The sequence below is a fragment of the Ruminococcus sp. AF20-12LB genome, from assembly GCF_003478985.1.
GTDB lineage: Bacteria > Bacillota > Clostridia > Lachnospirales > Lachnospiraceae > Blautia_A.
This window is the reverse complement of sequence record NZ_QUGH01000012.1, coordinates 1-57,671: the sequence shown is the minus strand read 5'-3', so window position 1 is coordinate 57,671 and position 57,671 is coordinate 1. Positions and strand designations below refer to the sequence as shown.

The following is a 57,671-nucleotide window of genomic DNA, read 5'->3' as shown; positions in this document are numbered from 1 at the left end:
GAAGAAGTTGCAGCTTTTCTGGAAGAACAGAATTCGGTCGATGCGGAAGAGGTATTTCTGCGTAAAGAGAAGAAAGAATTTATGTATATGGTGCTGAGAAGATTTCGAAAGGAACAGCCGATGAATTATGAGATCTTAATTCAGGTCAAATATCTGGAGATTTCCGTTGAAACAGTTGCAGAAGAATATGGTCTGACGAAAAGTGGTGTCAATAACAGGATATATAAAGCGAAGCGCTGGCTGCAGGAAGAATTTCGCAAAGTATACGAATAAAAGAAAACCCTGCCAGCCCGGAAGGGAGTGGCAGAGTTTTCATATGGCTGTTGTGGAAATATAGTCAGGCTCCGGCGCATTCTTCAATAAGATCAGTGATCTTACTGATGGAATCTACCTGGCCGTTTCCTGCCATGGCATCTGTATATTTCTGACGATCGGTATAGAGCTGGCGGATGGTTTCCAGAAGCTTTTCTTCTGTGATCTCCTCTTCTTCCAGCACTTTACTGAAGCCCTGGCGTTCGAAGGATCGAGCGTTAAGGATCTGGTCACCACGACTGGCTTTGGCAGAAAGCGGGATCAGAAGATTTGGCTTATGAAGTTCGCGGATCTCACAGATCGCGTTAGCGCCTGCGCGGGAGATCACAATATCAGCCATGGCAAACAGATCCGGAAGCTCGTCCTGGATATATTCATACTGGACGTATCCGGCAGTACCGTTGAGAGATTCATCGGTTTTTCCCTTTCCGCAGAGATGGACAACCTGGAATTCCTTCAGAAGTTCAGGGAGAATCTTGCGGACATTATCATTGACAGAAGCAGCTCCCAGACTTCCACCGATGACCATAAGTACCGGCTTGTCAGCAGTGAAACCACAGAATTTATGACCGTTTTCCGCATTTCCGGAAAGAAGTTCCTGGCGGATCGGAGTTCCTGTAAGAACTGCTTTGTCAGCAGGAAGATTGGCGACTGTCTCAGGAAAATTACAACAGATTCTGGATGCAGAAGAGAGACAGAGTTTATTGGCAAGACCTGGAGTCATGTCGGACTCGTGGATCAGTGCGGGGATTTTTAAACGTTTGGCCGCGATCACAACGGGAACCGTAACGAAACCGCCTTTAGAAAAAACAACGTCCGGTTTCAGCTCTTTCAGAATCTTTCTGGCCTGGCTGAATCCCTTCAGTACACGAAACGGGTCAGAGAAGTTTTTGAGATCGAAGTAACGTCTCAGCTTTCCGGATGAGATTCCATAATATGGGATTCCAAGTTCTTCGATCAGTTTTTTTTCGATTCCTTCGTAGGAACCGATGTAGGAAATCTTATAACCAAGCTCCCTGAGCTTTGGAATCAGGGCAATATTTGGAGTTACATGTCCGGCAGTACCACCGCCGGTAAGTACGATGTGTTTCATTTGGATTCCTCCTGAATAGTCATATACTATCATTAAATATGAACTCTAACGGAGGAATTGTCAAGGAAAGATAGGATTACAGGAGAAAAATAATGGAAAATTTCAGGGATGCTGAACTGAAAAAATGGTTGGCAGAAGAATATGAAAAAGAAACCGAAGAGATGGAAAAAATCCTGTTTCCAGATGGAGTGATTCCTGATGATGGAGAAACAGAAGAGGAGGCAAAGGCTGCTTATCAGAGACTTGTAGAAAGACTGAAAGCAGATGGTGTTTACAAAGAAGACGAAACTGACAGTATTAAAACTGATGATCATAAAGAGAATGTAAAAATCGTTTATCTGCCCGAAAAGAAAAGTCATAAAGCAGCTCGCGTAGCGGCAGCAGTACTTGTATGCTCAGCCGGTATCTTCGCCGCAAGCATGACCAGCCAGGCGAACAGGAGTTATTTTATTGATTCTGTGAGGTATTGGGTTGGGGATGATACGAGGATTTCAATTGAAAATGATGAAGGAAATGAGAAAGCGCAGAAGGATGAGCAGACAGCAATAGATAACGTGGAAGAAGAATTAGGTGTTAATGTACCGTTGATATTAGAAAGACCTAAAGGATTTAAATTTAAAGACTATAGAGTTAATGCAGAGTCTGGATACGCATTTTTTGAATATAGTTATAATAGCGAAATTCTAACGATATATATTAATAAATATGATAAAGAAACTAAAAGTAGTGGTGCAAGTTTAGATGGAAAAGAAATAGATACTATTAAATTGCCGGAGGAAGAAATTAGTATTCAGATAAAGAAAATAATGGCTAAGGGAGATAAAAAAGCCAGTTATGTTGCGTATTGGAATAGTTCTACAGCGTTCTATCAAATAGAATCCCAAATGGAAGAACAGAAGTTTATAAAATTAATTAAAAATATAAAATTTTAATGAGATAATATCTTTTCTGCATCGTATATATAGTGTAATGAAAGTTTAAAGGAGGAAAGACATTACATGAAAGAGAAAATGAAAAGAATAATAAGTCTGTTGTTTTTAGCATGTTGCTGTAGTATATTATTTGCAGTTCCTGCGATGGCAGAGAACTTATCGGATGATTTTTCGGTAGAAACAGATACGAATGAAGATTATGCAGAAGATACGACTTACAGTGTCCTTAGAGGCAATAATTTAAGTTTTGGAACTACAACAATAAAAAAATTAGCAAGTAATAAAGTGATTATTACAGGAATAACACAGTGTCATCATACATGTAGTAAAGTATATTTAAGTGTATATTTGGAACGTAAAATAAATGGAAGTTATTCTACATATAAAAGCTGGGATTTTACAGCTTCTAACGCAACTAATCTGACTAGAGACATTACGGTAATTGTTCCAAAGGGTTCTTACTACCGTGTACGAGGCTATCATGCAGCCAAGGATGGCAGTAAAGAATCAACCACAACCTTAACCAGCGGTATTCTCGTAAAATAACAAATCAACAAAAAAATCACCCACCCCAGCGATGCCACTCCCCCAAAAAAATAAAAAATCCAGTAAACTTTACATTACCTTCGCTGGGGAATGTCTAAAAATTCTGAATAATATCAAAAAATCTAAAAAAATCCCCCTAAAAAAAGAAACATATTTCACAAAAAGACTGTCAAAAAACATATATTTCGTGTATAATAAATACAATAATAAACCGTTAATAAACAGAAAATCGATTATTTCTTTTTGAAATTGTATATCACAGCGCTTTTGGATGATCGGATATCACAGAGAGATCCTTCAGGCTTTTTTGATATGGAAATTTCAGAACGTGGGACGGAAAAGGGGGCTTGTGCATGAAGATAACATTTATCGGTGCTACGCATGAGGTGACCGGAAGCTGTTATTATCTGGAAGCGGCAGGACGGAAGTTTCTGGTGGATTATGGAATGGAGCAGGGACCGGATTATTATGAAAATAAGGAGCTTCCGGTGTCTCCGGGGGATCTGGATTTTGTGCTTTTGACGCATGCGCACATGGATCATTCCGGGAATCTTCCGGCCTTGTATGCAAAAGGCTATCAGGGTCCGATCTATGCGACAGAGGCAACCTGCAATCTCTGCGATATCATGCTTCGTGACAGCGCACATATCCAGATGTTCGAGGCTGAGTGGAGAAACCGGAAGGGACGGAGAGAAGGAAAACCGGAATTTATTCCTGCATACACTATGGAAGATGCCATGGGTGTGCTCCGGAACTTCGTCAGATGCCCATATGATAAGATCATCAAACCGGCAGAGGGAATCGAAGTAAGATTTGTGGATGCAGGACATCTTCTTGGCTCCAGCAGTATTGAAATCTGGATGACGGAAGAGAACAAAACAGAAAAGATCGTTTTTTCCGGCGATATCGGAAATATCAATCAGCCGCTGATCAGGGATCCGGTATATATCCAGGAGGCAGATTATGTTGTGATGGAATCTACCTACGGAGACCGCAGTCATGGAGAACGTCCGGATTATCCGGCAATACTGGCAGAGATTATCCAGAGGACCTTTGACAGAGGCGGCAGTCTGGTGATCCCGTCCTTTGCAGTAGGCCGTACTCAGGAAATGCTGTATTTTATCCGACAGATCAAAGAACAGGGACTGGTTCACGGCCATGATGGTTTTACGGTATATGTAGACAGTCCCCTCGCCAATGAAGCAACTACGATCTTCAGTGAGAATGCATATACCTGCTATGATGAGGAAGCAATGGATCTTTTGAATAAAGGTATCAATCCGTTATCCTTCCAGGGATTGAAGACCTCCGTTACTACCGATGATTCCAGAGCTATCAATTTTGATGAGGACTGCAAGGTGATCATTTCCGCCAGCGGTATGTGTGATGCTGGTCGTATCAAACACCATCTGAAACACAATCTGTGGAATCCCAGAAATACCATTCTTTTTGTTGGATACCAGGCTATCGGAACTCCGGGACGGGCATTGCTGGAAGGTGCTGTGGCGATGAAGCTGTTTGGTGAGACTGTGCAGGTGGCTGCTGAAATATGCAAAATGCCGGGAATCAGCGGTCATGCTGATGTAAACGGACTTATAGAATGGGCGAAAGCCTTTGAGACGAAACCAAAACACGTATTTGTTACGCATGGTGATGATACGGTGACGGAGATTTTTGCCCAGAGGCTTAAAGAAGAGCTTGGGTATGATGCAACAGCACCCTTTAGTGGAACAGAATATGACCTTCTGGAGAACCGGTGTATCCATGAGGCTGCCGGGGTTCGGATCGTAAAGGCAACTGCTTCGCCGAAAACAACCAAGGCTGCCCGTGCATATGAGAAGCTGTTGGCTATGGGACGTCGCCTGATGTCCGTGATCCGGAAGAATGAAGGCTGCCCCAATAAAGATCTGGATCGTTTTGCAAGAGATATCCAGTCACTGTGCGACAAGTGGGATAGAACGGACATTTAACTAAATAACGTTGAGACAGTTATTTTGTCAGATTATCCTAAACCTAAAATCACCCTGCGGAAATTTTTCGCAGGGTGATGATATATCAGATATACAAAATAAGATTATGTGAGATCAGCCTTCGTTCAATGCCTGGCGGATGGCTTTTGCAAGCTGATCCGGACATGAAGTTGGTTTGAATCCGCAGCGGATGCCTTCCAGACGGGAGATTACTTCATCTGCATCCATTCCCTCTGCAAGCTGTGCAACACCCTGTGTGTTTCCGGAACATCCGCCTGTAAACTTGATATTGTGAACTTTTTTATTATCGTCGACCTCGAACTCAATTCCCTGAGCACAGACGCCTTTTGTCTTATAAACCATTCTGTTTACCTCCTGTTCTATTTATTTATCGATTATAGCATCTCTCAAAAAAAGTTTCCATAAAAAATAAAATTTGTTATAATGAACAATGTAGAAAAAGAAAAAACACTGCTGAACAGAAAAAATGTGAAATTCAGCAGGATATCATATTGAAAGAGAGGATTTACAGATCATGAAATGTGTTGGAATCATAGGAGCAATGGAACAGGAAGTAGCAAGACTGAAAGAGGTTATGGAGAATGTATCCATTACTACCAGAGCTGGAATGGATTTTTATGAGGGTGTTCTGGAAGGAAAGAAGGTAGTTGTGGTACAGTCCGGGATCGGTAAGGTAAATGCCGGTATGTGCACCCAGATCCTGGCAGATCTCTTTCAGGTGGAAGCGGTGATCAATACCGGTATCGCAGGAAGCCTTAACAATGATATCAATATTGGAGATATCGTACTTTCCACAGATGTTCTTCATCATGATATGGATGCAACCGGGTTCGGATATCCGAAGGGACAGATCCCGCAGATGAAAGAATTTTCCTTCCAGGCAGATGAGTGCCTTCGTAAGATCGCACATGATGTATGCGAGGAAGTAAATCCGGAGATCCGGGTTTTTGAAGGAAGAATTGCTTCCGGAGATCAGTTCGTATGCGATCAGGGTGTAAAAGATAATATTGTAAAGGAATTCAGCGCCTATGCTGTTGAGATGGAGGGCGCAGCGATCGGACAGGCAGCAGCTCTTAATGGGATTCCATTCCTGATCATCCGTGCTATCTCAGATAAAGCAGATAATAGTGCAAACATGGATTATCCGGCGTTTGAAAAGCTTGCAATTGAGCACAGCGTACGTCTGACCCAGGGAATGCTGAAACGCATGGTTTGATCGGAACTTTGGAGGGAACCGTCACTTTTCTTCTGCATATACTGTAAGAGATAGCAGAGAGAGGACAGCAGAAGAGTTATGATCTATCCAGATTTTTATCCGTTTTATGCTACACAGGGAAGTCCTGGTTTTTATAATGAAGAGAGAGAACAGGAAAAGGAATTTGATCTGATGAGATCATACTATCCGGATACAGCCCGAAGGATCCAGGAAAAAGCGGAAGCACAGTGTCAGCTTCTGGATTATGAGGGAAGCCGGCTGTATGATGAATATCCGGATCGTTTCATGCTCTATCACATCTGTCACCAGGTGAAGGGACAGATGGAGGGAGATACCAGTGTACAGGAGATTCCGGGAGGATTCCTGGATGATCTGATCGAAGTGCTGGTGTATCAGGAGATTTCCAGACGAAGATGCAGGAGGAGAAGGTGCAGAAAATGTTTTCGCACTGAGTATTAAAATGGCGGTTTACCCATGAACGATACTGTGATACCGGCAGAAGCGACCAAAACTGGTTCGCACAACATCTGTCCATATACAATAAAACAAAAAGTGAATATAATGGAAGTATGATGAAGACAATAAGGGAATTTTTAGAAGAACAGATTAATGAACAGCTGATACAGGCTGTTGTCAGTGGCCGCAGGACTGGCGAGGGACCTTCCAAGGTGAAGCTTCGTCCTGTGGAGCTGAAGGGCCAGATTTTTTACCAGGCGTCCATGACAGAAGGGACGAAGGTTTATCATAAGAATTTTACCAGGGAAGAGATGATCGCTTATCTGGAGCATGCTATGGAGGAATTTCGTCAGCTTCAGGCAACCGGACGCAGTCAGGATGGAAGTATCCTTATCAGCAAGAAAGGGAAAGCAACCATCAAAACAAAACAACACGGGCCTGCGCAGAATGAAAAGATAAAGATCGCTCCTCATAACCGGGTGAAACAGTACATTCTCAGAGAGGGAACGGCAGCTCCGTTTCTGGTGGATCTGGGAGTTATGACAAAGGATGGGAAGATCGTTGCCTCCAGATATGATAAGTTCAGACAGATCAACCGCTTTCTGGAGTTTATCAGGGATATCCTTCCGAAGCTTCCTAAAGACAGAGAAATCACGATCCTGGATTTTGGCTGCGGGAAATCCTATCTTACTTTTGCTATGTATTATTATCTCAGAGAACTGGAGGGTTTTGATGTAAACATCATAGGGCTGGATCTTAAGGAAGATGTGATACGGCATTGCAGTGAATTGGCCAGATCTTATGGTTATGACAAGCTGCATTTTTACCAGGGAGATATTGCAGGGTATGAAGGAGTTTCTTCTGTGGACATGGTGGTGACACTTCATGCCTGCGATACAGCAACAGATTTTGCTTTGGCCAAGGCAGTGGAATGGGGGGCTCAGGTGATCCTGTCTGTCCCATGCTGTCAGCATGAACTGAACCGTCAGATCCGAAACGAAATGCTTCAGCCTGTTATGCGTTATGGAATCCTGAAGGAAAGAATGGCAGCTCTGATCACAGATGGTCTTCGTGCCGAGCTTCTGGAAAGCAAAGGATATGAAACCCAGCTCCTTGAATTTATCGATATGGAACATACACCAAAAAATATTCTGATCCGCGCAGTAAAAACCGGAAAGAAAAAGAGCAGGGACAGTTTTTCGGATACCATGAAGGCTCTTCATGTGGCTCCTACCCTGGACAGGCTTCTTTATCCGGAAGAGTCAGCCTCACAGAAGGGAGAATGACATGATGAAGATCCTACGTAAGGGAGCGATACTGCTGGTGATCTTTGTGGCAGTAGTAGCCGGAACCTCGTTTCTGATGAACAGCCAGTCTACAGATAACCGCTCCGATATGAACGATGCCACACTTCCGGAGGTTATGGTAAAGATCGGAAGTACCCAGGCAAATAAGATGTATGGATACAGACAGCAGATGCAGACCGATTTCATGAGGGGAAGTATTACTCCGTTGGATACTACCAAAAAAGTGTCTTTTGAGATCAACCCATATGCTGATACAGTAACAGGGCTTGCTTATGAGGTACGGACTTCAGACGGAAGTAAGGTTATGGAGAACCGTAAGATCAAGAATCTCACGAAAGAGGACAACGGCTGTTTAAGTACAGAGATTGAGATCGGCAGTGACCTTCGCATGAACCAGGAGTATTCCATGCAGATTACGCTGGATACCAGTGCGGGGGAAGTTTACTACTACACAAGAGTGGTTTCCAGAACCCAGTTGAATACAGAAGCGTATCTTCAGTTTGTCAGGGATTTTTCCACAAAGTGTCTGGACAAGGAACAGGCAGATACGCTGACCGGATATCTGGAAGCGGAGGATACTTCTGGCGGAACGAATTACAATAATATTTCCATCAATTCCGGACTTTCCAATATCAGCTGGGGATCCCTTTCTCCGAAGCTCTATATGGAAGGAGTTCCGCTGATCGATGATATCAATGAAACGACTGCAAGTATCACGCTGGATTATCAGGTTTCCGCACAGGATGATGAGGGTAAAACCGAAATTTATGATGTTACGGAATTTTATCGTATGCGTTATACAGAAACAAGGATCATGCTGCTGGATTTCAAACGTTCTGCAACGAAGGTATTTGATCCATCTCAGAAGGTAGTTTCTGATGCAGGCCTGCTTCTGGGTGTCCGTGACAAGAATGTCACCTATGCTTCAGACAGCAGTGGAAAGATCGTTGCTTTTGAGCAGGATGGGGATCTCTGGTCTTATGCACCGTCCAGCGGAAAGATCACAAGGATCTTCAGCTTCCGCAAAGAGGAAGATAACGATTCCAGATATGTGCGCAACGAACATGATATCAAGATCATCCGAGTGGCAGATAACGGGGATGTGGACTTTGTATTGTACGGTTATATGAACCGTGGTGTTCACGAGGGATACAGCGGTGTCTGTGTTTATCACTACAATAGCGACCGCAATGTGGTGGAAGAAAAAGTATTCATACCAAGTACAGAATCTTACGAGTTCCTGAAGGAAGATCTTGGAACACTCACTTATGTAAACAAAAACAATCAGCTGTTTCTGCTGTTTGCACAGAAGCTGTATCAGGTAGATATTGAGACAGGAACCTCACAGGTTCTTGAAGAAGGGATCAAACAGAATCATTTTGTTGTGTCAGATACCAAGGCACATGCAGCATGGCTGATCGAATCCGGAGATGATGCAGGGAAGATCCGGGAAATTGAATTTGATTCTCTGAAAACAAGAGATATTTCGCCGGAAAGCGGAAAAAATCTGAGAGTTCTGGGATTTATGAATGAAGATCTGGTATATGGGATCCTTTCCGATGAGGACATTCTTACTGATGCCAACGGACATGAAACAGAGGGAATCAGCACATTCCGCATTGAAAGCTTTAAAGGAAAAGTGAAAAAAGAGTATCGTCAGGACGGCCTTTATATCACCAACGTAACGGTTGGCAGTACCATGATGGAGTTTGAACTTTCTGCAAAATCGGGGAATGCTTATACAGTCCAGAAAAAGGACAATATCATGAATAACAAAAAAGCATCCGGAAGCCAGATAGATGTAGCATTGATCACTACAAACCGTGCAGGAACTCTGATCCGCCTGACCATGACCCAGAAACCGGAGACAGACAGTCCGTTGCTTGTTTGTTCCAAGATCGAGAGTACTGAAGACTCATCGGTAACATTGGATACTACCGTTCCGCAGGGAGAACTTTATTATGTTTATGCATATGGTTCTCTTGACCGTATCTATACCGATCCGGCTGCAGCTGTGAAACGCGCGGATACGCAGACTGGAGTTGTACTTAACCGTGCGCAGCAATACGTCTGGGAACGTGGAAACAAAAAAACAAAGCTTCAGATGAATATAGAGGATGTGCCGGAAAGTATACGTACAGCCAACTGGAAGAAAAAAGAACTTCAGGATAGCCTTGGCGATATGGGAACGGTGATCGATCTGACCGGCTGTACTCTTGACAATGTTCTTTATGAGGTCAGTGCCCAGCGACCGGTGATCGCCAAGACAGGAGAAAATTCCAGTGTGGTGATCGTAGGCTATGATGAATATAATACCTATCTTTATGATCCGGCAACAGGACAGATCAGCCCGTATGGAATGAATGACAGTATAGCGCTGTTTGAGAGTGCCGGAAATGTATTTCTCACCTATATAGAAAACGTCACAGAGTGATGCCTACAGAGCAGGCCGGATGAAGGCCAAGGCCATGGGGCTACAGAAGGATGGCAAGACGGGAGTTCCCGTTTGGCATAAATCGGAAAACAGGAAAAACAGGTCCTGTTTTCCGGGAAAAGTGCGACAGGAAAGGGGAAAAAGCAATGTTAAGTGAAAGTATTAAAAAATTGGTACAGTATGGGATGGAGAGTGGTATTACTCCGGAATGCGAAAGAATTTATGCAACAAATCTTCTTCTGGATACTTTTGGGGAAAGCGAATATACAGAACCGGAGACAGAGTATGCTAAAATTGATCTTGAGGAGACTTTGAACGAACTTCTTGATGAGGCTGTAAAGAGGGGTATCATCGAGGATAGTATTGTGTACAGAGATCTCTTTGATACAAAGCTGATGAACTGTCTGATGCCGCGTCCTGCCCAGGTACAGAGAGAATTCTGGGATGCTTATAAAGAAGATCCGGAAAAAGCCACAGATTATTTTTATAAGCTGAGTCAGGACAGCAACTATATCAGACGTTATCGCGTAAAAAAAGATCAGAAATGGACAGTAGACAGCGAATATGGCAAGATTGATATCACGATCAACCTTTCCAAGCCGGAAAAAGATCCAAAGGCTATCGCAGCTGCCAAGCTGGTAAAATCCAGCAGCTATCCAAAATGTCTGCTTTGTCCGGAAAATGAAGGCTATGCAGGAAGAGTCAATCATCCGGCAAGGGAGAACCACAGGATCATCCCGATCACCATCAATGACAGTCCATGGGGCTTCCAGTACTCTCCATATGTTTACTACAATGAACATTGTATCGTATTTAACAGTCAGCATACTCCGATGAAGATCGAGAGAAATACATTTATCAAGCTGTTTGATTTTGTAAAGCTGTTCCCGCATTATTTCCTTGGCTCCAATGCGGACCTTCCGATCGTAGGAGGTTCTATCCTCAGCCACGATCATTTCCAGGGCGGACATTATACCTTTGCCATGGCAAAGGCAGAGATTGAAAAGCATGTGACGATCCCGGGATACGAAGATGTGGAAGCCGGCATTGTAAAATGGCCTCTTTCCGTACTGCGTATCCGCAGTAAAGACGAGAAGAGACTGATCGATCTGGCAACACATGTACTGGCAGGCTGGAGAGGATATACTGATGAGGCTGCATTTATCTTTGCAGAAACAGACGGAGAGCCGCATAACACCATCACACCGATCGCACGTAAAGTGGGAGATACCTTTGAACTGGATCTGACATTACGTAACAATATCACAACAGAGGAGCATCCGCTGGGGGTTTACCATCCGCATGCATGCTATCATCATATCAAGAAAGAGAATATCGGTCTTATCGAAGTTATGGGACTCGCTGTTCTTCCGGCCCGTCTGAAAGAAGAGCTGGAGCTTCTTGAAGAATACATTTTAAGCGGCAGGGATATCGCTTCCAATGAGAAAATCGAGAAACATGCTGCATGGGTTGCAGAATTTCTGCCAAAATATGAGAAACTTGATAAAGATAATATCCAGGAAGTCCTTCGCAGGGAAGTGGGCAATGTATTTGTTCATGTACTGGAGGATGCCGGTGTTTATAAATGCACACCAGAGGGCAGGGATGCATTTATGAGATTTATCAATACTCTGTAAAAAGTACGGAGGCACCCGGGGATGGATATGTATTTCAGGAGGAGTTTGTTTATATGAAAAACAGGGAAAAAACCGGTAAGGTCCTTCGCATAAAATGGCTTTTGCTGGCACTTGTGGCAGCTGCACTGATCTTTGTGCCGGCTGCATCGCATAAGGTGTCGGCGGCGAAGCTTGTTTATACCGTTAAGTTCAATAATAATTCAGGTACCAGCAAAAGTAAGACGTATACTGCACTGACACGGAATGTGACATTAAATACCACGATCCGGCTTCCGGCAGTACCCAAGGCTGTGGGATATCAGAATCTCGGATGGACCACACGGAAGAGGAGCAGCAAGGTAGTATATAAAGCAGGTGCCAGCGTAAAGGTCAGAAAAGATATGACTCTGTATGCGGTCCGCAGAAAGAGTAAGTATTATACCGTAAACTTCTATCTTGGAAATGGAAGCACCAATTCCGCATATAAGAAGCTGCAGAAAAAAGTAGAAGAGGGTACATATTACACATTACCTGCAGTTCCGTCCAGATCGGGATATGTAAATCTTGGCTGGTCGACAGCAAAGAACGGCAAGGCATCTACTGCAAAAAAAGCAGGAACGAAGATTAAAATCTCCGGTAATATCAGATATTATTCCGTACAGATGCAATCAGTAAAAGTAAATCTCCGCAAGGCAAACGGAACCGTATGGAAGACAGTAACACTTGGAAAGGGCGGTTACCTTAAGCTCCCATCCGTATCCAATGCGACAGGTTATACGTTTATGGGATGGTCTAAGACCAGACGGACCGGTTCTTCCACAGATCCGGATTATGAAGCCGGCGAACTTCTGCGGATCAGCAAAAACACCAATCTGTATGCGACGGTATTTAACCGTGCACTGGAAAAGGACATCAGTTCCGATGAGATGGCTCATCCGGCTATCGGTATGATGTACAGTAAGGTCATTTTTGTGGGAGATTCCCGTACTGCAGGAATACAGGCGACACTGAAAAAACAGATGAGCAGTTCTGTAACAAATGGGGTTTCTTTTGTTGCAAACCCAGGAAAGGGCTTGAGCTGGTTCCGGGATACAGGATATGCACAGCTTATAGAAGAAATCGACAAAACAGAAGGTTCCAAACCGATCGCCGTTATCTTTAACCTGGGTGTCAATGACCTGGGAAATGCAGGTAATTATGTCAGCTATATGACCAATATCGCATCCACACTGAAAAGTAAGAACTGTAAACTCTTTTACATGTCCGTAAACCCGATCAACAGCATTATGATCACAAAAGCAGGAAGAGGTGCCCGTACAGAGGCACAGGTAAGAGAATTCAACAGCAAGATCCGTTCCGGCCTTTCTTTGTATTACAAGTATATTGATATGTACAGCATACTTATGAAAAAAGGCTACGGGACCAATGCCCGCTATGATGGTGTGGATGACGGCGATGACGGACTTCACTACACAACAAAGACATTCAAGAGGATCTATTATTACTGCATTACTTATCTCAACACAGGAAGTATCAACGCATCTTATTATTAATGGTATAACAGACAGAAAAATCCCGTCTGCCGGAGACATTCCGCCAGGCGGGATTTTTCTGTTCGGTGGTCCGCTATTTTTCTGTCCGGCAAGGCAATTACTCCTTGCACGAACCATGAGAATAGTCTATACTTAATTCGATACGGACGTTTGGAGGTCCGCAGGGACGTGTGATCCTGAATATGAGGAATGAGGTATAGATTATGAAACTGACAACAGTGAAAGAGATTTACAGAAACCGTGAACAGTATCTTGACAAAGAGATCACTGTAGGTGGATGGGTACGAAGTGTTCGTGATTCCAAGGCGTTTGGATTCATCGTACTTCATGATGGAAGCTTTTTTGAAACTCTTCAGATCGTATATCACGATAACATGGAGAATTTCGCAGAGGTTTCCAAGCTGAATGTTGGAGCGGCCATCATTGTCAAGGGAACACTGGTAGCTACCCCTCAGGCGAAGCAGCCGTTTGAGATCCAGGCAACAGAGATATCTGTAGAGGGAGCTTCCGCACCGGATTATCCACTTCAGAAGAAGAGACACAGTCTTGAATACTTAAGGACCATGACACATTTAAGACCGAGAACAAATACTTTCCAGGCTGTATTCCGTGTACGTTCTCTTTGCGCATATGCGATCCATAAATTTTTCCAGGAGAGAGGCTTTGTCTATGTGCATACACCGCTGATCACAGGAAGTGACTGTGAAGGTGCAGGAGAGATGTTCCAGGTAACAACACTGGATCCGAAGAATATTCCGCTGACAGAGGATGGAAGTGTTGATTATTCACAGGATTTCTTCGGAAAGGAGACAAACCTTACCGTAAGCGGACAGCTGAACGGAGAGACTTATGCACAGGCATTCCGCAACATTTACACATTCGGACCGACCTTCCGTGCTGAGAATTCCAACACTACCCGTCATGCAGCTGAGTTCTGGATGATCGAGCCTGAGTGTGCGTTTGCAGACCTTCAGGACGCTATGGAGCTTGCAGAGGCTATGCTGAAATACGTGATCCGTTATGTCTTTGAGAATGCACCGGAGGAAATGAACTTCTTCAATTCCTTCATTGACAAGGGGCTTCTTGACAGACTGAACCATGTGCTTAATTCTGAATTTGCACATGTGACCTATACAGAGGCTGTTGAGATCCTTGAGAAGAACAATGACAAATTTGATTACAAGGTATTCTGGGGATGTGATCTTCAGACAGAGCATGAGCGCTATCTGACAGAGCAGGTCTACAAGAGACCGGTATTTGTTACAGATTATCCGAAGGAGATCAAGGCATTCTACATGAAACTCAACGAGGATGGAAAGACAGTTGCGGCTATGGACTGTCTGGTGCCGGGAATCGGAGAGATCATCGGAGGAAGCCAGAGAGAGGATGACTACGACAAGCTGAAAACACGTATGGATGAGCTGGGTCTGAAACCGGAGGATTACGATTTCTATCTGGATCTTCGTAAATATGGTTCCACACGTCATTCCGGCTTTGGCCTTGGATTTGAGAGATGTGTCATGTACCTTACAGGTATGGGCAACATCCGTGACGTGATCCCATTCCCGAGAACTGTAAAGAACTGCGATCTTTGATCAGAACACTTTGCACAGCAGGACGTTCTGTGCTCCTGAGATCAGCAGAGAGAAATTGGCAACAGGTATTGATATGTGTGACTGACACACAAGGGAGAACATTATGAGATTTATTCATCTTGCAGACGTGCATCTGGGTGCGGTTCCCGACAGGGGCTGCCCGTGGAGCAAAGAGCGGGAGGAAGAAATCTGGAGCACTTTCCGCCGGGTTATTGCGGGCATCCGCGAAGATCCGGTGGATTTGCTATTTATATCCGGAGATCTGTTCCACCGCCAGCCTCTTATGAGAGAGCTTAAGGAAGTAAATTATCTGTTTTCCACCATCCCGGATACCAGAGTGTATCTGATGGCAGGAAATCATGATTTTATAAGCAGAGATTCTTTTTATAATACGTTTGAGTGGAATTCCAATGTTATATTTTTCAGGAGCCGGGAACTGACCTGCGTTAAAGATCCCAGGCTTGATGTCTATGTATATGGACTGAGTTACTATGACCGGGAAATAAAAGACGGACTTTATGATCAGGCTGCCCCTGTCCAGAAAGAAGGAATCCATATTCTGTTGGCCCATGGCGGCGATGAGAAGCATATTCCTCTCAGTGCAGCAGCTCTGGCGGCGTCAGGCTTCGATTATGTGGCGTTAGGGCATATCCATAAGCCGCAGATCCTGATCCGTGACCAGGCGGCCTTTTCCGGGGCTCTGGAGCCCATTGACAGGAATGATACAGGGGAACATGGATATATGGAGGGACGACTGATCAACGGAAGGATCCGTACAGAGTTCGTTCCCTTTGCCTGCCGTTCCTATCAGCAGCTGGTAATGACACTTCACGAGGAAACCACACAGATATCTCTGGAAGAAGCAATAAAATCCCAGATTTTCCGCAGAGGAGGAAGAAATATCTACAGGATCATTCTTCAGGGAATGCGTTCGCCGGATATTCTTCTGATTCCTGAGAAACTGAAAAGTCTCGGAAATGTTACCGATGTTGTGGATGAATCCTGGCCGGCGTATGATCTTGGTGAGCTCTACAAACGCTACAGCGGTACTCTGATCGGTGATTATATCGGCTATTTTCTGGCCAAAAAGGGTATGGATACCGTGGAAAAAAAGGCGCTGTATTATGGGCTTCAGGCATTGCTTGAGACAGGTAGCCGGCGATAAGGGGCATCACAGGAGGATAGCATAAGATGGTTATCAGACGTTTAAAAATAAAAAATTTCGGGAAGATCCGGGACAAGGATATGGAGCTTTCACCTGGGATCAACGTACTTTACGGTGAAAATGAGAGTGGAAAAACTACCACACATACATTTATCCGCTCCATGTTTTACGGCGTTCGCAGACTGCGGGGAAAGGCTGCTCTGAACGATACATATACAAAATATGAACCATGGGAAAATCCGGCAGAATATGGTGGGGTTATGTGGTTTACAAGCAAGGGGAAGAAGTATCGTCTTACCAGGAATTTTTATAAAGAAAAGAAGCTGGGAGAGCTTCTCTGTGAAGATGATGGCAGCCTTGTAGATGCGGAACAGGGAGCTCTTGGGACTATTCTCGGAAATGTAAGTGAGGCAGTTTATGATAATACGGTGTCTGTGGCACAGCTGAAAAGCGTTACAGGAAAAGATCTCGTACGTGAACTGCAGAATTACATGGCCAGCTACCAGGGAACCGGTGACAGTTCCATTGACATGGGACGAGCCATGCAGATGCTGAAAATGTCCAGAAAAGGATATCTGACAGAAGCGGCCCGGCGAAAAAAGGAGCTGGAAAAGGAAAAAGAAAAGATTTCCGCAAATATGGAATATATCCGTAGAGAGATCCGTGAACTGGATGAGAAGCGTGAGCGGATCATGCAGCAGCAGGATGGGATGAACATAGGTACCAGAGAGCGGAGTACTGAGGATCTTCTTGAGCTTCGGATCGATCGTGTAAAAAGAAGGCGGGAGCTGACAGATGCAGTTCTGACAGTTGTGCTTCTTGGTGGGATCGCCGGTACCGGCTGCCTGGCAGCTTTTTCCGGGCAGGTCATTTTCAGTGTTCTGTCAGGCGTGGCAACTGCGGCGATTTCTGTAGCGGCATTGTTTTTCCGCATACGGCTCAGCAGGGAGCTGAATAAGAGAGAACGTCAGAGAGAGCGCTGGCTTTCCAGACATGAGGAGCTGACCTGGAACCGGAACAGTCTGGACAGTGACTACGAAGAGAAGCATACAGCGCTGGAGAACCTGCAGGCAGAGTTGACGGAATGTGAAGAAAACACAGAAGTGATCACTCCGGAGGAAACAGAAATCCAGGCGCTGAATATGGCTATGGAGACTATTGAGGCACTTTCCGGAAACATTACAGATCAGGTAGGGATCCGTCTGAAAAAACGTACATCTGAGATATTAAGTGAGATCACCGGTGGCAGATATCAGGAGGTTCTGATGGATGAGGCACTGCATATGTCTGTGAACACAGGGGAGCGTATCGTATCCATTGAGAGACTGAGCCGCGGGACACTGGAGCAGATTTATTTTGCCCTTCGTATGGCAGCAGGAGAACTTTTCTGCAAAGAGGAACCGTTCCCTGTGATCCTTGATGATGTATTTGGCATGTATGATGAAGAACGTCTTGCAGCGGCTCTCAGGTGGCTGCATAAAGAAAACAGACAGGTGATCATAAGTACCTGCCATAAAAGAGAAATGGAGATCCTGGATAAAGAGAGGATTCCCTATCAGAAGCTTCCTATGTGAGCTTTTGCAGGAAGATTTCGGCATAAAGATCAAAAGCAAAGCAGACAGAGATGCGGATCATGGATATCCGTCTGTTGCAGAAATATAAAGCGGCTGCGCTTTCTGAGAGACTGTTATATCGTTCTCAGAAGGTGCAGCCGCTTTGCGTGCGTTATGATTTATTTATTTCTCATGCTCGCTCATGTAATTTGTTACGCAGCGTTTGATTCTGTCTACCGGATTCAGAAGGTGGCTGACAGAGTTATCATGATTCAGCGTATCAATGATCAGAGCGATATATTTGCTCATATCGCAGCTGATGTAGTATGGCTTCTCAAGAAGCTCCGGTGACTGATAAACCAGGTTAGTAGTAAGGAGCTTGTCGAAGTAGCCCTTCTTGTAAGCATCGTCAAATTTATCAAGACCATCGGTAAAGAATCCGAAGGTAGAGCAGATGTAAACTCTGCCTGCTCCTTTCTCTTTCAGGAGAGACGCGATCTTAATGATCGTATCACCGGAGGAGATCATATCATCGATCAGGATCATATCCTTGCCCTCGATCTTTGGTCCGAGGAATTCGTATGCTGCGATCGGGTGACGGCCGTTTACATATCTTGAGTAATCCAGACGTTTATAGTACATACCCATATCAACACCGAGGACATTGGCGAGATAGATCGCACGGTTCATGCTTCCTTCGTCCGGGCTGATCGTCATGAAATGATCCTTATCGATATGGAGTCCCTTTTCATTATTAAGAAGAGCCTTGATGAACTGGTAGGATGGCTGTACAGTCTCAAAACCATGAAGAGGAGTCGCATTCTGTACACGGGAATCATGTGCATCAAAGGTGATGATATTCTCAACACCCATATCGATCAGCTCATGAAGTGCATTGGCACAGTCAAGAGACTCTCTTCCGACACGTTTGTCCTGGCGGCTCTCATAGAGATATGGCATGATCACGTTGACTCTGCGGGCTTTTCCGCCTACAGCGGCGATAACACGCTTCATATCCTGGAAGTGATCATCCGGGGACATAAGATTCGTGTAAGGTCCGATTGGATAGGATAAGCTGTAATTTGTCACATCTACCATTACGTAGATATCATCACCGCGGACAGATTCGTTGATGGTACATTTACCCTCACCGGAGCCGAAACGTGGAGTCTTGGCTTCAATAATGTAAGAATCGCGCTTGTATCCCTCGAATGCAAAGGAGTCCATTCCAGGATACTGTCTTTCGGCACGCCATTTGACCAGCCAGTCATTCACCTTCGCGCCTAATGAGCTGCAGCTCTGAAGGGGAATCAGTCCAAGTCTTCCTACCGGGAGTGTGGAAAAATCTTTTGTATTTACCTGTGCCATTTTAATTTCCTCCTAAAAATATTTTCTGTATACGGATGTCCTTCCCGATCAACGATATCATCTGATAGTTGCTGGCAATTCGGGAAAATGTTCTCTCGGAATAGGTATCCGAGAAATTTTTGAGCGTCAGATTCGTGGAAATGATCGTGGATTTCCTGCGCATGATCCGCTCATTGAGACAGAGAAAAAGCTGTGAAGATACGAAACTGTTGGTAAGCTCCGTTCCCAGGTCATCAATGATCAGAAGATCACAGTCATAGATCAGTTCCTCGTCTGTGCCGGTATCTTTTCGGGAAAAAGAATTCGCAGCCATCATATCAAAAAGATCGTAGGCTGAAAAGTACAGAACACAGTGGGTGGATCTGAGAAGCTCCCGTGCGATGCAGTGTGAAAGAAAGGTTTTTCCCACACCGGTATCACCATATAAAAACAGGTTTTCAAATTTATGGTCGAAGTTCTGCACAAAGCGTTGTGCAGTATCATAGGCCCGTCTGGCTGTTTCCAGGGCAGACAGTCCCGTGGCTTCGTTTTTTATTGTAGCAGAATAATAGTCAAATGAAAAGCTGTCAAAATTCTCTTTTTCGAGAATTTCATTCAGATTGGACTGTGCATAAAGCAGCTCGATCTCAGCTTTTTTAAAACAGGTGCATTTCCGGCTGCCGATATAGCCGGTATCCTGGCAGTCAGGGCAGGTGTAAGGCATCTCCAGATAGTCTCCGGGAAAGCCGTTTGCAACAAGAAGGGTGATCCGTTCATCGGAAAGCTTCTGAATGGCTGCCTTCAGATCTGAAGTTCCCTTTTCTTCGCCGTTTAAAAGACGTCGTACTTTGTCGGCACTTAAAGTTGCCACCTCGTCATCGATCTCTTTCAGACGGGGGATCTTTCCGTAGGCTTCGGCTGTGTGTTCTTCCAGAATGCGGTGATTCTGTGCCTGCCGACGGCTGTATTCTCTCATTATAGTATCATATTGAAAATTCTGTAAAGGCATAAAGCGCTCCTTCCAGTTTCTGTTACTGATTATTTAAAAGACGTTTCTCATATTCCGCAAAATCATAATCACGCTGGTGGAAATTATTGAAGCGGTTGCTGTTCTGAGGCTGGGTCTGGGGCTGCTTCTTCCTGGAAACAGATTTCTCAAGCTGGCGTTTTTTGTGTGCGGCATCCAGAAGCCGGATATCCTCCAGCGTATGTACGTTTTTCTTTTTCCAGCCGGAGAGGATCTTATCCGCATACTGGAAACTGGGCTGTCCGGTGGAAAGGACAGTACGGCTGCAGGCTTCCTGGATCAGCTCCAGATCAAAACCGTAGGTCTTGCGCCAGGTATCAATGTAAGTGATCTCGTTATCAACAGGGTTGCGGCCGCTGATCCCCATAGCCTTCAGGATCGTGTAATAATCCTTGGAAAAACGGGAGCTGGCATCCCGTGCCATCTCGACGGTGGTGATGCCGTCTTTTGCCCAGGCGAGTGCAACAGTTTCAATATAACGCATACTCTTGCGGCCTCTGGAAACACAGTATTCCACCAGATATTCGATGAGATCCGCAGACATATGGAGCTCATCATAGAAAAAAAGGATCTTCTGCATTTCTGTAGGCGTCAGTGTTTTGGTCAGATACTGCTCTGTGATATAGAGAAGCTGACTGATCTCTTCGTTTTGCTTAAGTTCTTTGATCCGGTCAGGAGTGAGACTGAGAATGTAATCAGCGGAGCTCGGGACTTCCGGATCCGTGTTTCCGGAAACGGAAGCAGAATTGCCGGAACCGGTGAAAGTATCCATGGAAGCGCTGCTCTCTCTATGACCGGTATCAGCAAAAGGTTCCAGCAAAGTGATCCCGGAAAGCTTCTGATCTGCAGTATAGGCTAATGCGATCAGTTTCTCACCTTCCCAGTATTTCAGTGCACGGGAAATATCTCTTTCCGTGCAGAAAAGGCTGTCTGCCATATGCTCCAGGCTGAAAGAAGAAGGAGTGGCAGATACCATCCGGAGAAGGTAGATATATACCTTTACGAACTCCCCGTTGGCACGAGGCATGAAATTGTCAATAAAGCGATTGGAAAGAATCGTTACCCCCAGTTCAGAGGAATTCTGAAGTGAAATCAGGCTCATGATCAGCAGCTCCCTTTCTAAAATGCAGCAGATATTTCAGGCGATATCCCAAAGTCCGCCATGCTAAAAAGGATTATAGCACAACCGCTTTTACTTGAGAATAGTCTATTTTCACAGAAGTTGTGCACCAATTTCCATGTGAAAAATGTGGATAGTGTGGAAAACTTTGAGGATAACATTATCAGCAACTAACAAAAACCTTAATTTTGTAAGAAAAATGCGGTATTTGTTGGATTTGGCTGTTGAATTATGTCAAGTAGGTTATACACAAAAAAATCCACATGCCAGGCACGTCTGAAATGTGCATAAGCATGTGGATAATGTGGATAATTATTTTCCGAGAAGGTGTTCTCCAATGTTTACAACGTCTCCGGCGCCCATAGTTATCAACAGATCACCATGTGCACAACTTTTTAAGAGGAAGCTCTCGATCTCATCAAAAGTCGGGAAATATTCGCAGGGGGTTCCAAGTTCCTGGATCTGTTTCTGGAGATCCTGGGAAGAAATACCAAGATTGTCTGTTTCACGTGCGGCATAAATATCAGCCAGTACAACATGATCGGCCAGAGTCAGCGCTTTTGCAAATTCCGGAAGAAGAGCTTTGGTACGTGTGTAGGTATGAGGCTGGAATACACACCATACCTTCTGATGCGGATAATTCTTTGCAGCATGAAGGGTTGCCTCGATCTCGGTTGGATGATGAGCGTAATCATCAATGATGGTGACACCGCCGATCTCGCCTTTATACTGGAAACGACGGTCTGTACCGGTAAAGCTTCCGAGACCTTTGACGATCACATCATCCGGAAGGTCCAGAAGGCGTCCTATGGCAATAGCAGCCAGCGCATTGGATACATTGTGGATGCCCGGTACACGAAGGTAATAGCTGCCGATCTTTTTGCCCCGGAAGAGAACGGAGAAGGAAGGATGTCCGTATTTATCCCAGGTAATGTCTGCCGCGGTGTAATCGGCATCGTGCTCCAGACCATAGGTAAGAACAGTGCATGGAAGCTCCCGGGTGATCGTCTCATACTCCGGTGTGTCGGCGTTGATGATCAGAGTACCGTCAGCAGGGAGAAGCTCTGCAAATTTCCGGAAGGAATGGCGGATGTCATCGATGTCCTTGAAGAAATCCAGATGATCGGCATCCATGTTCAGGATCACACTGATCTTAGGGAAGAAGCTTAAAAAGCTGTTGGTGTATTCGCATGCCTCTGTGATAAAGGTCTCAGAATTTCCAACGCGGATATTTCCGTGGATAGCAGGAAGGATTCCGCCAACACTGATGGTAGGATCACAGTCACCCTCAAGAAGGATATGAGAAACCATGGAAGTAGTAGTGGTTTTTCCGTGGGTTCCGGAAATTGCAATCGGTGTATCGTAGTTCCGCATGATCTGGCCCAGAAGCTCTGCACGGGTGAGCATTGGAAGCCCTTTTTCTTTCGCACAGGCAAATTCCGGGTTGTCCGGGTGGATCGCTGCTGTATAGACAACCACATCTATGTCATCCTTGATATTGGAAGCGCGCTGTCCGTAATAGATCACAGCGCCACGTTCTTCCAGTGTGCGGGTCAGCGGGCTGGATTTGGCATCGGAACCGGAAATCCGGAAATTTTCTTCCAGAAGGATCTCGGCAAGGCCGCTCATGCTGATGCCTCCGATCCCGATGAAATGAATATGGAGCGGTTTATGAAAGTCTATCTGATACATAATAATCTCCTTATATATATGTTATTTTCGTAGCTCTTTTGTCTGTTTTATTATAACGCCAACAGAAACAATTGAAAAGTGGTTCTTTTGGCTAAAAAAGCGGTTTTTTCCGGAATATAAAAGTAACCAGAAAACAACATCGAAAAATGTTGAAAATTACCAGATGAATGAAGAAAATGATGAGTCTTACCAATTTATAATATACAATAGCGATAAAAAAAGTAAAATATAGATAAATTAATTGTAAAAAATGTTCACTAATACAGTAAAGTATGCTATAATGGAATAATCATAACATACAAGAGGTGATCGCATGATTAAGAAAGAGATGATTGCCATGCTCTTGGCCGGTGGGCAAGGCAGCAGGTTAGGAGTTTTGACAGAAAAGGTTGCAAAGCCGGCAGTCGCTTTTGGTGGTAAATATCGTATCATCGATTTTCCACTGAGCAATTGTATTAACTCGGGAATTGACACGGTGGGTGTGCTGACACAGTACCAGCCTCTCCGCCTGAATACACATATCGGTATCGGTATTCCGTGGGATCTGGACCGCAATGAAGGCGGTGTCACAGTCCTTCCTCCGTATGAGAAGAGCACAAGTAGCGAATGGTATACAGGAACTGCCAATGCGATCTATCAGAATCTGGCTTATATGGAGCAGTATAACCCTGATTATGTACTGATCCTTTCCGGTGACCATATCTATAAGATGGATTACGAAGTGATGCTGGATTTCCACAAGGCGAACAAGGCAGATATTACAATCGCGTGTATGCCGGTTCCCATTGAGGAAGCCAGCCGTTTTGGTATTATGGTTACTGATGAGAACAGCCGTATTACTGAGTTTGAGGAGAAACCGGAGCATCCAAGCAGCAATCTTGCATCCATGGGTATCTATATTTTCTCATGGCCGGTTCTTAAGGAAGCACTGATCGCCCTGAAGGATCAGAATGGCTGCGACTTCGGTAAACATATCCTTCCGTACTGTAAAGAGAAAGGACAGCGCCTTTTTGCTTACGAGTACAACGGCTATTGGAAAGATGTAGGAACTCTTGGTTCTTACTGGGAAGCAAATATGGAGCTGATCGATATCATTCCGGAGTTTAATCTTTATGAGGAATTCTGGAGGATCTACACCAAGGGAGATGTGATCCCGCCACAGTATATTTCCGCAGATGCAGTTGTGGACAAGTGTATCATCGGTGAGGGAACAGAAATCTATGGTGAAGTACATAATTCAGTGATCGGTCCGAATGTTATCATCGGCAAGGGCAGTGTGATACGTGATTCTATTATCATGAAGAATACAGCAGTTGGTGAGAATGTTGTTATGGATAAAGCTATCGTGGCAGAAGATGTTGTCATCGGAAATAATGTTGTGATCGGATGCGGCGAGGAAGTACCGAATGTTCTGAAACCGGCTGTATATTCCTTTGGACTTGTGGCTATCGGCGAAAACAGCGTGATTCCGGACAGTGTCAAAATCGGTAAGAATACCGCTATCGCCGGTGTTACAACAAAAGAAGACTACCCTGACGGAGAACTGGCAGCCGGCCAGGTAATTGCAGCAAAGGACGGTGGGAAAGAATGAGAGCGATAGGTATTATTTTGGCAGGCGGTAATAATAACCGCATGAGAGAATTATCAAACAAAAGAGCAATCGCGGCAATGCCTATTGCAGGAAGTTACCGCGCGATCGACTTTGCCCTCAGCAACATGGCAAATTCACATATCCAGAAGGTTGCTGTGCTGACACAGTATAATGCCCGTTCCCTTAACGAGCATTTAAGTTCATCCAAATGGTGGGATTTCGGAAGAAAACAGGGAGGACTTTATGTCTTTACTCCAACCATTACCAGAGACAACAGCTTATGGTATCAGGGTACTGCAGATGCTATCTATCAGAACCTGAGCTTTTTAAAGAACAGTCATGAACCCTATGTGGTGATCGCTTCCGGTGATGGAATCTACAAGCTGGATTACAATAAAGTCCTGGAGTATCATATCGCAAAGCGGGCAGATGTTACCGTTGTATGTACTACATGCAAGGATCAGAGCCAGGTTGAAAGATTTGGTGTTCTCCGCATGAATGAGGACTGTCGGATCGAGGAATTTGAAGAGAAACCGATCGTTTCCTCCTATAATACAGTATCTACTGGTATCTATGTCATCCGAAGAAGGCAGCTGATTGAACTGATCGAGCGTGCTGCCCAGGAAGGAAGGCATGATTTTGTAAATGATATTCTTATCCGTTACAAAAATCTGAAGAGGATTTACGGATATAAGATCGATAACTACTGGAATAATATCTCTACTGCAGAGGCTTATTATCAGACAAACATGGATTTCCTGAAACCGGAAATCAGGAACTATTTCTTCAAACAGGAGCCGGCGATCAAGACCAAGATCGCAGATGTACCTCCTGCTAAGTACAATCCGGGTGCAACTGTGAAGAACAGTCTGGTATCCAGCGGATGTATCATCAACGGAACCGTGGAGAACTCTGTTCTGTTCCGTGATGTATTTGTAGGAAATAACTGTGTGATCAAAAACTCTGTGATCCTTAATGACGTATATCTTGGAGATAATACGCATATTGAGAATTGCATTGTTGAGAGCCGGGATACCATCCGGGCGAATTCATATTACAGCGGCGAAGAAGGAGAAGTGAAGATCGTCGTAGAGAAAAACGAACGCTACGTATTATAAATGCGGAAGATCAGATTTCCGCAGATACGGTTAGCGAAATGAAAGGGGCAAGTAGCAATGAATATTACAGATGTACGTGTGAGGAAGGTAGCGAAAGAAGGGAAAATGAAGGCCGTTGTGTCTGTCACAATAGATGATGAGTTTGTGGTACATGACATCAAAGTGATCGAAGGCGAGAAGGGGCTGTTCATCGCAATGCCAAGCCGTAAGGCAAGCGACGGTGAATATCGTGACATCGCTCATCCGATCAATTCAGCAACGAGAGAGCAGATCCAGACGATCATCCTGGACAAGTATCAGGAAGTAATGGCTGAGGAAGCTGAGAATGAGGTTCTTATGGAGGCTGCGGAGTAAGAGAAGCAGCTTCAGGGGGGATTACATCAGAGAAGTATTCTCGTAGCTGATGATTTTTGAATTGGAACAGCATAGAATAAAAACTGCCGTTTTACAGATAAATCTGTGAGAGGGCAGTTTTTTCATGCTCCGGAAAACAAAAAAACGCTTTCCAGTTCATAAATATTTAAATTATTACGTATTTGTTACAAAAATAAAATAAAATTATTGCTTTTTATGAAAAATGTGTTATACTAGAACCCATGAAAGGACGAAAGGTGTTTATATGAAGAATAGAAAAGTTTTCACATTACTGCTTACGGGTATGCTCGCTCTTTCCATGGGAAACCCCGTATATGCATCAGGTACAGACGCTGCGATCGCAGAGGCACAGGCGGAGAAACAGGCCGCTGAAGAGGGTCTTGCACAGGTACAGAGCAGCATCGGCACACTGGAGAGCAAGAAGCAGGAGCTGGAGAGCTATCTGGCTGATTTAAACGCACAGTATGAGGATCTTACCAACAGCATTTCTGAGCTTAGTATCCAGGCTGCTGAGAAGGAAGATGAATTAAATAAAGTAAAAAAAGAACTGAAAAAAGCGAAGAAGGCATCTGCAGATCAGTATGAATCCATGAAGCTTCGAATTGCATATATGTATGAGAATGCCGGGACTTCCGCACTGGAGACACTGCTTTCTTCCGAGAGCCTTGCAGAATTCCTCAATCGCGCGGAGAATGCGATCCAGATTTCTACATACGACAGAGACATGCTGGATAAATATGTGAGTCTTCAGAAGAATATCCAGGAGAATGAGAAAAAGGTTGAAACGGAGTCCGCAGAGATCGATGAACTGATGACGGAGCGTGCAGCCAAGCAGCAGGAAGTGCAGTCCATGGCTTCCAGCACAAGCGATGATATTAACTCTTATGTAAACCAGATCAGCGCCAGCCAGGAAGAGGCTCAGCAGCTGATGGCAGATATCAGTAATGCAGACAGCAGTATTACCGCTCTGGTACAGCAGGCAGAGGCGGAGAAGGCTGCAGAAGAGAAAGCTAAGGCTGAAGCGGCAGCAGAGGCTGAGAGACAGGCAGCAGAGGCTGCAGCCCGGGAAGAGGCCGATCAGGATAACGAGGGCAGTGAAGAGGCTGATTCTGACGATGATTACGGCTATGATCCGGAGGAGGATACAACTGAGTCTTCCAGCAGCTCTACAAGTACAGACATTGTTGTAGAGGAGGAAGAGGAAGTGGATGATGTACAGTCCGGAAGTTCCGAAGATGTTTCCGAGGACAGCTCCCAGGAGGAGGTTTCCAATGATGAGACAGCTTCCGGGGAGACGGAAGATGCCTCTGCGGATACGTCCGATTCCGGTTCTTCCAGTCAGGGAACATATCTTGGAAACTTTACACTGACCGCATACTGCAATTGTGCACAGTGCTGCGGTACAGCCGGTAATCTTACCGCCAGCGGAACAGTTCCGACAGCAGGACGTACCGTTGCTATGGCAGGTGTTCCGTTTGGTACCAAGCTTCTGATCAACGGCACTGTTTATACGGTAGAGGATCTGGGAACTCCTTACGGACATGTGGATATCTACTGTGGAAGCCATTCTGAGGCATTAAGCTTCGGACTTCAGTCAGCAGATGTATATCAGGTGGGCTGATCCGGAAGACTATCAGGAAAAATCAACAATAAATAAGCACAGCGCTGCATGATCACAGGAAGATCTTTGCAGCGCTGTTTTGCGTGATACAGATATGTTTCTATGAAAAACATCCGGAAAATATGCCGTGTGGAAATTACGTTGTTTCCGATGATACGGAAATTTTACAGATACGGCGTACCCGGGATCTCCGGATAGGTTCCCATACCGATGAGAAGCTCAAGGCCTGTCTGACGGCCTTCCAGTACAGCAGCTTTTACAGCACTGGCATCACCGGAGATGGCGATGATCACTTCGTTGGAATGACTGGTACCGATATTCGGAGTCATATATTGTGTAATGGATACTGCTGCGGATTTCACGGCATTATCTGCCATCACAAGACCGATAGCAGCCGGAGAACCTGCCATGAAACCAAATGCTTCACCCAGAGGTGTGCCGAAGGCTTTATGGATAGCAGGACCTGCACTTGCGGAAAAAGCAAACTCCAGGTGGCCGGATTCGCTGATGTAGACCTCACCTGCATATTTGTTAGTCAGTTCCAGAGCCAGAGAAATGGCGTGACGCACGTCGGATACATCATTTCCGCCAAGGACGATATAGTTTCCGTGACCGCCCCAGCCCTTGGTATCTCTTGGAAGTTCAATGGAAAGGACTTCTGTATTTGTGGCTTTTACTGCATCGTCAATAGCTGTGATCTGGCCGGCAGCGCCTGTTCGGGAACTGAAAAGCCCCAGACAGTGGTATTGGGTACCTACGTTCATCTCTTTAAGCAGAGAATCATCAACTCCGGAGATCACGAGTCCGATTGTGTCAAGAACTGCGGTCCCTACAAATTCGGTCCGTGTGCAGTTGGTGCTGATGTTATGAATATCGTGTATATCCATGTGGAAAAATCCCCCTTTTTGCTGAAAACTCATTGATTTCAGTATAGCATCAGAGGGAGAAATTTGAAAGTGAAAATTGGCAATATTATTTACAAATGACAGGTTTGCGTTACTGTTCACTGGTAATGTCCCGCGAGGTGTTTTTTGTGAGCGAAGGTCACAGAAAACCCGAGACATACCGCGCGAATTTATGCGATCAGCATAAATTCTGTGCATCGCGAAGCGTGTTACTGAGAACGGAGTGAACAGTGACAGGTTTGCGTATAGCAGACGGTATTATAAAAAATGTAAACTTGAAAATGTAATTGAGTTGACAATCAAATCCTGTTATGTTAAATTGTTAACAGCAAAAGAGTGGATATCATTTATAAAGGACTTGAATGATCTTCCGCTAGGAAAAGCAGAAAAGGAAAGAGAGGATACAGATTATTATGACAACAGTGGCAGCAGGCAGAAGCAAGACGTATGATCTTGTTTACATTGCAGTTTTTGCGGTAGTGATGGCAGTTTGCTCATGGATTTCCATTCCGGCGCAGGTACCGTTTACCCTGCAGACATTCGGAGTATTCATGGCAGTAGGCGTACTTGGAGGTAAAAGAGGAACGATGGCAGTTCTGGTTTACGTTCTTCTTGGAGCAGTAGGAGTTCCGGTTTTTGCGGGATTTTCCGGAGGCATTGGAGCTCTTCTCGGAAATGCAGGTGGATATATCGTTGGATTTATCTTTTCAGCACTTGTTATGTGGGCATTTGAGCACATTTTTGGCAGAAAACCGGTCGTTCAGATCATTTCCATGGTCGTTGGACTGATCGTATGCTATGCCTTTGGAACCGTATGGTTTATGTTTGCTTATACAAGAAGCACAGGTCCGGTAGGTCTTATGGCAGTTCTTGGCTGGTGTGTATTCCCGTTTATCATTCCGGATCTTATCAAGATCGCACTGGCTTATGTTTTATCAGGAAAGGTACGTAAATATGCAAGATAAAAGCAGTGCTGCGGCATATGCTTCTGATGAGGGCACAGAGGAAATGGTCATTCCGCTGCGCCCTCATCATGGTATGTGCCTGGCGTATTTTAAGGGGGAAGGCTACAGTAACGGTTTTACTGCACATATGGCCGAGATGCTGAAGATTTTTCTGCAGGGAAAGAAAATAAGGCTTCATGTGGATACGGATGAGATTTGCTCTGCCTGTCCGAATAATCGGGGCGGACATTGCGAAGCCGGAGATAAAGTGGCAGAGTATGACAATGCAGTGCTGGAAAAATGTGGACTGAAGGCCGGACAGACATTGTACTTCAGCGAGTTTACAAAAAAAGTCCAGGAAAAAATCCTTGCGATAGATAAACGTAAGAAAATCTGTGGAAACTGCCAGTGGAACAGTATCTGCGAAGAACAGAAGAGCCGCTGGGCATAAAAGAAAGAAAAAATATAGAAATATAAAAAGTATATGATCTGAGAATGCCGGAGGAAATGGCAATGTCTGTTGCATTTCCTGAAATGACGTCTTGGAATATATACTTTTTTTATTTTAAATTATCAGATAATAATGCAAAAATATTTTGAAAACAATTTTTAGTTGAGAAAAAAATAACAATAACCGTGAGGCTTTTTTGCCAGATATGTATAGACAAATAATTCCGGTATTGATAAAATAACGATATGTTAGTTTGAACAAACTAAAGTGTGCTTGATAGAGCACTTCTGCAGAAGCTGATATATGTTGAATATCCTGCGGAAGAAATTTCAATTAACCAGAGCAGCTGTAAGGTCATGATCTGGTATAAAGTTGTGCAATATAAAAGACAAAGAGGAGGACAGGTATGCATAAGTGGAAGCTTTTTAAGAAGTCAGCTGCACTCGTTCTGAGCTCAGCGGTGATCGCATCAGGAGTACCGGTAACGGCAATGGCGTCTGAGGCGGAAGTTTTTAGTGACGTGTCAGGAGAAACACAAGGAGAGACAGCACAGGAAGAAGGAGAGAACGAGGATCAGGAGTCTGTTTCCCAGGATCAGCCGGAAGTTGGTGAAGCTGATATTCAGTCGGAAGAGCCAGAAGAAAGTGATGCAGAAGCTATTCAGGAAGAAGTAGCAGAAATTTCAGCAGAAGAGATTCAACAGGAAGAGGAAGAGCAGATCCAGGAGGATACAAAAGAGGTATTCGGTGATGGAGAAGCATTTATGGCAGAAGCAGGCGAGGTCCTTCAGGATGCTTCTGAGATCACTGTTGCAGGAGTGAAATATCTCTGGTCCATGCAGCCGGCAGAGGGATATACACAGATAGGTACAACAGGCGTTTATGTAAAAGCGGCAGACGGGCAGACAGCTCTGACCGGAAAGCTGTACGGAACGACAACCTTAAGTTATTCAGAATTTTATGCCGGCGATACCACTCAGGAGAGCTATGACGCTATCACTTCGGCAACAACGAGTAAAAATCAGATTTTTACCAATGAGGACAGCACAGAAGTAACCTCTTCAGGATATCAGATCCAGGGTGTGAAGAATGTAAGTGTTGCAGTGGACGCAGAAACTTATGTAGATGCACAGGTGCTGAAAGCTGCTTCCAAGCTTCCGAAAAAGGGTGTCTATACAGAGGCAGCAGATATTACGCTGAATGAAGCACCGTCACAGGAAACAGGACAGTATAAAACACTGAATACAGACGGAACATACAGTGCAACAAAATTCGATGTAAAGGCAACGGTCACAGATGCATCTGCCCAGATCCAGGCACCGTCGATCTGGGGCGATTACATGCTGGTGGTAAAAGAAGCCGGCACAAAATATCTCCGCAATTCCAGACAGGGTGATTTTGCCGTAGGTGGAAATACACTGGGAGTAATCCTTGAAACTGCCAGCGGTAAGAAGGTAGGACTTCGTCATACCTATGAAATCTGGGTACAGCCTTACGAATTTGCATTTTCAGCAGGATCCGGGCTTATCGGGGAAAAAATATCAAAGGTGACTTATATTACCCCGGACGGCTCCTATGTATATGAGTTTGGAGACAAAGCTCCTCTTGTAAAAAAACAGCCTGAAGCAGGAATGAAAGTACAGGCGGCTTTTGTAAAAGAAAATACAACCCAGGTTAAAGTTGATGACCTTGACAAATATGAAAACCCTAAGGTTTCCGTATACTACACAACAGGAAGCGGTCATGGTAAAAAAACAACATATGTTGTAGATCATGCAGTGGCAGAGAACGGGGTGGTAACCTTTGACAGCAGTGTAGCCAGGGCCGGGGATGAGATCTACACGGTTATGATCTCAAGCGACAATTATGTGGATATGACAAAAAATATCACACTGACAGGCCAGCCGATCACGGTTTCCAATGTCTCCTATTACTGGGTAAAGGGAGCAGTGGATGGATATACACAGATTCCGGGAACGGATATTTATTATAAGGCGGCAAATGGACATCAGGCACTGACAGGAACACTTTACGGTACTGCATCTCTGTCATACGAGGAATTTTATGCAGGAGATGCAACGAGCCGTAAATATGATTCCGTTACATCTGCCACAACCAGAAAAAGCACTGCTTTCGGAAATGCAGATGTTCAGAATCTGACAGAAAATGGATATGAGATCGCAGGAGTAAAAAAGGTTAGTGTAGCTACAGATGCAAAAACGTATGTAGAGGCGCGGATCCTTTCAGAAGCGGGAGAACTTCCGGAAAGCGGAGCATATATAGAAGCAGCAGGGATCACCCTTGGACGTACTCCGACGGTAGAGCCTGGGCAGTATAAAACATTGAATGCAGATGGAACATACAGTGCTACAAAATTTAATGTAAAGGCAACTGTGACAGATGCGGAGGCAACACTCAATACATCTTCTCGTTGGGGAGATTATGAGATCAAAGTAAAAGAAACCAGCACAAAATATCTCCGCGACACAAAGAGTGATGCTGGTTTTGCAGTTAACTCCGGGATCCAGGGAATGATCCTGGAAACAACAGATGGCGGAAAATATGGTATGCGTCATATGAACGAGATGTGGGTGAAGGTATATAAGGCTGCGTTTGCAAAAGATGCAGGTCTTGAAGGAAAAACCGTAAACAGGATCACGTATATTATGTCAGACGGTGCGTATGTATATGAATTTGCAGATGGTATTTATATCAAACCGCAGGCAACAGAAGAGATGGATGTTTCTCCGGAATTTACGGACAGCACCCATGTAAAGCTTGCAAATCTTGATAAATACAAAAATCCGAAGGTATCTGTTTTCTATACAACAGGTGTCGGACATGATTCACAGACAACATATCTTGTACAGGATGGTGTAGCCGCAGATGGAGTGGTTGCTTTGGATTCTACTGTAGCGAGACCGGAAAATGAAACCTATACAGTAAGAGTCTCCAGTGATGATCACGCGGATGTTTCTGTTCAGCTGGTGTATGGAACAATTGCTTTTAAAGAAAATTCAGGAGTTCTTTATGTCGGAAGCTCCAGACAGCTTGAAGCAACAGGCGAAAATTGCAAGGATGTAACATACGCTTCCGATAATGAAACGGTTGCATCTGTAGACGAGAACGGAAAAGTAACTGCAAAAGCAGCAGGAACAGCCGTGATCACAGCAACATCTGCTGCAGGAAAAACTGCACAGTACAAGCTTACTGTAAAAACGCCATCTGTAAAAATAAATGTATCATCGAAAACGCTTTATGTAAAAGGATCTCCAGCTACGGTGACGCTGAAAGCAACGACCGCAGGTGTTACCGGAAAAGTAACCTATACAAGCAGCAAACCATCTGTTGCAGCTGTAGCCGCAAATGGAAAGGTAACTGCAAAGGCGGCAGGAACAGCTGTGATCACAGCGAAATGCGGAAATTATAAAGCAACCTGCAAAATTACAGTTAAGAAGCCGTCTGTAAAAGCTTCGGCTTCAGCGAAAACTGTATTTGTGGGTGGAACAAGCCAGATCACAGTGAAAAAAACAGGCGTTAGCGGAAAAGTTACTTATACAAGCAGTAATAAATCCGTTGCAGTGGTAAGCGCAGGCGGAAAAGTAACAGCAAAAAAAGCAGGAACAGCTACAATTACAGTAAAATGCGGAAGCTACAAAGCAACCTGCAAGATCACAGTGAAAAAAGGCAGCCTGAAGATCACATCCAAAACAGCTGTAAGTGTAAAAGCAAAGAAAACAACAGCCATCAAGGCAGCAGCCACTTCAAAGGCAAAGATCACCTACAGAAGCAGCAACACAAAAGTTGCTACTGTAAGCAGCAAAGGTGTTGTTAAAGGTGTGAAAAAAGGAAAAGCTGTTATCTATGTAAGCAGCAACGGAATCACAAAAAAGGTAACAGTTACAGTGAAATAAGCATATATTTCACCTGAATATACTTGATATGTTATAAAGAACCTTTCCCAAAACTGCTTCGGGTCTGCGAAAATGCACGCCCGAAGCAGGAAAAAAGAAAAAATTCGATTTTTTTGAAAAATTTTAATTTTTTCTATTGACAAAGTAAAGAAACTCTAATATAATAGCTCTTGCAGTTGAGCAATACATAAACAACTGAAACAGAATAACGAAGCGTGGCTCAGTTTGGTAGAGCGCTGCGTTCGGGACGCAGAGGTCGCAGGTTCAAATCCTGTCGCTTCGACTAACAGCTTGAGAATCCCTTGGTTGAGGGATTCTTTTTTTGTTTGTGAAAAATGAAGGAACGTATGTTTGTGTTACCTTGTGTTACCTCAATGAGAAAAGAAAGGAGAATCTTCTACATTTGCCAGGAAAAAAATAAAGATAAAGGTAATACATGGGAAAAGGTAAAGAAAAGCGAGAAATAAAATATAGATTAAGAGAAAGCCTTTGGTGAATGTCCCGAGCGTGGATCGCCAGGGGGTTTTTATATTTACAGATGAAAATATTCTTGAATGCTTTGAATAGTAGTGCTATAATACAAACATAAAGAACAACCGCCCACAAGGGGTTGCCCTTATAAGAGAAGATTAGAAAATCCCACCCTGTACTCGGCCAAAGTTTTTGGGTGGTTTTTCTATGTAAAGAATTACTTACAAAACGTTAATACGAACGTAAGCAATGCTAGAATGAACATGCCAAAAGCCATAAGATCTTTGAAGTCAAAATGGTTGTCGTTCATCAGCACCACCTCCATCCTTTTTGGACTAGAGGTCAGCCACCCTGTAACACGATTGTTCCTGTACAGTGTAGCATATACGGAGAACCCTGACAAGCGCAAAATGTTCTAAGATAGTAATGCTTTTTTGACAAAAGCGAAAATTTTCCGCATATTTTAATTTCGCACCTGTCTGTTGATATTCTGTGTTGATGTACCGATTCTGGTATAGCCGTATTTTTCGACTAACAGCTTGAGAATCCCTTGGTTGAGGGATTCTTTTTTTGCGTTTGTACATCCTGGAGCTTTTTCACGTTGATGGAATGATTTCTCTTAAACTTCATATATATTAACGAAACCGAAATACCGGAGGGACGTGCGTTGGCTGGATATCAGCGTTTTGTTGCGTATGTGTACGAGTACCGGAAAGGAAAAAAAGACGGCAGCAGCGGTTATGTGAGGGTGGAGGCCAGAGATAGGAAATGCCGTGTGGAGGTTCATTTGCGCTGTGTTGGACTGGAGCCTGGAAGTCGGTGCAGAGTGTATGGGTTTGTGCGGCGGGAAGGGCTGATGGATGGTATTTTGATCGGAAGCTGTGTTACCGGGCAGGAGCGGATCGAGTGCGCGCTGGAGACGGATACAGGGGATATTGGAGGCATGGGAAAAAGTCTTCAGGAGCTTGGAGGACTGCTTCTGATCTCCGATGCCGGTGGATTCTGGGGAACAGAATGGGATGATCAGCCGATCCGGCCGGAGAATTTCCGCGAGTGGAAGAAAAAAGAAACGGAACCTCGGAAGGAAGCGGAGAAAACAGGAACGGAATATCAGGAGGCATCGGAGAAAAAAGGCAGAGAGCGGGGAGAAAAGGAAGAAGAAAATCAAAAAGACGGAACCTTGCCAGAAGTGCAGGAATATCAGAAGAAGTCAGACAGGATCATGACGGTAGAGGAAGTTCAGGAGGAGGTATTGAAGGCATCGGAAACTGGAAATTCATATCAGGCTCCCGGTCCGCATCCGCCGGAACCATCGCGGCCAGGCCAGCCATCACCGCATCCGCCGGAATCACCGCGACCAGGTCATCCATCACCGCATCCGCCGAAACCACCGCGACCTGAGCCATCTCGTCCACTTCCGGGAATACCCTGTGATGATCCGTTTAACGACGGCTATTTCACAGACTGTCGCAAGATCAGACCATCGGACTGCAGTGCCTTATGCAGACAAAACGGCTGCTTCTGCAGCAACCGTTTTGTCATGTACGGATATCAGAATTTCGGCCATCTTCTGCTGTGCAGAAATCATCAGGGACAGTACATACTGGGTGTGCCCGGAGGATACAGCCAGCAGGAACGGTTTATGGCCAATATGTTTGGCTTTCCCTACTTTAAGGAATGTCCGGATATTCATATCCCAGGCGGAAAGGGAGGATACTGGTACTGTTTTATTAACATCTGATCAGAAAAATTTCGGCATCCATGCAGATAAGCAAACAGTTTTGCAAATCCGCAGATCACAGCTCCATACCACGAATTTCTACTACCGGGATCGTCTGAGACAGGATATCCCGGTAGTTTATCATTTCTTTCTCGGAGCAGGCAGAGAATCCCGGCATCAGAACTCCGTCGGAATCCCGATAAGCCTGGAGATAATAAGCTTTTGCACCGCTTAGCCACCGGCTGATCTCCTGAAAATCTTTTTCAGAATGAAGTTCCTTCACAACCGTTGTACGAAATTCATAATCAAGGTGTCCGTCCAGCAGCCATCCGGCAGTTTCCCGGATTCCATCCAGATCAGCATGTACACCGGTAAGCACATGATAGTTGGAAGGACAGGCTTTGATATCCATGGCAACCTTGTTGATCAGGTCAGCTGCTGCGAGATCTTTTACCACGGAGGGGCGGGAACCGTTGGTATCGAGCTTTACATCATAGCCCAGCTCCCTGATCCTGCCGAGAAATTCCGGCAGTTCCGGGGCAAGCGTGGGTTCACCGCCGGAAATGCAGACGCCATCCAGGATCCCCTTTCTTTTTTTCAGAAAAGCCAGGATTTCCTCCTGGGAATATTCAGGCTGGGTACCAGGCTCCACGACAAGAGCTCCGTTCTGGCAGAATGGGCAGCGGAAGTTGCAGCCGCCTAAGAATATGGTACAGGCTACCCTTCCCGGATAATCCAGCAGGGTTGTTTTGTTAAATCCACATATTTTCATAGGAAAATCCCCTTGTTCTCTTATTTATGATACTACAAGCATACTCTCCCCCGAAAAAAGCCGCAAGCCTTTTTAATCGAATCAAGTAAGTTTCCTGCGAAGTTGCGAAAAGCAATAAGCAGGGTTGGGGACTTGCTCATGGAAGAAAAAAAACATATAATTTATTCCAATAACAGCCCGATATTACAGATGAAAGGATGTTGACATGGTAGAACATACATTGTTGAGAAAACTGGAAAGCCTGTGGGGAATTCCCATTTTTTATGCAGATGAAGCAGGAGAAAATATCCGGAGTCTTGGGGTTTTTTCCGAAAAACAGAATCCGCTGACTGTATCAGAGGAATTGCGCTGGTCCCTGATCTGCCAGACAAAAGAACAAAATGCACCGACTATTTATAAGGTTTTTGATAAAATTTATTTCTTCTGTGTTCAGAGCGGTCAGGATTTCTATCTGTCAGGTCCGGTATGTGCAGAAGAGCTCAGCTATGTGGAAATACATCAGTTTTATAAGAAATATCACATGTCAATGAAGGAAGAACGCCATCCGGACAAAATGACACTGAACCGGATGTTGAATTTCGTAAGTTTTTTGTATGAGCTTTTGGAGGGAAAGGATATTCAGCCGGACGACCTTATGGAAAAAAATAATCTCATCGAGGAAAAAGAAGTTTGGGAGGAGGGTGAAATAGTTCGCATTGAACTGGACAAATTGGATGCGGCAGCCTACCATCATACATATATGGAAGAACGATATGTACTGGATAGTATACGTGAAGGAAATGTGGAAGAGGTTAATGAACGAGCCACAGCACTTTTGGAAAAGAGTGGGATCCTTTCCAGAAAACATTTTAATCATCAGAGGAATCAGGCTATTGTGACAACTACACTGGCAACAAGAGAAGCTATAGCAGGAGGAGTTTCGCCGGCAGATGCATATCGTCTCAGTGATCATTTCATTAATCAGATCGATCAATGCCGGACTATGGAAGAAATGATCGAACTGAACCAAAGATGCTTTTATAAATTTACAGAGCTGGTAGCTGATACAAAAAAAACAAGAAGTTTTTCCAGCTATACAGAGCAGTGCAAGGATTATATTTCCCGGAATTATCATCATAAGATATATCTTGAGGATATCGCAGAGGCTATCGGGATCAGCCCGGGTCATCTTTCCAGAAGCTTCCGGCAGGATACGGGAGAGAAGATCGTGGATTATATCCGGAAATTCCGTGTAGAAAGAGCTGCCAATCTCCTGAAATATTCCGATGCGACCCTGTCAGAGATCAGTGATTATGTATGCTTCAATTCCCAGAGCCATTTTGGCAGTGTATTTAAAGAATATATGAAGATGACTCCCAGGCAGTACCGGGAAAAATATAAGCGTAAGGAATTTTATTCTTGAATGAGTTTATAAAAATATTAGAAATATGTTGGAAGAATGATAAAAATATCAAAAGAATGATAACGAAAATCAAATATCTTTGATTATAATATGCTTGTCGTTGAGACATACCTGATCGATCCGCCAGAAACAGGGCGCGCAGAAAAAATTTACATGTTCCTGAGTGGGTCGTTAAATCAACATAAAAAAGGTGGAGGAAAGAAATGCAAAAGTTAAAACACGAACCGGCATATTATGAAACAACAAAGTTCAAATGGAGACAGCGTATCGGTTTTGGTATCAGTGATTATGCTTGTAATCTTGCGTACCTTCTTGCCAATACATATCTTCTCTTTTATTACACAAACTGCGCGGGACTTGCAGCCGGCGCTGTTGGATTTATGTTCGTTGTAACAAAATTCATCGATGCATTCACAGACTATATGGTAGGTGCAATGATCGACCGTACCGATACAAAAATGGGACGTTACCGTCCATGGATGCTTTACGGTGCACCGGTCCTTGCAGTTGGTATGGTTCTTCTGTTTTCCGTTCCGACAGGATGGAGCGCAGGTGCAAAGCTTGCATGGGCATACGTAACTTACGTTATCTTCTCATTTGGCTACACTCTGGTAAATATTCCGATGGCACCGATCGTATCTTCTCTGTCAGCATCCGCAACAGAGCGTACCAAGATTTCTACAACACGTACTGTATTTTCAAACCTTGGATCACTGACATCTTCCCTGTTCGTGCTTCCGATGGTATACTTCTTCTCCGGCTCCAAGGATGCAACTGGTGCAGCGCTGGCTACCGGATACCGTAACACAAACATTGTACTTGGAATCATCGTTATCATCATCATGGCAATCTGTGTATTCTCCATCGTGGAGATCAATCCTCCGACAAAGTCAGCAGGAAAGAGCTCTCTGATCAAGGATATCGGAAGTCTTGTAAAAAATAAATATTACATCATGTTCCTTGGCGAGGTATTTTTCCTCTTCCTTGGATATCTTTCCATGTATGGTGCAATGCAGTACTATTATACTTACATTGTTGGTGATGTAAGCGGAATGTCACTGGCACTTACTTTACTTACCTTGCTTGCAATCCCGACTATGATCCTTGCAGCTTATCTCAATGGTAAGGGAATTGCCAAGATCAAGCTGATCCAGTTTGGAGCGATCGTAGATATCGTTGGATATGCGATCCTGTTCTTCACATCTGACGGAACAATCGCAACAGCAGCACTTGGACTGATCGGACTTGGATTCGGTTTTCGTTCCAGTATGTTCTTCTCCATGATGCCTGATATCTTTGACTATACAGAGTGGCAGGTAGGAAGAAACCTTGGTGGAACACAGAATGCGATCCAGGGATTTGTAAACAAGGTTTCCTCAGCAGCAGCATCTGCTATCGTATCTGCTCTTCTTGTATGGGGTAACTACGATGCAGCAAAACTTGACAAGGCAATGGCAGATGGTATCAGCATTGCAAAGGAGTTCCCGCAGACACATACAGCGATCAATTTTGCATTCGGTGGTCTTGCACTGGTAGCTACAATACTTTCTATCGTTGTGCTGATCCCATATGATCTGGATAAAAAATATCCGCAGATCCGTGCAGAACTGAACCAGCGGAATAAAGAAAACGCATAAATTTAAATCGAACAAAAAAGAAAAAATAAGGAGCATCGAAAGGTGCTCCTTTCGATTATCAGAACATCTGTTTTATATAAGGAGGAAAATATTATGTGGAATTATGCCTATACAGTACCGGAAAACAAAAAAGTAAGGGTGATCGTACATACAGATTGCAAAAACGAGGCAGATGACCAGTATGCAGTAGCGCATCATCTCATGACACCAAGATTCGACGTAAAAGGCCTTGTTGCGGGTCATTTCTGGAAAAACCCGCAGCAGTACGGCGAGCTTGGTACTGCGCAGGCAAGCTACGATGAGATCATCAAAGTCATGGAGCTTATGGGGCTTAAGAATCAGTATCCGGTAAAACTGGGTGCACCACGCGCCCTTGAAGATGAGAATACACCTATCGATTCCGAGGGTGCAAGATTCATCATCGAGGAAGCGATGAAGGAGGATAAAAGACCGTTGTACATTGCGTGCCAGGGTGCCATTACAGATGTTGCCTCCGCACTTCTGATGAAACCGGAGATCGCAGAGCGCATGACAGTGATCTGGATCGGTGGAGCAGATTATCCAAAGGGCGGATTTGAGTTCAACCTGATGATGGATATCAACGCTGCAAACGTAGTATTTTCCTCCAAAGTGCCGGTATGGCAGGTGCCGATGAGTCTTTATAAAGTGATGGCTGTTTCTCTTGCAGAGCTTCAGCTGAAGGTACGCCCATGTGGAAAGATCGGAAAATATCTTTTTGAGCAGCTGGTGGATTTCAACCATGTAGCAGCCAAGTACGAAATGGACTGGCCACAGGGCGAGATCTGGGGACTTGGTGATCAGGGAACCATCGCCGTTCTGATGGAAGAACTGGAAAAGGTAAGCTACGATATGGTATCTGCACCGAGAATCGCAGAGGATATGACATACATCCATGGACAGGACAACCGTGAGATCCGTGTTTACAAATATCTGGATGCAAGACTGACACTGGAAGATTTCTTTGCAAAGCTTGCTCTGAATTTTGGTGACGAGAAATAAAGCTTGAGGTAAAATGAAAATGAAAAATTATCTGGTTTTTGATGCAGGCGGAACATTTACGAAATATGCATTAATGAACGAAAATGCAGAAATTCTTGAAAAAGATAAGGTTCCCACACCAGACTATCATACAAAGACAAAAGAGGACTATTATGCAGTTCTGGACAGTGTTGTGGAGAAATACAAAAACCGCATTGAAGGTATTGCCATCAGCATGCCTGGTATGCTGGACAACAGGAATGGATATTGTGTAACAGCAGGATATCTTGCATATCTTGCAGGAAGTACTGTTGGCACAGAACTTTCCCAGCGTTACGGAATTCCGGTTTCTGTGGAAAATGATGGAAAATGTGCGGCACTTGCCGAGTTCTGGAGAGGAAGTCTTAAGGGCTGTACAAATGGGGCTGTTGTTGTTATCGGAACCGGTGTTGCAGGCGGGATCATCCTCGACGGAAAGCTTTTCCGCGGAAATCATTTTACCGCAGGCGAATACAGCTATATATGCACAGAGGCGAAGGATCCGGCAGAGCTGGACAACTACTGGGGAATGATCAGTGGTGCGGAAGGACTTGCAAAGACTGTTGCAAAGCATACAGGAGAGGACTGGCAGATTTACGATGGATTGAAGATATTCGGTCTGGCAAATGAAGGTGATGAGAAAGTTCTGGCAGGTCTGAGGGAGTTTACAGATCGTCTTGCAGTACAGATCTATAACCTGAATATCTATCTGGATCTGGACATCATTGCTATCGGCGGAGGCATCAGCCAGCAGCCGCTTCTGCATGAATATCTTCAGAAGAGCCTGGATGAAGTAATGAAGAATATTCCATTGCGAAAGATAACACCATATGTTCCGGAGCCGAAGATCACAAACTGTCAATTCTACAATGACGCAAATTTAATCGGTGCTTTATATCACTTCATGAACAAATAAGCGGTTATTCCGCTTATTTGTTCATGAGGAAGTAGCGAAGCGGATTCCGAATGTCCACTTACAGATAATAAGCGGTTATTCCGCTTATTTGTTCATGAGGAAGTAGCGAAGCGGATTCCGAATGTCCGCTTACAGATAATAAGCGGTTATTCCGAATGTCCGCTTGAGTATATTACATAAGGAGGATTCCAGAATGTCATTTCCAAAGAATTTTTTATGGGGCGGTGCAGTTGCTGCCAATCAGTGCGAGGGTGCATACAACGAAGATGGAAAGGGTTTATGCACACAGGATGTAACACCACACGGAATCGTAGGCCCCAGAACGGAAGAGCCTACACCGGATAACATGAAACTTATCGGAATCGATTTTTATCATCGTTATAAAGAAGATGTGAAATTATTTGCGGAGATGGGCTTCAAAGTATTCCGTACATCCATTGCATGGAGTCGTATTTTCCCTAACGGAGATGAGGAGACACCAAACGAAAAAGGTCTTCAGTTTTATGATGATCTTTTTGACGAATGCCATAAATATGGGATCGAGCCACTGGTAACGATCTCCCACTACGAAACACCGCTTCATCTTGCAAAAACCTACGATGGCTGGGTGAACAGAAAGATGATCGGTTTTTATGAGAGATATGTGAGAACTATTTTTGCAAGATACGGCAAGAAGGTTAAATACTGGCTGACATTTAATGAGATAAACTCTGTTCTCCATGAACCATTCTTAAGCGGTGGTATTTACACAGAAAAGGATAAGCTTTCCAAGCAGGATCTGTATCAGGCTGTTCATCATGAACTGGTCGCAAGTGCACTTGCAACAAAGATCGGACATGAGATGATGCCGGATGCAAAGATCGGCTGCATGATCTTAAGCATGCCGACTTATCCGCTGACCCCATGCCCGGACGATGTGATCAAGACTATGGAGAGTGTTCACAAGAACGATTTCTTCGGTGATGTACATGTCCGCGGATATTATCCGGGATATATGAAACGTTATTTCCGTGAAAATAACATTGAGATCAAATTTGAACCAGGCGATGCGGAAATCCTTAAGAATACAGTAGATTTCGTTTCCTTCAGCTATTACATGAGTATCTGCGAGACAGCAGACCCAGCTCATGTAAAAGGAAAGGGTAATCTTATGGGCGGTGTTCCGAACCCATATCTGGAAGCATCTGACTGGGGATGGCAGATCGATCCGCAGGGTCTTCGCTATGTGCTGAATTACTACTGGGATCGTTATCAGAAACCGTTATTCATCGTTGAGAACGGACTGGGCGCAGTAGACAAGCTGGTGGAGAAGGATGGCGTTATGACCGTTGAGGATGATTACCGTATTGATTACCTGCAGAAACATCTCCTTCAGGTCGAAGAGGCTGTTGAGGACGGTGTAGATGTTATGGGCTACACCTCCTGGGGCTGCATTGACCTTGTCAGTGCATCTACAGCAGAACTGAAAAAACGCTACGGCTACATCTACGTGGACCGCAACGACGATGGAACAGGTACACTGAATCGGTATAAGAAGAAATCCTTCTACTGGTATAAAGATGTGATCGCTACCAATGGTGAGTCACTTCACAAATAATATGGCTGCTTGACTTTCTGGAAAAAAAGCAGATATAATGCATTCATTGACGCAGGCAACGGAGTTCGCGAGAGCTTCCTTTGTCTGCGTTTTTTTATGTTATAGAAAATTACTCCGTAATGTTCCTACTGTGTGCAAATATCTGTTTTACAGCAGATTGACATGGAATATCTGAAAAGTTATAATCGAACGTACAGAAGGCTGGGAGCAGTCTTGGTATGAACAGATAGAATCCCGGAGCTTTTTCCGGAATGTGAAGTTACAGGAGGAGTAAAAACGTGACAGATCAGGAACGTTTTATGAAAGAGGCGATCCGCCAGGCAAAAAAGGCCCGTGCATTGGAGGAAGTGCCAATCGGCTGTGTGATCGTGCATGAGGGAAAGATCATAGCCAGAGGCTACAATCGCCGCAATACAGACAAAAATACCTTATCTCATGCAGAGCTTAATGCTATCCGAAAGGCCAGTAAAAAGCTGGGAGACTGGCGTCTGGAGGGATGCACCATGTATGTAACGCTGGAGCCTTGTCAGATGTGTTCCGGTGCATTGGTACAGTCCAGGATCGATGAGGTGGTGATCGGCTGTATGAACCCGAAAGCAGGCTGTGCCGGATCTGTGATGAATCTTCTTCAGATCGAAGGCTTTAATCATCAGGTAAAGATCACAGAAGGGGTATTGGAAGAGGAATGCTCCGAAATGCTTTCCGCATTTTTCAGGGAACTGCGGGAGAAAAAGAAGCAGGCAAAAATCATGAGAGATTTACTCTTGACAGAATCCTGTGAAAATATCAAAATAAAATCATAAATGGATTTCACTATTACAGACAGAAAATCCATTCAGGCCAAACGAAAGTCGTTGACACAGGAACGACAGAAAATGGAGGAACAAAAAATGGAACTTGAAGCTTTAAGAAAAGACATGATAGCAGCAATGAAGGCCAAGGATAAGGTGACAAAGGAAGCAGTTTCTGCACTGATCGCAGCAGTAAAAAAAGCTGCCATTGATGAGGGATGCCGTGATGACATCAAAGGAGAGCTTGTAGACAAAGTTATCCTGAAAGAGCTGAAAACAGCAAAAGAGCAGATCGATACCTGTCCTGCAGAACGTACAGATCTGAAAGAAGAGTATCAGGCAAGATATGACATCATTGCGAAATATGCTCCGAAGCAGATGGATGAAGCAGAGATCAAGGCTTATATCGAGGAAAAATTTGCAGATGTTCTGGCAACAGGAAATAAAGGCCAGATCATGAAGGCAGTTATGGGAGATCTGAAGGGAAAGGCAGACGGCAAGCTGATCAATCAGGTAGTTGCCGGATATTGTAAATAACGCAATATATGTACACAGGAAAACGTCGGGAGCATTCGGAACAGCTTCCCGGCGTTTTTTTTGCCGGGGCAGGTAAGGAGTAAATGCATAAAAAAATCCCGCCGGATCAGTCATAAATGACGAACCCGGCGGGAATGCTGTTTATATAGAGATCATATATTATAACCTTTTTTACGCGCGCCGCACCTCGGAATGGTCTCACAGACGTTACCTTTACAGTTAACTCAGCCCAGGCACCCTCACGGCACACAAGAGCTTCTGCTTAGTGCTGCTGCATTCCTGCCCTGACACGGTTCACAGATTCCTGTTGCGTAAGACCCAGACGTCAACGCCACTTATAAAGGGCTGCTCTGCAAGATACAAGCCTCAGATTGGCATCACCCCTGCTGTAGCGGATTGCAGGTACAGGGCACCGCTATCTCCCCGGCTGCGCGGAATTTAATTATAGACTCTTATGAATGATTTGTCAAGATGCGCCAGATCTGTTTTTATAAAAAGGAGCCCCCGGATATTTCACGTATTCAGTTTTTGATTTCAGCATAAAGGCACAGGTTTTAAAACAGGGATATCAGCTGAGAAGACTGAGGTGGCAGTTCTGAATACCGCCGTTTTTGGTGTTGCGAAGAGTGAAACTGAATTGAAGCTGAGAATGCTCTGTTTAGCCGGAATATTGCTGATCGAGATTTCATCGTATCCCAGGTCCGATCCGGATGTGGGCATATAAATGATCCGGGTTTTTTTGGCTATTGTACACTGCCTGAAAATGCTTTATAATATTATACTGTGTAAAACTCTGTGAAAAGAGAGGATACAGTAGTTGTTCTGCAGAAATACGTCAGGTGGAATATCTGTCTTATATGCAGACAGCAACAAATAAAATGTGCACATAAGAGGGCACAGAATGGAGGACGCTATGATTAAAAGAATCGGTCTGCTTACAAGCGGTGGTGACTGCCAGGCGCTGAACGCAACTATGAGAGGCGTTGTGAAGGGCCTGAGCAACAGCGTTGAGAACCTTGAGGTTTATGGATTTGATGACGGATATAAGGGACTGATCTACGGGAAATACCGTATGCTTACAGCCAGGGACTTTTCCGGGATCCTGACTCAGGGCGGAACTATTCTCGGAACATCCAGACAGCCGTTTAAACTGATGCGGGTTCCGGATGAGAAGGGACTGGACAAGGTTGAGGCAATGAAACAGACTTACTATAAGCTCTGTCTGGACTGTCTTGTGATCCTCGGCGGAAATGGAACGCAGAAAACAGCCAATCTTCTCCGCGAGGAAGGCCTGAATATCATCCATCTTCCGAAGACCATTGATAATGATATCTGGGGTACAGATATGACATTTGGTTTCCAGAGTGCTCTGGAGATCGCAACTAATGCCATTGACTGCATCCATACAACAGCTGCATCCCATGGACGTGTATTTATTGTCGAGATCATGGGACATAAGGTCGGAAGCCTTACACTGAATGCCGGTGTTGCAGGCGGAGCAGATGTGATCCTGATTCCGGAGATCCCATACGATATCAATAAGGTTGCGGAAGCCATCCAGAAGCGTAACAAGGCCGGCAAGCGTTTTACCATTCTTGCAGTAGCTGAGGGAGCTATCTCAAAAGAAGATGCAGAGCTTCCAAAGAAAAAATACAAAGAAAAGCTTGCGGAAAGAGCAAAGAAATATCCGTCTGTATCCTATGAGATCGCAGACCAGATCCAGAAGGTGACCGGAAGTGAGGTACGTATCACAGTTCCGGGACATATGCAGCGAGGCGGAGAGCCATGTGCATATGACCGCGTTCTTTCCACAAGGATCGGTGCCGGTGCAGCGCAGGCGATCATGGATGAGGAATATGGTGTTATGATCGGCGTCATCAATGGCAAGATCAAACGGGTTCCTCTTGCTGAATGCGCAGGCAAGCTGAAGATGGTATCTCCAAAGGATCAGCTTGTAAAAGCAGCCAAACAGATCGGAATCAGTTTTGGCGATTAATGAATTATGAGTCATCTGGCCGCCGCGGGAGTCTTTCCGCGGCGACTGTGGCGAAGAGAAGGAGAGTTTTATGAGTTATACTGCTCTTTACCGTAAATTTCGTCCCGACAATTTTGACGATGTAAAAGGACAGGATCATATTGTGACAACACTGACCAACCAGATCAAGGCGAACCGTATCGGACACGCATACCTGTTCTGCGGAACGCGTGGTACCGGAAAAACTACGGTTGCAAAGATCCTGGCGAAGGCAGTAAACTGTGAACATCCTGTAAATGGCAGCCCCTGCAATGAATGTGCCATGTGCAAGGCCATTCAGGCGGGAACTGCCATGAATGTGATCGAAATCGATGCAGCCTCTAACAACGGTGTTGATAACATCCGTGAGATCCGTGAGGAAGTGGCTTATCGTCCAACAGAGGGCAAATACAAGGTTTATATCATCGATGAGGTGCATATGCTCTCAACAGGTGCATTTAATGCTCTTTTGAAAACATTGGAGGAGCCGCCTTCTTATGTTATCTTCATCCTGGCGACTACAGAGGCCCACAAGATACCGATCACAATACTGTCCAGATGTCAGCGCTATGACTTTCACCGGATATCCATTGATACCATTGCTGCCAGACTTTCCGAGCTTCTGACAGCAGAAGGGGTGGAAGCAGAGGAGAAGGCTGTACGCTATGTGGCAAAAAAAGGCGACGGGTCCATGCGAGATGCCCTGAGTCTTCTGGATCAGTGTATTTCCTTTTATCTGGGACAGGTGCTTACTTATGATAAAGTCCTGGATGTTCTGGGAGCCGTGGATACAGAGGTATTCAGCAGACTTCTCCGAAAGGTTCTTTCCGGTGATGTGACAGGTTCCATCCATGTGCTGGAGGACCTGATCACAGGCGGCCGTGAGCTGGGACAGTTTGTATCAGATTTTACCTGGTATATGCGAAATCTTCTGCTTGTGAAGACTTCCGAAAATCCTGAGGAAGCCATTGACGTTTCTTCTGAGAATCTGAAGCTTCTGAAGGAAGAGAGCGAGATGACAGATGTGGAGACGCTGATGCGTTACATTCGTATTTTTTCCGATCTGTCTAATCAGATCCGTTTTGCAAGCCAGAAGCGTGTATTGGTGGAAATCGCACTGATCAAGCTGTGCAGACCGGCCATGGAGACAAATCTGGACTCTGTTCTTGACAGGCTTCGTGTCCTGGAAAAGCAGATGGAGGAACGGCCTGTGCAGCAGGTGATCGTTCGGGAGAGCGAGGCCGGCGGAGCCGGGGAACCGGTGGCGGCAGTGACCGGTGCAGCAACGGCACAGCAGCAGAAACCACAGAAGGCAGCTCCTGAGGATCTTCAGAAGATCGTGGCAGGCTGGCGTGCCATCGTGGGTCAGACTACCGGACTTTTCAAGCAGTCCCTGCAGCGTGCAGTCCCAAAGTATAACGGAGAAACAGGAGATTCTATCCTTTATGTGGAATTCCAGGATTTTCTGGGGATGAATTATGTAGACAATCCGGAGGCGAAGAAAGAGCTTCAGGACATTATTGCTGCCCGGACAGGCAAAAGCGTGGAGATACATATGCTGGTAGCCAACAAACATCAGCACACCAATCTCGCGCAGATCACAGTAGACGATGCACTTCGGGAGAATATCCACATGGATATCGTAGTGGAAGAAGACCCGGATGAGGAGTCATAAATCCGTAAACAAAAAACAGGAGGAAAGTATTATGGCAAAAAGAGGTGGATTTCCTGGCATGGGTATGCCGGGAAACATGAACAATCTTATGAAACAGGCGCAGAAAATGCAGCGTCAGATGGAAGAAAACCAGAAAGCTCTTGAGGAAAAAGAGTTTACAGCAACAGTAGGCGGCGGAGCTGTTTCCGTTACAGTTTCCGGTAAACGTGAAATAACAAAGGTCACACTTTCCGAGGAAGCGGTAGATCCGGATGATATCGAGATGCTTGAGGACATGATCGCGGCAGCAACAAATGAGGCGCTCCGTCAGGTTGAGTCCGAGTCAGCAGCAGTGATGTCCAAACTCACAGGCGGCCTTGGTGGTCTTGGCGGAGGTCTTCCTTTCTGATGGAATATTACAGCAGCCATATCAATAAACTTATTGAGCAGCTTTCCCATCTTCCGGGAATCGGAGCCAAATCTGCCCAGCGTCTTGCATTTCATATCATGAATATGCCGAAGGACCAGGTAGAGCAGCTGACCGCCTCCATTACCGATGCAAGGCAGAATGTTCAGTACTGTAAGTGCTGTTACACGCTGACTGACCAGGAGCTTTGTCCGATCTGCGCCAATCCCAAAAGAGATCACAGCACTATCATGGTGGTTGAGAATACCAGGGATCTGGCAGCATATGAGAAAACAGGTAAATTTGACGGTGTATATCATGTACTTCATGGTGCAATCTCCCCGATGCTTGGGATCGGGCCGGATGATATCAAACTGAAGGAGCTGATGAAGCGCCTTCAGGGGGATGTAAAGGAAGTTATTGTGGCAACCAATTCCAGTCTTGAAGGCGAAACGACAGCTATGTACATCAGTAAGCTGATCAAACCGACCGGGATCAAAGTAAGCCGTATCGCCAGCGGAGTTCCGGTGGGCGGTGATCTGGAGTATATTGATGAGGTGACACTTCTCCGGGCACTGGAGGGAAGAGTGGAGCTTTAACCAGATCAGGTGAAAAATTTTCTGAGAGATTGCAAAAAGTGATAAGCAGCCAGGAAATTTCCCCGGGTTATAAAGGAGGTGAGACTGGTGGCAAAAAAGAAAGCAACCTCATCGGATGTGGCAGCACGAGCAGGCGTTTCCCAGGCAACTGTATCCATGGTGCTGAACCGGAAATATAATGTTTCTTTTTCGAGAGAAACTGTGGAGCGGGTGGAGCAGGCGGCCAGAGAGCTTGGCTATGAGCTTCCCGGACGTCGGAAACACAAAGCTGACAGAAAAGAAAAGCTGATCGTTGTTTTCTGCCCCACACTCACCAGCCCCTATTATGTACTGCTGCTTCAGGGAATCGAGGCTGTGGCCAATGAGCAGGGATATGGGGTATTTATCTGCAACACCCAGCGCGACGCGGGGCTGGAAGAAAAATATCTCCGTATGATGCAGACCATGCGGCCGGCAGGGATCATCTATACCTGCAATCCTCATCCGGATTTCCAGCATCAGGTAGAAAAGATCGCAAAAGAAACACCGCTGGTCATCATCAGCAACAAGGAAAAAACAACCACGGTAGATGCTATCAATCAGGACAACACAGTGGTAGGAAGGCTGATGGCCAGACATCTTCTTGATCTGGGGCACACGGATGTGGCATTTATCACGCCTCCTCTTACCAGACGGCAGTGGCAGCGCTCCAAGCGTGTGGAGGGCTTTGTCCGCGAGTTTGAAAAAGAGGGAAAAAAGGATCATGTGCTCATCAAGGCGGCAGATGAGTCCAATGACAGAAAGATCCCGCGGATGGATTCCGAGTATGCCATGGGCTACGAGCTGACCATGGAACTTCTCCAGGAAGGACAGAAATTTACGGCTATCGCAGGACAGAATGACATGATGGCCATAGGTGCCATTGATGCGCTGCACGAAATGAGGATACACGTTCCGAAGGATGTTTCTGTCATAGGGTGCGATAATATTTTTTATTCCGGCATCCGCAGGATCTCCCTGACAACCATTGATCATTTTGTTGCGCTGAAGGGAAGAGATGCCTGTGACATCATCATCCGTAAGATCGACATGAATGATAAATTTTACCTGGATGAAAGACCTGCCAGCCTGTATAATATCGAATATACCCCGAAGCTGATCACGCGCCGCACGACGGGGTATGCAAGACTGGACAGAAACCAGTCTGATGAACAGAAAAATAAATAATGGCGCAAAAATTATTAATAATAATATATATAGAGAGTTTCCATGACACATTTGAATAGAAACCTTGTTAGCTATGATAATTACGGCGATATTCGAATTGAGGAAAATGGAAAGAAGCTGTTTTGGGTGAAAAAATTGACAGGCACTATTAATAAAATGTTATTTTATTAATAAAATATTTATTAATAAAAAACAGGTGTCTTGACCCTCACAATGAGTTTGTTATAATGGAATCATCAAGAAAAAGAACGAACGTAAACAGGAGGAAAAAACAATGAAATTTTTTATCGACACAGCTAAAGTAGAGGATATCAGAGAAGCAAATGACATGGGAGTTATCTGTGGAGTTACAACAAACCCGTCTCTGATCGCCAAAGAAGGAAGAGACTTCAACGAGGTGATCAAAGAGATCACAACGATCGTTGACGGACCGATCAGCGGTGAGGTAAAAGCTACCACAACAGATGCTGAGGGAATGATCCGTGAGGGACGTGAGATTGCAGCTATCCATCCGAACATGGTTGTTAAGATTCCTATGACAACAGAGGGACTGAAGGCTGTTAAGGTTCTTTCCTCTGAGGGGATCAAGACAAACGTTACTCTGATCTTTTCTGCTAACCAGGCACTTCTTGCAGCAAGAGCAGGTGCTACATACGTATCTCCGTTCCTTGGAAGACTGGATGACATCTCCACAGATGGCGTTGAGCTGATCCAGCAGATCGCTGAGATGTTTGCAGTTGCAGATATCCCGACAGAGATCATCGCAGCAAGCGTTCGCCATCCAATGCATGTAACTGCATGTGCACTTGCAGGCGCAGATATCGCTACGGTACCGTTTAAGGTAATTGAGCAGATGACACATCATCCGCTGACAGATGCAGGTATCGCTAAATTCCAGGCTGATTACAAGGCAGTATTCGGTGAGTGATCGAAACCTCTTTTATATACAAATTCCCTGTGAACAGCAGGGCACTAAAAAGGAGACATTAATAACATGGATAAGTTAGAACTTCAGAAAGTTGCCAACGAAGTCCGCAAGGATATCGTAACAGCAGTCCATGCAGCAAAGGCCGGCCATCCGGGCGGATCCCTTTCTGCAGCAGACGTGTTCACCTATTTATATTTTGAAGAGATGAACATCGATCCGAAGGATCCTAAGAAGGCAGACCGTGACCGTTTTGTCCTTTCCAAAGGACATACAGCACCGGGACTCTATTCTGTACTTGCAGAGAGAGGATATTTTCCAAAAGAGGATCTGAAAACACTTCGTCATCTGGGCTCCTATCTTCAGGGACATCCGGATATGAAGCATATTCCGGGCGTTGATATGTCCAGTGGTTCTCTTGGTCAGGGAATCTCTGCAGCAGCAGGTATGGCTCTTTCTGCCAAACTCAGTAATGATGACTATCGAGTATATACATTGCTGGGTGATGGTGAGATCGAGGAAGGCCAGGTGTGGGAGGCAGCTATGTTCGCAGGCTTCCGTAAACTGGACAACCTGGTTGTGATCGTAGATAACAATGGACTTCAGATCGATGGTGACATTGCAGATGTATGCTCCCCATATCCGATCGACAAGAAATTTGAAGCTTTCAATTTCCATGTGATCAATGTTGCGGACGGCAACGATATGGATCAGCTGAAGGCTGCTTTTGATGAGGCAAGAGCTACAAAGGGTATGCCGACAGCTATCATCATGAAAACAGTAAAAGGTAAAGGCGTTTCCTACATGGAGAACGCAGTAGGCTGGCACGGAAAAGCTCCGAATGATGAGCAGTATGCACAGGCAATGGAAGATCTGGAGAAGGTAGGTGAAGCATTATGTCAGAAGTAAAGAAAATCGCAACGAGAGCAAGCTACGGCAGTGCCCTCATAGAATTAGGAAAAAAACACGAGGATCTTATCGTTCTTGACGCTGACCTTGCTGCAGCTACACAGACGGGTATGTTTAAAAAAGAATTCCCCGAGCGTCACATTGACTGTGGTATCGCAGAGTGCAACATGATGGGTATTGCAGCAGGAATCGCCTCCACAGGTAAGGTTCCCTTTGCAAGTACTTTTGCAATGTTTGCAGCAGGACGTGCTTATGAGCAGGTTCGTAACTCCATTGGATATCCGAAGCTGAATGTAAAGATCGGAGCAACTCACGGCGGTATTTCTGTAGGTGAAGACGGCGCCACACATCAGTGCCTGGAGGATTTTGCCCTGATGAGAGTGATTCCGGGGATGGTCGTTGCAAGTCCTTCTGATGATATCGAAGCAAAAGCTATGGTTGCTGCTGCTTACGAGCATCAGGGACCGGTATACATGAGATTCGGACGTCTTGCTGTTCCGGTTATCAATGACAGACCGGATTATAAATTTGAGCTTGGTAAGGGCATCGTTCTCCGCGAGGGAAAAGATCTTACCATCATCGCAAACGGACTTTGCGTTGCACCGGCTCTTGAAGCAGCTGAGAAGCTTGCAGCAGACGGAATCGATGCAAAAGTGATCAATATCCATACCATCAAGCCTCTGGATGAGGACCTTGTTGTTGCAGCTGCCAAAGAAACCGGCAAGGTTGTAACTGTTGAGGAGCATTCCATCATCGGCGGTCTTGGCGGAGCTGTATGCGAGTGCCTGGCTGAGAAGGCACCGGTACCGGTTAAACGTATCGGAATCCATGATGTATTCGGTGAGTCCGGTCCGGCATTAGAGCTTCTTCATAAATACGGTCTCGATGCAGAGGGTATCTATAAGCAGATCAAGGAGTTCGTATAATCAAGATCAACAGGGGATAAGTCTGTTTCTGCAGGAAGTATCTTAAGGATTCCGCAGGCAATCACATCTGCAAGTGCTACTACGGTGGAGAGCCGGGTAGTCTGCAGGGTAAGCTGCTCCATGATTCCGGCAGTATTTACAATGCCGGTGATATGGATGTCCCCTACAGGTGGAAGATCTTTCTGAACACCAGCACCTGGGTAAAGTGCACCATTTCCAATGGTCACATAGCCCAGGTGCTTTTTTTGTCCAAGAGAAGCGTCTATGGCGATTACAAGGGCGTGTGGATGAAGCTTTGTGATAAGCGATGAAGTTTTTTCAAGGTTCAGGGCATGGACCGGGCAGGAAAGCGTGCCGTAGACAAAAATATGTCCGGTTTCATGAGGATGAAGAAGGTGTCCGATATATGGGCCTAAACAATCTCCGGTAACACGATCACTGCCAATGCATAAAAACACGATCTCAGTCCATTTTTTGGGACAGTGAAGAATGCATTTTTTCAGAAGATAAGCAATCTCGCCGGATGAACCGTTTTTTCCGGCATCAATGTAAAAAGCCATGAGAAACCTCGATTCTTTTTTCACTCTATCATATCCTGAAAAAAGGGAAAATATGCATGGTGCGGAATCTGTCGCTAAATTCTGTGGACAGACTCTTACATTCTGCTAAAATCCGCATTTTTACTGTGCTATGCTTGGACAGAAGGGGTGATATGAGATGATAGAAGTCATTTATAAGGAGGACACAACAGAACAGGAAGCCGCACAGGAAGCATTTTCCATGCCGAGAAATGTAAGGCAGATCGGGCTGGCGAACGGAGATTACAGGATTTATATAGAAGATTATGTATACACATTTCTCTGCAGCCTGGCAGAAGATGAAAAGCCGGAAGGCCAGGGAAGTGTGGCAGTACTTACAGGTGAAATTCAATGGACTGCAGATATGACCTGTATTTTTATAAAAGGTGCCATTGCAGCAGACGGCATGGAGGCTGCAGCAGAACATATTGATTTTTCGGAAAAACTCTGGCAGAAACTGCAGGAGGATAAGGATCAGTATTTTCCGGAGCAGGAGATCGTGGGATGGTTTTTTGCACAGCCTCAGATAGCAATGGAGATCACGGAGCTTTTTGTGAAAGTACATCTCAGACATTTTGGAGGGGAAAAGATCCTGATGCTGATGGATCCTGGAGAACGGGAGGATGCCTTTTTCCGTTATGATGGCGGCATGATGGCAAAACTGAGCGGGTATTATATTTATTATGAGAAAAATTCTCAGATGCAGACGTATATGATCGAACGCAGCCAGAAAGAGGGCGGAGAAGCATCCGAGGAAGTGGAGGACAGGGCTGTCAGAAATTTCAGAAAGATCATAGATAGTAAAAATCCGGAGGAACGGGGAGAAGAGAAAACTTCCGTTTTTTCTTATGCGGCTACGGTGTGTCTGGCACTGGCAGTTCTTGTGGCTGGAGTGGGCTTTTATCGGAATCAGCAGAAAAAAACAGAGGTTCCGGAAGATTATCGCACCGCTTCTGCTTCGGTGGTGCAGATAACACCTGCAGTAACAGAACCGGTGCGGAGTGTATCGGTTTCGCCAAAGGCAGAGCAGACGCAGAAACCGGTGCAGACACAGGAAGCTGTGCGGGGAACTCCGGTTCCGACGGAAACCACACAGATAAGAGAAAAAATCTCAATAACACCGGAACCTCGGAGGTCAAAAAAACAGTCTGTTTCAGAAGCAACGCAAAAAAAAGATAATAAAACAGAAGAGAAAAAAACAGAAGAGAAAAAAACGGAAGAGACTTCAGTGGCAGCAGAAAATCCAGGGGAAACTTATGTGATCCGTCCGGGAGATACCTTGTATCAGATCAGTCTGAACCGCTATGGCACTGTAGATGCGATGGAACAGATCTGTGCATTAAACGGAATTTCTGCCAATGAGATCATTTATCCCGGGCAGGTAATTGTACTACCCTGATGGAGTGTGCTATAATAACTGGAAAACCAATTACAAAATAAAATACTTAAGGTAAGGGATACGGTTGTGAATATCATAAAAAAAATACAGAAAAAACAAAAGCGTAAAAAGCTGATGAGGCAAAAAGCCAGGCTTGCACAGGAACAGGCTGCGCAGGAAGGCTCTCACTACGGGAGAACTTCTCATCACCGAAGAATTTCAAGAAAGGGAAAAAAGGTGATCACAGCAGCAGTGATCGCTGCTGCAGTCTGCCTGGTTTTTCTCTATGCAGAAAAAAGAAGCTATCACAGCTATAAAGTATTAAATACAAGCGAACAGGAAGATGTTGTTTCCACACAGTATGTGGACATGGATGGAGATATCCTGAGATACAGTCCTGATGGAGTATCTGTTGTGGACAACAGCATGAATACCATCTGGAATGAAACCTATACAATGCAGAATCCTATTGCAGATGTGAATGGAAGCAGGGCGGTTGTTGCAGACAGCGAGGGAACATCGCTTTATATCTGCGACAAAAAAGGTGTGACCGGAACTGTAACAACGTCTTATTCTATTGTAAAAGTGCGGATCGCATCGAATGGAATGGTTGCAGTGATCCTGGACAATGATGATAATACCTGGATCAATTTTTATAATCCGGATGGCAGTCTGGTCGCGGAAAACCTGACTAAGATCGATGATCCGGGATATCCTATGGATGTAGCAGTGTCTGATAACGGAGTGATGATGGTAACATTCCAGTATGTTGATGGAAGCAAGACTACCAGCTATGTGGCATTTTATAATTATGGGGATGTAGGACAGAATGAGGATGATCGGATCGTAAGTGGTTATACCTATGAGAATGTAGTGATCCCGCAGGTGGAATGTATCAGTGACAGTAAGTATATTGCTTTGCGAGATGACGGATTTTCTACTTACCAGGGAAATCAGATCCCCAAAGAAAGCAAAACAGTCAATGTAAAACAGGAGATCGTAAGTACATTTTTCAGTGATGACAGGATTGGCCTGGTATTTAAAAATAATAATAAAGATGATCTGTATACAATGGAAGTCTATAATATGAGCGGACAGCTGAAATTCCGTAAAAATTTCAATATTCCATATACGACTATAAAAATGAGCGAAGATAATATCATTATGTATAACAGCTCGCAGATCTGCGTGATGAACAGCCGTGGTGTACAGAAATATGCCGGAAATGTAGATGGAACGATCCGGGATTTCTTTAAGATCGGATGGAATAAATATCTTATGGTACTGGATACAGGTGTCAGCACCATAAAATTCAGTTAAGGGGGCAGATATGAACTGGACATGGCTTGGACTGGCTGTGCTGGTCCTGCTTGCCTTTTCCATGGTGGATGGATACAGGCATGGCTTTGTGAAAGAAGTAGTATCTGCATTGCTGGTTCTGATCTCCGTTGCTTTGGTATGGTTGATCAATCCTTATGTGAATCAGTTCATACGTGAGAATACGTCTGTTTATGAAAAAATCCAGACTGCCAGCGGATCATTTGTGGATTCTCTGGCAGATGGGAAAGAAACCATGGATGAGGAGGAACAGAAGGCGTTGATCAGCAGCATGGATATTCCGGATCTCCTCCAGAAGGGAATAACAGAAAATAATACGGCATTGGTGTATCAATATTTGGCGGTTAATACATTTGCAGGGTATATTTCCGGATATCTGGCCAATGTAGCAGTGAACTGCCTTTCTTTTTTGGTATCATACATACTTTCCTCAATCCTGATCCATGTGCTGGCGTATGCCATGGATCTCCTGGCAAGACTGCCGGTCATCCGCGGGATCAACAAAATAGCCGGCGCCGTAGTAGGAGGCATGAAGTGTATTGTTTTTGTATGGGTCGGAATGCTGGTACTTACGATTTTATGCAACACGGAAATAGGGCAAAAAGGCCTGGGACTGATCCGGGGCGATACAGTACTGGATTTTCTTTATGATAAAAATATTTTTATCCGTATTTTTACAGGAATATTTTATGGTGGATAAAAGAAACCGCATTTTGCAGACGGAAAAGCACCAGGATACAGGTGGTGACATGTCTGTGAAATGCGGTTTTTGGCGCAAAAATACGTTTTTTAGAAAAAAATGAAATTTATGTAAAAAATATGTTGACAGGTAATGGAAAAAATGCTATTCTATCAGAGTTGTTGGGAACGAATTGTTTTTAAGAAACAGATAAATACATCTGCTTTCAGAAAAATAAAAAAGTAGTTGACAAAAGACAGAAGATATGATAAAGTATCCAAGTCGTCAACGAAGCGACAACAAAA

At 44.8% G+C, this 57,671-nt stretch carries 48 protein-coding genes, 1 tRNA gene and 1 other RNA gene (1 of these 50 running past the window's edge); 40 read left to right on the top strand and 10 right to left on the bottom strand.

Annotation, left to right across the window (positions count from 1 at the left end):
• A protein-coding gene (locus DWX61_RS14435; RefSeq protein WP_118626019.1) for an RNA polymerase sigma factor crosses the window boundary here: on the top strand, positions 1 to 273 show its 3' portion. Its footprint begins 255 nt before the window's first position; the window shows 273 of its 528 coding nt (coding positions 256-528); the start codon falls outside the window, past its left edge; it ends in the stop codon at positions 271 to 273.
• A 64-nt stretch (positions 274 to 337) separates the two neighbouring features.
• Here the strand turns inward: DWX61_RS14435 and murG are convergent, their stop codons facing one another.
• Positions 338 to 1,405 (bottom strand): undecaprenyldiphospho-muramoylpentapeptide beta-N-acetylglucosaminyltransferase, encoded by a 1,068-nt coding sequence (gene murG, locus DWX61_RS14430; RefSeq protein WP_118607838.1) that lies wholly within the window; start codon positions 1,403 to 1,405, stop codon positions 338 to 340.
• 92 nt (positions 1,406 to 1,497) lie between these two features.
• On the opposite strand from murG, the gene DWX61_RS14425 reads away from it, so the two are divergent.
• The 3 genes from DWX61_RS14425 (at position 1,498) to DWX61_RS14415 (ending at position 4,853) form a co-directional block, all read left to right on the top strand.
• Positions 1,498 to 2,337, top strand: coding sequence for a DUF4367 domain-containing protein (locus DWX61_RS14425; protein WP_118626017.1), 840 nt, complete (start codon positions 1,498 to 1,500; stop codon positions 2,335 to 2,337).
• A 66-nt stretch (positions 2,338 to 2,403) separates the two neighbouring features.
• A complete protein-coding gene (locus DWX61_RS14420; RefSeq protein ID WP_270427364.1) occupies positions 2,404 to 2,883 on the top strand; it encodes a DUF6147 family protein in 480 nt (159 codons plus the stop codon).
• Positions 2,884 to 3,236: 353 nt separating this feature from the next.
• A complete protein-coding gene (locus DWX61_RS14415) occupies positions 3,237 to 4,853 on the top strand; it encodes an MBL fold metallo-hydrolase RNA specificity domain-containing protein (RefSeq protein WP_118626015.1) in 1,617 nt (538 codons plus the stop codon).
• A 114-nt stretch (positions 4,854 to 4,967) separates the two neighbouring features.
• Here the strand turns inward: DWX61_RS14415 and DWX61_RS14410 are convergent, their stop codons facing one another.
• Complete coding sequence (locus DWX61_RS14410; protein WP_118626013.1) at positions 4,968 to 5,216, bottom strand: TIGR03905 family TSCPD domain-containing protein; 249 nt, start codon at positions 5,214 to 5,216, stop codon at positions 4,968 to 4,970.
• A gap of 172 nt (positions 5,217 to 5,388) precedes the next feature.
• On the opposite strand from DWX61_RS14410, the gene DWX61_RS14405 reads away from it, so the two are divergent.
• The 9 genes from DWX61_RS14405 (at position 5,389) to DWX61_RS14365 (ending at position 17,790) form a co-directional block, all read left to right on the top strand.
• The gene (locus DWX61_RS14405; RefSeq protein WP_118516021.1) at positions 5,389 to 6,090 is read left to right on the top strand and encodes a 5'-methylthioadenosine/adenosylhomocysteine nucleosidase; all 702 of its coding nucleotides are present in this window, start codon (positions 5,389 to 5,391) and stop codon (positions 6,088 to 6,090) included.
• A gap of 78 nt (positions 6,091 to 6,168) precedes the next feature.
• On the top strand, positions 6,169 to 6,549 hold the full coding sequence (locus tag DWX61_RS14400; RefSeq protein WP_021652849.1) for a hypothetical protein: 381 nt from the start codon (positions 6,169 to 6,171) through the stop codon (positions 6,547 to 6,549).
• Positions 6,550 to 6,659: 110 nt separating this feature from the next.
• Entirely contained in the window at positions 6,660 to 7,832 is a 1,173-nt protein-coding gene (locus DWX61_RS14395; RefSeq protein WP_021652850.1) for a class I SAM-dependent methyltransferase, read from the top strand.
• A gap of 1 nt (position 7,833) precedes the next feature.
• Positions 7,834 to 10,287: a hypothetical protein gene (locus tag DWX61_RS14390; RefSeq protein ID WP_118626011.1), complete on the top strand. Its 2,454-nt coding sequence runs from the start codon at positions 7,834 to 7,836 to the stop codon at positions 10,285 to 10,287.
• A gap of 146 nt (positions 10,288 to 10,433) precedes the next feature.
• A complete protein-coding gene (galT, locus tag DWX61_RS14385) occupies positions 10,434 to 11,924 on the top strand; it encodes a UDP-glucose--hexose-1-phosphate uridylyltransferase (RefSeq protein ID WP_118626086.1) in 1,491 nt (496 codons plus the stop codon).
• Between the two features lie 53 nt (positions 11,925 to 11,977).
• Complete coding sequence (locus tag DWX61_RS14380; protein WP_182434014.1) at positions 11,978 to 13,456, top strand: InlB B-repeat-containing protein; 1,479 nt, start codon at positions 11,978 to 11,980, stop codon at positions 13,454 to 13,456.
• 203 nt (positions 13,457 to 13,659) lie between these two features.
• Entirely contained in the window at positions 13,660 to 15,051 is a 1,392-nt protein-coding gene (gene asnS / locus DWX61_RS14375; protein ID WP_015525643.1) for an asparagine--tRNA ligase, read from the top strand.
• 103 nt (positions 15,052 to 15,154) lie between these two features.
• A complete protein-coding gene (locus DWX61_RS14370) occupies positions 15,155 to 16,216 on the top strand; it encodes a metallophosphoesterase family protein (protein WP_118607830.1) in 1,062 nt (353 codons plus the stop codon).
• Positions 16,217 to 16,242: 26 nt separating this feature from the next.
• Positions 16,243 to 17,790 (top strand): ATP-binding protein, encoded by a 1,548-nt coding sequence (locus DWX61_RS14365; RefSeq protein ID WP_118626007.1) that lies wholly within the window; start codon positions 16,243 to 16,245, stop codon positions 17,788 to 17,790.
• A gap of 162 nt (positions 17,791 to 17,952) precedes the next feature.
• On the opposite strand, the gene DWX61_RS14360 is transcribed toward DWX61_RS14365, so the two are convergent.
• From DWX61_RS14360 to murC, 4 genes are all read right to left on the bottom strand, one after another.
• Positions 17,953 to 19,137, bottom strand: coding sequence for a ribose-phosphate pyrophosphokinase (locus tag DWX61_RS14360; RefSeq protein ID WP_118626005.1), 1,185 nt, complete (start codon positions 19,135 to 19,137; stop codon positions 17,953 to 17,955).
• A 1-nt stretch (position 19,138) separates the two neighbouring features.
• Positions 19,139 to 20,125, bottom strand: a complete 987-nt coding sequence (locus tag DWX61_RS14355; protein ID WP_118626003.1) for an ATP-binding protein — start codon at positions 20,123 to 20,125, stop codon at positions 19,139 to 19,141.
• Positions 20,126 to 20,147: 22 nt separating this feature from the next.
• On the bottom strand, positions 20,148 to 21,245 hold the full coding sequence (locus DWX61_RS14350) for a DnaD domain protein (RefSeq protein WP_118626001.1): 1,098 nt from the start codon (positions 21,243 to 21,245) through the stop codon (positions 20,148 to 20,150).
• Positions 21,246 to 21,575: 330 nt separating this feature from the next.
• Entirely contained in the window at positions 21,576 to 22,955 is a 1,380-nt protein-coding gene (murC, locus tag DWX61_RS14345) for a UDP-N-acetylmuramate--L-alanine ligase (RefSeq protein WP_118625999.1), read from the bottom strand.
• A gap of 313 nt (positions 22,956 to 23,268) precedes the next feature.
• Between murC and DWX61_RS14340 the strand changes: the two genes are divergently transcribed.
• From DWX61_RS14340 to DWX61_RS14325, 4 genes are all read left to right on the top strand, one after another.
• The gene (locus tag DWX61_RS14340; RefSeq protein ID WP_118516028.1) at positions 23,269 to 24,546 is read left to right on the top strand and encodes a glucose-1-phosphate adenylyltransferase; all 1,278 of its coding nucleotides are present in this window, start codon (positions 23,269 to 23,271) and stop codon (positions 24,544 to 24,546) included.
• Positions 24,543 to 25,664 carry a glucose-1-phosphate adenylyltransferase subunit GlgD gene (glgD, locus tag DWX61_RS14335; RefSeq protein WP_118607824.1) on the top strand — a complete coding sequence of 374 codons (1,122 nt, stop codon included), beginning with the start codon at positions 24,543 to 24,545 and terminating at the stop codon, positions 25,662 to 25,664. The genes DWX61_RS14340 and glgD overlap by 4 nt, the downstream gene beginning before the upstream one ends.
• A 57-nt stretch (positions 25,665 to 25,721) precedes the next feature.
• Positions 25,722 to 26,018 (top strand): septation regulator SpoVG, encoded by a 297-nt coding sequence (spoVG, locus tag DWX61_RS14330; RefSeq protein ID WP_015525652.1) that lies wholly within the window; start codon positions 25,722 to 25,724, stop codon positions 26,016 to 26,018.
• A 265-nt stretch (positions 26,019 to 26,283) separates the two neighbouring features.
• Complete coding sequence (locus tag DWX61_RS14325) at positions 26,284 to 27,660, top strand: PcsB-like coiled-coil domain-containing protein (RefSeq protein WP_118625997.1); 1,377 nt, start codon at positions 26,284 to 26,286, stop codon at positions 27,658 to 27,660.
• A gap of 164 nt (positions 27,661 to 27,824) precedes the next feature.
• Here the strand turns inward: DWX61_RS14325 and pduB are convergent, their stop codons facing one another.
• On the bottom strand, positions 27,825 to 28,547 hold the full coding sequence (gene pduB / locus DWX61_RS14320) for a microcompartment protein PduB (RefSeq protein ID WP_173740389.1): 723 nt from the start codon (positions 28,545 to 28,547) through the stop codon (positions 27,825 to 27,827).
• A 431-nt stretch (positions 28,548 to 28,978) separates the two neighbouring features.
• Between pduB and DWX61_RS14315 the strand changes: the two genes are divergently transcribed.
• From DWX61_RS14315 to DWX61_RS14295, 5 genes are all read left to right on the top strand, one after another.
• A complete protein-coding gene (locus tag DWX61_RS14315) occupies positions 28,979 to 29,530 on the top strand; it encodes a biotin transporter BioY (protein ID WP_118625995.1) in 552 nt (183 codons plus the stop codon).
• Positions 29,520 to 29,960, top strand: a complete 441-nt coding sequence (locus tag DWX61_RS14310; RefSeq protein ID WP_118625993.1) for a DUF1284 domain-containing protein — start codon at positions 29,520 to 29,522, stop codon at positions 29,958 to 29,960. The genes DWX61_RS14315 and DWX61_RS14310 overlap by 11 nt, the downstream gene beginning before the upstream one ends.
• Positions 29,961 to 30,366: 406 nt before the next feature.
• On the top strand, positions 30,367 to 33,873 hold the full coding sequence (locus tag DWX61_RS14305) for an Ig-like domain-containing protein (protein ID WP_118625991.1): 3,507 nt from the start codon (positions 30,367 to 30,369) through the stop codon (positions 33,871 to 33,873).
• A 209-nt stretch (positions 33,874 to 34,082) separates the two neighbouring features.
• Positions 34,083 to 34,156, top strand: a tRNA-Pro gene (locus DWX61_RS14300).
• 855 nt (positions 34,157 to 35,011) lie between these two features.
• Entirely contained in the window at positions 35,012 to 36,085 is a 1,074-nt protein-coding gene (locus DWX61_RS14295) for a DUF6128 domain-containing protein (protein ID WP_118625989.1), read from the top strand.
• A gap of 55 nt (positions 36,086 to 36,140) precedes the next feature.
• Here DWX61_RS14295 and DWX61_RS14290 read toward each other — a convergent pair whose 3' ends face one another.
• A complete protein-coding gene (locus DWX61_RS14290; protein WP_118625987.1) occupies positions 36,141 to 36,836 on the bottom strand; it encodes an anaerobic ribonucleoside-triphosphate reductase activating protein in 696 nt (231 codons plus the stop codon).
• 205 nt (positions 36,837 to 37,041) lie between these two features.
• Here DWX61_RS14290 and DWX61_RS14285 point away from each other — a divergent pair, with 205 nt between their 5' ends.
• The 7 genes from DWX61_RS14285 to DWX61_RS14255 all read left to right on the top strand — a co-directional run bounded on the left by DWX61_RS14285 (position 37,042) and on the right by DWX61_RS14255 (position 44,754).
• The gene (locus tag DWX61_RS14285) at positions 37,042 to 38,238 is read left to right on the top strand and encodes a helix-turn-helix transcriptional regulator (protein WP_118625985.1); all 1,197 of its coding nucleotides are present in this window, start codon (positions 37,042 to 37,044) and stop codon (positions 38,236 to 38,238) included.
• 203 nt (positions 38,239 to 38,441) lie between these two features.
• Positions 38,442 to 39,875, top strand: coding sequence for an MFS transporter (locus DWX61_RS14280; protein ID WP_118625983.1), 1,434 nt, complete (start codon positions 38,442 to 38,444; stop codon positions 39,873 to 39,875).
• A gap of 93 nt (positions 39,876 to 39,968) precedes the next feature.
• Positions 39,969 to 40,895, top strand: coding sequence for a nucleoside hydrolase (locus DWX61_RS14275; RefSeq protein WP_118625981.1), 927 nt, complete (start codon positions 39,969 to 39,971; stop codon positions 40,893 to 40,895).
• 19 nt (positions 40,896 to 40,914) lie between these two features.
• Entirely contained in the window at positions 40,915 to 41,829 is a 915-nt protein-coding gene (locus DWX61_RS14270) for an ROK family protein (RefSeq protein WP_118626084.1), read from the top strand.
• 193 nt (positions 41,830 to 42,022) lie between these two features.
• Positions 42,023 to 43,426, top strand: coding sequence for a glycoside hydrolase family 1 protein (locus DWX61_RS14265; RefSeq protein ID WP_118625979.1), 1,404 nt, complete (start codon positions 42,023 to 42,025; stop codon positions 43,424 to 43,426).
• A 278-nt stretch (positions 43,427 to 43,704) separates the two neighbouring features.
• Positions 43,705 to 44,229, top strand: coding sequence for a tRNA adenosine(34) deaminase TadA (gene tadA / locus DWX61_RS14260; protein WP_118516039.1), 525 nt, complete (start codon positions 43,705 to 43,707; stop codon positions 44,227 to 44,229).
• A gap of 87 nt (positions 44,230 to 44,316) precedes the next feature.
• Positions 44,317 to 44,754 carry a GatB/YqeY domain-containing protein gene (locus tag DWX61_RS14255; RefSeq protein WP_118516040.1) on the top strand — a complete coding sequence of 146 codons (438 nt, stop codon included), beginning with the start codon at positions 44,317 to 44,319 and terminating at the stop codon, positions 44,752 to 44,754.
• Positions 44,755 to 44,927: 173 nt separating this feature from the next.
• On the opposite strand, the gene ffs is transcribed toward DWX61_RS14255, so the two are convergent.
• An RNA gene (gene ffs / locus DWX61_RS14250) (signal recognition particle sRNA large type) lies at positions 44,928 to 45,189 on the bottom strand.
• 481 nt (positions 45,190 to 45,670) lie between these two features.
• On the opposite strand from ffs, the gene DWX61_RS14245 reads away from it, so the two are divergent.
• The 8 genes from DWX61_RS14245 to DWX61_RS14210 all read left to right on the top strand — a co-directional run bounded on the left by DWX61_RS14245 (position 45,671) and on the right by DWX61_RS14210 (position 53,393).
• Positions 45,671 to 46,750, top strand: coding sequence for a 6-phosphofructokinase (locus tag DWX61_RS14245; protein ID WP_353652879.1), 1,080 nt, complete (start codon positions 45,671 to 45,673; stop codon positions 46,748 to 46,750).
• 70 nt (positions 46,751 to 46,820) lie between these two features.
• The gene (dnaX, locus tag DWX61_RS14240) at positions 46,821 to 48,443 is read left to right on the top strand and encodes a DNA polymerase III subunit gamma/tau (RefSeq protein WP_118625977.1); all 1,623 of its coding nucleotides are present in this window, start codon (positions 46,821 to 46,823) and stop codon (positions 48,441 to 48,443) included.
• A gap of 31 nt (positions 48,444 to 48,474) precedes the next feature.
• Positions 48,475 to 48,831 carry a YbaB/EbfC family nucleoid-associated protein gene (locus DWX61_RS14235; protein ID WP_015525666.1) on the top strand — a complete coding sequence of 119 codons (357 nt, stop codon included), beginning with the start codon at positions 48,475 to 48,477 and terminating at the stop codon, positions 48,829 to 48,831.
• Positions 48,831 to 49,427 (top strand): recombination mediator RecR, encoded by a 597-nt coding sequence (gene recR, locus DWX61_RS14230; RefSeq protein ID WP_015525667.1) that lies wholly within the window; start codon positions 48,831 to 48,833, stop codon positions 49,425 to 49,427. Before DWX61_RS14235 ends, recR begins: the two co-directional genes overlap by 1 nt.
• Before the next feature lie 87 nt (positions 49,428 to 49,514).
• A complete protein-coding gene (locus DWX61_RS14225; RefSeq protein ID WP_059086187.1) occupies positions 49,515 to 50,633 on the top strand; it encodes a LacI family DNA-binding transcriptional regulator in 1,119 nt (372 codons plus the stop codon).
• A 274-nt stretch (positions 50,634 to 50,907) separates the two neighbouring features.
• The gene (gene fsa / locus DWX61_RS14220; RefSeq protein WP_015525668.1) at positions 50,908 to 51,561 is read left to right on the top strand and encodes a fructose-6-phosphate aldolase; all 654 of its coding nucleotides are present in this window, start codon (positions 50,908 to 50,910) and stop codon (positions 51,559 to 51,561) included.
• Positions 51,562 to 51,627: 66 nt separating this feature from the next.
• Positions 51,628 to 52,467, top strand: a complete 840-nt coding sequence (locus DWX61_RS14215; protein WP_015525669.1) for a transketolase — start codon at positions 51,628 to 51,630, stop codon at positions 52,465 to 52,467.
• On the top strand, positions 52,455 to 53,393 hold the full coding sequence (locus DWX61_RS14210; protein WP_118625975.1) for a transketolase family protein: 939 nt from the start codon (positions 52,455 to 52,457) through the stop codon (positions 53,391 to 53,393). Before DWX61_RS14215 ends, DWX61_RS14210 begins: the two co-directional genes overlap by 13 nt.
• On the opposite strand, the gene yyaC is transcribed toward DWX61_RS14210, so the two are convergent.
• Positions 53,366 to 53,953, bottom strand: a complete 588-nt coding sequence (gene yyaC / locus DWX61_RS14205) for a spore protease YyaC (RefSeq protein ID WP_118625973.1) — start codon at positions 53,951 to 53,953, stop codon at positions 53,366 to 53,368. The two genes, DWX61_RS14210 and yyaC, sit on opposite strands and share 28 nt — an antisense overlap.
• 157 nt (positions 53,954 to 54,110) lie before the next feature.
• Between yyaC and DWX61_RS14200 the strand changes: the two genes are divergently transcribed.
• The 3 genes from DWX61_RS14200 (at position 54,111) to DWX61_RS14190 (ending at position 57,387) form a co-directional block, all read left to right on the top strand.
• Complete coding sequence (locus DWX61_RS14200; RefSeq protein WP_118625971.1) at positions 54,111 to 55,370, top strand: LysM peptidoglycan-binding domain-containing protein; 1,260 nt, start codon at positions 54,111 to 54,113, stop codon at positions 55,368 to 55,370.
• A gap of 66 nt (positions 55,371 to 55,436) precedes the next feature.
• Entirely contained in the window at positions 55,437 to 56,669 is a 1,233-nt protein-coding gene (locus tag DWX61_RS14195) for a DUF5711 family protein (RefSeq protein ID WP_270486084.1), read from the top strand.
• Positions 56,670 to 56,679: 10 nt separating this feature from the next.
• The gene (locus DWX61_RS14190; protein WP_021650939.1) at positions 56,680 to 57,387 is read left to right on the top strand and encodes a CvpA family protein; all 708 of its coding nucleotides are present in this window, start codon (positions 56,680 to 56,682) and stop codon (positions 57,385 to 57,387) included.
• Positions 57,388 to 57,671: the final 284 nt, after the last annotated feature.

What these genes read in the sequence shown, in the direction of transcription:
- murG (WP_118607838.1), bottom strand. Translation starts at nt 1,405, where the DNA reads ATGAAACACATCGTACTTACCGGCGGTGGTACTGCCGGACATGTAACT.
- DWX61_RS14425 (WP_118626017.1), top strand. Translation starts at nt 1,498, where the DNA reads ATGGAAAATTTCAGGGATGCTGAACTGAAAAAATGGTTGGCAGAAGAA.
- DWX61_RS14420 (WP_270427364.1), top strand. Translation starts at nt 2,404, where the DNA reads ATGAAAGAGAAAATGAAAAGAATAATAAGTCTGTTGTTTTTAGCATGT.
- DWX61_RS14415 (WP_118626015.1), top strand. Translation starts at nt 3,237, where the DNA reads ATGAAGATAACATTTATCGGTGCTACGCATGAGGTGACCGGAAGCTGT.
- DWX61_RS14410 (WP_118626013.1), bottom strand. Translation starts at nt 5,216, where the DNA reads ATGGTTTATAAGACAAAAGGCGTCTGTGCTCAGGGAATTGAGTTCGAG.
- DWX61_RS14405 (WP_118516021.1), top strand. Translation starts at nt 5,389, where the DNA reads ATGAAATGTGTTGGAATCATAGGAGCAATGGAACAGGAAGTAGCAAGA.
- DWX61_RS14400 (WP_021652849.1), top strand. Translation starts at nt 6,169, where the DNA reads ATGATCTATCCAGATTTTTATCCGTTTTATGCTACACAGGGAAGTCCT.
- DWX61_RS14395 (WP_021652850.1), top strand. Translation starts at nt 6,660, where the DNA reads ATGATGAAGACAATAAGGGAATTTTTAGAAGAACAGATTAATGAACAG.
- DWX61_RS14390 (WP_118626011.1), top strand. Translation starts at nt 7,834, where the DNA reads ATGATGAAGATCCTACGTAAGGGAGCGATACTGCTGGTGATCTTTGTG.
- galT (WP_118626086.1), top strand. Translation starts at nt 10,434, where the DNA reads ATGTTAAGTGAAAGTATTAAAAAATTGGTACAGTATGGGATGGAGAGT.
- DWX61_RS14380 (WP_182434014.1), top strand. Translation starts at nt 11,978, where the DNA reads ATGAAAAACAGGGAAAAAACCGGTAAGGTCCTTCGCATAAAATGGCTT.
- asnS (WP_015525643.1), top strand. Translation starts at nt 13,660, where the DNA reads ATGAAACTGACAACAGTGAAAGAGATTTACAGAAACCGTGAACAGTAT.
- DWX61_RS14370 (WP_118607830.1), top strand. Translation starts at nt 15,155, where the DNA reads ATGAGATTTATTCATCTTGCAGACGTGCATCTGGGTGCGGTTCCCGAC.
- DWX61_RS14365 (WP_118626007.1), top strand. Translation starts at nt 16,243, where the DNA reads ATGGTTATCAGACGTTTAAAAATAAAAAATTTCGGGAAGATCCGGGAC.
- DWX61_RS14360 (WP_118626005.1), bottom strand. Translation starts at nt 19,137, where the DNA reads ATGGCACAGGTAAATACAAAAGATTTTTCCACACTCCCGGTAGGAAGA.
- DWX61_RS14355 (WP_118626003.1), bottom strand. Translation starts at nt 20,125, where the DNA reads ATGCCTTTACAGAATTTTCAATATGATACTATAATGAGAGAATACAGC.
- DWX61_RS14350 (WP_118626001.1), bottom strand. Translation starts at nt 21,245, where the DNA reads ATGAGCCTGATTTCACTTCAGAATTCCTCTGAACTGGGGGTAACGATT.
- murC (WP_118625999.1), bottom strand. Translation starts at nt 22,955, where the DNA reads ATGTATCAGATAGACTTTCATAAACCGCTCCATATTCATTTCATCGGG.
- DWX61_RS14340 (WP_118516028.1), top strand. Translation starts at nt 23,269, where the DNA reads ATGATTAAGAAAGAGATGATTGCCATGCTCTTGGCCGGTGGGCAAGGC.
- glgD (WP_118607824.1), top strand. Translation starts at nt 24,543, where the DNA reads ATGAGAGCGATAGGTATTATTTTGGCAGGCGGTAATAATAACCGCATG.
- spoVG (WP_015525652.1), top strand. Translation starts at nt 25,722, where the DNA reads ATGAATATTACAGATGTACGTGTGAGGAAGGTAGCGAAAGAAGGGAAA.
- DWX61_RS14325 (WP_118625997.1), top strand. Translation starts at nt 26,284, where the DNA reads ATGAAGAATAGAAAAGTTTTCACATTACTGCTTACGGGTATGCTCGCT.
- pduB (WP_173740389.1), bottom strand. Translation starts at nt 28,547, where the DNA reads ATGGATATACACGATATTCATAACATCAGCACCAACTGCACACGGACC.
- DWX61_RS14315 (WP_118625995.1), top strand. Translation starts at nt 28,979, where the DNA reads ATGACAACAGTGGCAGCAGGCAGAAGCAAGACGTATGATCTTGTTTAC.
- DWX61_RS14310 (WP_118625993.1), top strand. Translation starts at nt 29,520, where the DNA reads ATGCAAGATAAAAGCAGTGCTGCGGCATATGCTTCTGATGAGGGCACA.
- DWX61_RS14305 (WP_118625991.1), top strand. Translation starts at nt 30,367, where the DNA reads ATGCATAAGTGGAAGCTTTTTAAGAAGTCAGCTGCACTCGTTCTGAGC.
- DWX61_RS14290 (WP_118625987.1), bottom strand. Translation starts at nt 36,836, where the DNA reads ATGAAAATATGTGGATTTAACAAAACAACCCTGCTGGATTATCCGGGA.
- DWX61_RS14285 (WP_118625985.1), top strand. Translation starts at nt 37,042, where the DNA reads ATGGTAGAACATACATTGTTGAGAAAACTGGAAAGCCTGTGGGGAATT.
- DWX61_RS14280 (WP_118625983.1), top strand. Translation starts at nt 38,442, where the DNA reads ATGCAAAAGTTAAAACACGAACCGGCATATTATGAAACAACAAAGTTC.
- DWX61_RS14275 (WP_118625981.1), top strand. Translation starts at nt 39,969, where the DNA reads ATGTGGAATTATGCCTATACAGTACCGGAAAACAAAAAAGTAAGGGTG.
- DWX61_RS14270 (WP_118626084.1), top strand. Translation starts at nt 40,915, where the DNA reads ATGAAAAATTATCTGGTTTTTGATGCAGGCGGAACATTTACGAAATAT.
- DWX61_RS14265 (WP_118625979.1), top strand. Translation starts at nt 42,023, where the DNA reads ATGTCATTTCCAAAGAATTTTTTATGGGGCGGTGCAGTTGCTGCCAAT.
- DWX61_RS14255 (WP_118516040.1), top strand. Translation starts at nt 44,317, where the DNA reads ATGGAACTTGAAGCTTTAAGAAAAGACATGATAGCAGCAATGAAGGCC.
- dnaX (WP_118625977.1), top strand. Translation starts at nt 46,821, where the DNA reads ATGAGTTATACTGCTCTTTACCGTAAATTTCGTCCCGACAATTTTGAC.
- DWX61_RS14235 (WP_015525666.1), top strand. Translation starts at nt 48,475, where the DNA reads ATGGCAAAAAGAGGTGGATTTCCTGGCATGGGTATGCCGGGAAACATG.
- recR (WP_015525667.1), top strand. Translation starts at nt 48,831, where the DNA reads ATGGAATATTACAGCAGCCATATCAATAAACTTATTGAGCAGCTTTCC.
- fsa (WP_015525668.1), top strand. Translation starts at nt 50,908, where the DNA reads ATGAAATTTTTTATCGACACAGCTAAAGTAGAGGATATCAGAGAAGCA.
- DWX61_RS14215 (WP_015525669.1), top strand. Translation starts at nt 51,628, where the DNA reads ATGGATAAGTTAGAACTTCAGAAAGTTGCCAACGAAGTCCGCAAGGAT.
- DWX61_RS14210 (WP_118625975.1), top strand. Translation starts at nt 52,455, where the DNA reads ATGTCAGAAGTAAAGAAAATCGCAACGAGAGCAAGCTACGGCAGTGCC.
- yyaC (WP_118625973.1), bottom strand. Translation starts at nt 53,953, where the DNA reads ATGGCTTTTTACATTGATGCCGGAAAAAACGGTTCATCCGGCGAGATT.
- DWX61_RS14200 (WP_118625971.1), top strand. Translation starts at nt 54,111, where the DNA reads ATGATAGAAGTCATTTATAAGGAGGACACAACAGAACAGGAAGCCGCA.
- DWX61_RS14190 (WP_021650939.1), top strand. Translation starts at nt 56,680, where the DNA reads ATGAACTGGACATGGCTTGGACTGGCTGTGCTGGTCCTGCTTGCCTTT.